The organism is Escherichia sp. TW09308 (genome assembly GCF_000208565.1).
In the GTDB taxonomy this organism is placed as follows: Bacteria; Pseudomonadota; Gammaproteobacteria; order Enterobacterales; family Enterobacteriaceae; genus Escherichia; species Escherichia marmotae.
The window spans coordinates 974,116-1,031,786 of sequence record NZ_AEME01000001.1; the positions used below are offsets into that span (position 1 = coordinate 974,116).

General features: G+C 49.6%; 46 protein-coding genes, 1 tRNA gene, 1 other RNA gene and 3 pseudogenes (1 of these 51 running past the window's edge). 21 read left to right on the top strand and 30 right to left on the bottom strand.

Annotated features, from left to right (window positions below):
• A pseudogene (locus tag ESM_RS01000000124110) lies at positions 1 to 386 on the top strand (tyrosine-type recombinase/integrase) (it extends 873 nt beyond the left edge of the window).
• Positions 387 to 461: 75 nt separating this feature from the next.
• Here the strand turns inward: ESM_RS01000000124110 and ESM_RS0104880 are convergent.
• The gene (locus ESM_RS0104880) at positions 462 to 1,436 is read right to left on the bottom strand and encodes a DNA-methyltransferase (RefSeq protein ID WP_000141850.1); all 975 of its coding nucleotides are present in this window, start codon (positions 1,434 to 1,436) and stop codon (positions 462 to 464) included.
• A gap of 55 nt (positions 1,437 to 1,491) precedes the next feature.
• On the opposite strand from ESM_RS0104880, the gene ESM_RS1000000126305 reads away from it, so the two are divergent.
• The 4 genes and pseudogenes from ESM_RS1000000126305 to ESM_RS0104900 all read left to right on the top strand — a co-directional run bounded on the left by ESM_RS1000000126305 (position 1,492) and on the right by ESM_RS0104900 (position 9,388).
• Positions 1,492 to 1,728, top strand: a complete 237-nt coding sequence (locus ESM_RS1000000126305; RefSeq protein ID WP_010376679.1) for a helix-turn-helix domain-containing protein — start codon at positions 1,492 to 1,494, stop codon at positions 1,726 to 1,728.
• Positions 1,725 to 2,288 carry a type II restriction endonuclease PvuII gene (locus ESM_RS0104885; protein ID WP_000667329.1) on the top strand — a complete coding sequence of 188 codons (564 nt, stop codon included), beginning with the start codon at positions 1,725 to 1,727 and terminating at the stop codon, positions 2,286 to 2,288. Before ESM_RS1000000126305 ends, ESM_RS0104885 begins: the two co-directional genes overlap by 4 nt.
• A gap of 20 nt (positions 2,289 to 2,308) precedes the next feature.
• Positions 2,309 to 7,684, top strand: a pseudogene (locus tag ESM_RS0104890) (Ig-like domain-containing protein); the annotation flags it as partial.
• A gap of 432 nt (positions 7,685 to 8,116) precedes the next feature.
• Positions 8,117 to 9,388, top strand: a complete 1,272-nt coding sequence (locus ESM_RS0104900; RefSeq protein WP_001153786.1) for an amino acid permease — start codon at positions 8,117 to 8,119, stop codon at positions 9,386 to 9,388.
• Between the two features lie 173 nt (positions 9,389 to 9,561).
• Here the strand turns inward: ESM_RS0104900 and dppF are convergent, their stop codons facing one another.
• The 15 genes from dppF to ESM_RS0104970 all read right to left on the bottom strand — a co-directional run bounded on the left by dppF (position 9,562) and on the right by ESM_RS0104970 (position 26,463).
• Complete coding sequence (gene dppF / locus ESM_RS0104905) at positions 9,562 to 10,575, bottom strand: dipeptide ABC transporter ATP-binding subunit DppF (RefSeq protein ID WP_000107039.1); 1,014 nt, start codon at positions 10,573 to 10,575, stop codon at positions 9,562 to 9,564.
• Positions 10,572 to 11,555, bottom strand: coding sequence for a dipeptide ABC transporter ATP-binding protein (gene dppD / locus ESM_RS0104910; protein ID WP_001196443.1), 984 nt, complete (start codon positions 11,553 to 11,555; stop codon positions 10,572 to 10,574). The genes dppF and dppD overlap by 4 nt, the downstream gene beginning before the upstream one ends.
• Before the next feature lie 10 nt (positions 11,556 to 11,565).
• Positions 11,566 to 12,468, bottom strand: coding sequence for a dipeptide ABC transporter permease DppC (gene dppC / locus ESM_RS0104915; RefSeq protein ID WP_000084684.1), 903 nt, complete (start codon positions 12,466 to 12,468; stop codon positions 11,566 to 11,568).
• Positions 12,469 to 12,477: 9 nt separating this feature from the next.
• On the bottom strand, positions 12,478 to 13,497 hold the full coding sequence (dppB, locus tag ESM_RS0104920) for a dipeptide ABC transporter permease DppB (RefSeq protein ID WP_000938852.1): 1,020 nt from the start codon (positions 13,495 to 13,497) through the stop codon (positions 12,478 to 12,480).
• A gap of 306 nt (positions 13,498 to 13,803) precedes the next feature.
• Positions 13,804 to 15,411 carry a dipeptide ABC transporter substrate-binding protein DppA gene (dppA, locus tag ESM_RS0104925; protein WP_001222864.1) on the bottom strand — a complete coding sequence of 536 codons (1,608 nt, stop codon included), beginning with the start codon at positions 15,409 to 15,411 and terminating at the stop codon, positions 13,804 to 13,806.
• A 708-nt stretch (positions 15,412 to 16,119) separates the two neighbouring features.
• Positions 16,120 to 16,254: non-coding RNA, RtT sRNA (locus ESM_RS1000000126310), on the bottom strand.
• 33 nt (positions 16,255 to 16,287) lie between these two features.
• A tRNA-Pro gene (locus tag ESM_RS0104930) sits at positions 16,288 to 16,364 on the bottom strand.
• Positions 16,365 to 16,455: 91 nt separating this feature from the next.
• Positions 16,456 to 18,147, bottom strand: a complete 1,692-nt coding sequence (gene eptB, locus ESM_RS0104935; RefSeq protein ID WP_001269273.1) for a kdo(2)-lipid A phosphoethanolamine 7''-transferase — start codon at positions 18,145 to 18,147, stop codon at positions 16,456 to 16,458.
• A 352-nt stretch (positions 18,148 to 18,499) separates the two neighbouring features.
• Positions 18,500 to 19,030, bottom strand: coding sequence for a long polar fimbrial protein LpfE (gene lpfE / locus ESM_RS0104940; RefSeq protein ID WP_001253844.1), 531 nt, complete (start codon positions 19,028 to 19,030; stop codon positions 18,500 to 18,502).
• Positions 19,031 to 19,035: 5 nt separating this feature from the next.
• Positions 19,036 to 20,091, bottom strand: coding sequence for a fimbrial protein (locus ESM_RS0104945; protein WP_000976988.1), 1,056 nt, complete (start codon positions 20,089 to 20,091; stop codon positions 19,036 to 19,038).
• A gap of 15 nt (positions 20,092 to 20,106) precedes the next feature.
• The gene (lpfC, locus tag ESM_RS0104950) at positions 20,107 to 22,683 is read right to left on the bottom strand and encodes an outer membrane usher protein LpfC (protein ID WP_000089760.1); all 2,577 of its coding nucleotides are present in this window, start codon (positions 22,681 to 22,683) and stop codon (positions 20,107 to 20,109) included.
• 22 nt (positions 22,684 to 22,705) lie between these two features.
• Positions 22,706 to 23,392 carry a long polar fimbrial biogenesis chaperone LpfB gene (lpfB, locus tag ESM_RS0104955; protein ID WP_000836955.1) on the bottom strand — a complete coding sequence of 229 codons (687 nt, stop codon included), beginning with the start codon at positions 23,390 to 23,392 and terminating at the stop codon, positions 22,706 to 22,708.
• A 68-nt stretch (positions 23,393 to 23,460) separates the two neighbouring features.
• Positions 23,461 to 23,985 carry a long polar fimbrial major subunit LpfA gene (lpfA, locus tag ESM_RS0104960; protein WP_000755596.1) on the bottom strand — a complete coding sequence of 175 codons (525 nt, stop codon included), beginning with the start codon at positions 23,983 to 23,985 and terminating at the stop codon, positions 23,461 to 23,463.
• A gap of 348 nt (positions 23,986 to 24,333) precedes the next feature.
• Positions 24,334 to 25,536, bottom strand: coding sequence for an L-lactate MFS transporter (locus tag ESM_RS0104965; protein WP_000189007.1), 1,203 nt, complete (start codon positions 25,534 to 25,536; stop codon positions 24,334 to 24,336).
• A 228-nt stretch (positions 25,537 to 25,764) separates the two neighbouring features.
• Entirely contained in the window at positions 25,765 to 26,463 is a 699-nt protein-coding gene (locus tag ESM_RS0104970; protein ID WP_000584410.1) for an autotransporter outer membrane beta-barrel domain-containing protein, read from the bottom strand.
• Positions 26,464 to 26,620: 157 nt separating this feature from the next.
• On the opposite strand from ESM_RS0104970, the gene tag reads away from it, so the two are divergent.
• Both tag and ESM_RS0104980 read left to right on the top strand, forming a co-directional pair.
• Complete coding sequence (gene tag, locus ESM_RS0104975; protein WP_000438929.1) at positions 26,621 to 27,184, top strand: DNA-3-methyladenine glycosylase I; 564 nt, start codon at positions 26,621 to 26,623, stop codon at positions 27,182 to 27,184.
• Positions 27,181 to 27,621 (top strand): N-acetyltransferase, encoded by a 441-nt coding sequence (locus tag ESM_RS0104980; protein WP_000595186.1) that lies wholly within the window; start codon positions 27,181 to 27,183, stop codon positions 27,619 to 27,621. The genes tag and ESM_RS0104980 overlap by 4 nt, the downstream gene beginning before the upstream one ends.
• Here the strand turns inward: ESM_RS0104980 and bisC are convergent.
• Positions 27,590 to 29,923 carry a biotin sulfoxide reductase gene (gene bisC, locus ESM_RS0104985; protein ID WP_010376713.1) on the bottom strand — a complete coding sequence of 778 codons (2,334 nt, stop codon included), beginning with the start codon at positions 29,921 to 29,923 and terminating at the stop codon, positions 27,590 to 27,592. The two genes, ESM_RS0104980 and bisC, sit on opposite strands and share 32 nt — an antisense overlap.
• A 152-nt stretch (positions 29,924 to 30,075) precedes the next feature.
• Here bisC and ESM_RS0104990 point away from each other — a divergent pair, with 152 nt between their 5' ends.
• The gene (locus ESM_RS0104990) at positions 30,076 to 30,735 is read left to right on the top strand and encodes an OmpA family lipoprotein (protein WP_000747625.1); all 660 of its coding nucleotides are present in this window, start codon (positions 30,076 to 30,078) and stop codon (positions 30,733 to 30,735) included.
• A gap of 103 nt (positions 30,736 to 30,838) precedes the next feature.
• Positions 30,839 to 31,813 (top strand): glyoxylate/hydroxypyruvate reductase GhrB, encoded by a 975-nt coding sequence (gene ghrB / locus ESM_RS0104995; protein ID WP_000804998.1) that lies wholly within the window; start codon positions 30,839 to 30,841, stop codon positions 31,811 to 31,813.
• A gap of 49 nt (positions 31,814 to 31,862) precedes the next feature.
• On the opposite strand, the gene ESM_RS0105000 is transcribed toward ghrB, so the two are convergent.
• Complete coding sequence (locus ESM_RS0105000) at positions 31,863 to 32,573, bottom strand: DUF3053 domain-containing protein (protein WP_000190515.1); 711 nt, start codon at positions 32,571 to 32,573, stop codon at positions 31,863 to 31,865.
• 431 nt (positions 32,574 to 33,004) lie between these two features.
• On the opposite strand from ESM_RS0105000, the gene ESM_RS0105005 reads away from it, so the two are divergent.
• Both ESM_RS0105005 and cspE read left to right on the top strand, forming a co-directional pair.
• Positions 33,005 to 33,295 carry an HTH-type transcriptional regulator gene (locus tag ESM_RS0105005; RefSeq protein WP_001517320.1) on the top strand — a complete coding sequence of 97 codons (291 nt, stop codon included), beginning with the start codon at positions 33,005 to 33,007 and terminating at the stop codon, positions 33,293 to 33,295.
• A gap of 281 nt (positions 33,296 to 33,576) precedes the next feature.
• The gene (gene cspE, locus ESM_RS0105010; protein WP_000014594.1) at positions 33,577 to 33,789 is read left to right on the top strand and encodes a transcription antiterminator/RNA stability regulator CspE; all 213 of its coding nucleotides are present in this window, start codon (positions 33,577 to 33,579) and stop codon (positions 33,787 to 33,789) included.
• A 95-nt stretch (positions 33,790 to 33,884) separates the two neighbouring features.
• Here the strand turns inward: cspE and ESM_RS0105015 are convergent.
• The 5 genes and pseudogenes from ESM_RS0105015 to ESM_RS0105035 all read right to left on the bottom strand — a co-directional run.
• Positions 33,885 to 33,986 (bottom strand): annotated as a pseudogene (locus tag ESM_RS0105015) (IS3 family transposase); the annotation flags it as partial.
• Positions 33,987 to 34,123: 137 nt separating this feature from the next.
• Complete coding sequence (locus tag ESM_RS0105020; RefSeq protein WP_001118292.1) at positions 34,124 to 34,648, bottom strand: IS3 family transposase; 525 nt, start codon at positions 34,646 to 34,648, stop codon at positions 34,124 to 34,126.
• 80 nt (positions 34,649 to 34,728) lie between these two features.
• A complete protein-coding gene (glyS, locus tag ESM_RS0105025; RefSeq protein ID WP_001291753.1) occupies positions 34,729 to 36,798 on the bottom strand; it encodes a glycine--tRNA ligase subunit beta in 2,070 nt (689 codons plus the stop codon).
• 9 nt (positions 36,799 to 36,807) lie between these two features.
• The gene (gene glyQ, locus ESM_RS0105030) at positions 36,808 to 37,719 is read right to left on the bottom strand and encodes a glycine--tRNA ligase subunit alpha (RefSeq protein WP_001168542.1); all 912 of its coding nucleotides are present in this window, start codon (positions 37,717 to 37,719) and stop codon (positions 36,808 to 36,810) included.
• 95 nt (positions 37,720 to 37,814) lie between these two features.
• Positions 37,815 to 38,111, bottom strand: a complete 297-nt coding sequence (locus ESM_RS0105035) for a YsaB family lipoprotein (protein WP_000982350.1) — start codon at positions 38,109 to 38,111, stop codon at positions 37,815 to 37,817.
• A gap of 176 nt (positions 38,112 to 38,287) precedes the next feature.
• Here ESM_RS0105035 and ESM_RS0105040 point away from each other — a divergent pair, with 176 nt between their 5' ends.
• Positions 38,288 to 39,283, top strand: a complete 996-nt coding sequence (locus ESM_RS0105040; protein ID WP_001182628.1) for an acyltransferase — start codon at positions 38,288 to 38,290, stop codon at positions 39,281 to 39,283.
• A 36-nt stretch (positions 39,284 to 39,319) separates the two neighbouring features.
• Here ESM_RS0105040 and yiaA read toward each other — a convergent pair whose 3' ends face one another.
• The 4 genes from yiaA to xylA form a co-directional block, all read right to left on the bottom strand.
• A complete protein-coding gene (gene yiaA, locus ESM_RS0105045) occupies positions 39,320 to 39,757 on the bottom strand; it encodes an inner membrane protein YiaA (protein ID WP_010376735.1) in 438 nt (145 codons plus the stop codon).
• Positions 39,758 to 39,802: 45 nt separating this feature from the next.
• Complete coding sequence (gene yiaB / locus ESM_RS0105050) at positions 39,803 to 40,144, bottom strand: inner membrane protein YiaB (protein ID WP_000858188.1); 342 nt, start codon at positions 40,142 to 40,144, stop codon at positions 39,803 to 39,805.
• A 167-nt stretch (positions 40,145 to 40,311) separates the two neighbouring features.
• Positions 40,312 to 41,766 (bottom strand): xylulokinase, encoded by a 1,455-nt coding sequence (xylB, locus tag ESM_RS0105055; protein WP_000275404.1) that lies wholly within the window; start codon positions 41,764 to 41,766, stop codon positions 40,312 to 40,314.
• 70 nt (positions 41,767 to 41,836) lie between these two features.
• Positions 41,837 to 43,159: a xylose isomerase gene (gene xylA, locus ESM_RS0105060; protein WP_001149553.1), complete on the bottom strand. Its 1,323-nt coding sequence runs from the start codon at positions 43,157 to 43,159 to the stop codon at positions 41,837 to 41,839.
• Positions 43,160 to 43,525: 366 nt separating this feature from the next.
• Between xylA and xylF the strand changes: the two genes are divergently transcribed.
• The 4 genes from xylF (at position 43,526) to xylR (ending at position 48,554) form a co-directional block, all read left to right on the top strand.
• Positions 43,526 to 44,518 carry a D-xylose ABC transporter substrate-binding protein gene (gene xylF / locus ESM_RS0105065; protein ID WP_000694882.1) on the top strand — a complete coding sequence of 331 codons (993 nt, stop codon included), beginning with the start codon at positions 43,526 to 43,528 and terminating at the stop codon, positions 44,516 to 44,518.
• Between the two features lie 78 nt (positions 44,519 to 44,596).
• A complete protein-coding gene (gene xylG / locus ESM_RS0105070; protein WP_000120891.1) occupies positions 44,597 to 46,138 on the top strand; it encodes a D-xylose ABC transporter ATP-binding protein in 1,542 nt (513 codons plus the stop codon).
• Positions 46,116 to 47,297 (top strand): xylose ABC transporter permease XylH, encoded by a 1,182-nt coding sequence (gene xylH / locus ESM_RS0105075; protein WP_000045999.1) that lies wholly within the window; start codon positions 46,116 to 46,118, stop codon positions 47,295 to 47,297. Before xylG ends, xylH begins: the two co-directional genes overlap by 23 nt.
• 78 nt (positions 47,298 to 47,375) lie before the next feature.
• A complete protein-coding gene (xylR, locus tag ESM_RS0105080; protein WP_000494497.1) occupies positions 47,376 to 48,554 on the top strand; it encodes a D-xylose utilization transcriptional activator XylR in 1,179 nt (392 codons plus the stop codon).
• 129 nt (positions 48,555 to 48,683) lie between these two features.
• On the opposite strand, the gene ESM_RS01000000124125 is transcribed toward xylR, so the two are convergent.
• On the bottom strand, positions 48,684 to 49,508 hold the full coding sequence (locus ESM_RS01000000124125; protein WP_001517329.1) for a protein bax: 825 nt from the start codon (positions 49,506 to 49,508) through the stop codon (positions 48,684 to 48,686).
• A gap of 411 nt (positions 49,509 to 49,919) precedes the next feature.
• On the opposite strand from ESM_RS01000000124125, the gene malS reads away from it, so the two are divergent.
• Both malS and avtA read left to right on the top strand, forming a co-directional pair.
• On the top strand, positions 49,920 to 51,950 hold the full coding sequence (gene malS, locus ESM_RS0105090; RefSeq protein WP_000762036.1) for an alpha-amylase: 2,031 nt from the start codon (positions 49,920 to 49,922) through the stop codon (positions 51,948 to 51,950).
• Between the two features lie 175 nt (positions 51,951 to 52,125).
• On the top strand, positions 52,126 to 53,379 hold the full coding sequence (gene avtA, locus ESM_RS0105095; protein ID WP_000144329.1) for a valine--pyruvate transaminase: 1,254 nt from the start codon (positions 52,126 to 52,128) through the stop codon (positions 53,377 to 53,379).
• 196 nt (positions 53,380 to 53,575) lie between these two features.
• Here the strand turns inward: avtA and ESM_RS0105100 are convergent, their stop codons facing one another.
• The gene (locus tag ESM_RS0105100) at positions 53,576 to 54,049 is read right to left on the bottom strand and encodes a 4Fe-4S dicluster domain-containing protein (RefSeq protein ID WP_001517331.1); all 474 of its coding nucleotides are present in this window, start codon (positions 54,047 to 54,049) and stop codon (positions 53,576 to 53,578) included.
• Between the two features lie 101 nt (positions 54,050 to 54,150).
• Complete coding sequence (gene yiaJ, locus ESM_RS0105105) at positions 54,151 to 54,981, bottom strand: IclR family transcriptional regulator YiaJ (protein ID WP_000516596.1); 831 nt, start codon at positions 54,979 to 54,981, stop codon at positions 54,151 to 54,153.
• Between the two features lie 215 nt (positions 54,982 to 55,196).
• On the opposite strand from yiaJ, the gene yiaK reads away from it, so the two are divergent.
• Genes yiaK through ESM_RS0105120 form a run of 3 tightly spaced genes read left to right on the top strand, consistent with a single transcriptional unit; the run spans position 55,197 to position 57,615 of the window.
• Positions 55,197 to 56,195 (top strand): 3-dehydro-L-gulonate 2-dehydrogenase, encoded by a 999-nt coding sequence (gene yiaK, locus ESM_RS0105110; protein ID WP_000869057.1) that lies wholly within the window; start codon positions 55,197 to 55,199, stop codon positions 56,193 to 56,195.
• 11 nt (positions 56,196 to 56,206) lie between these two features.
• On the top strand, positions 56,207 to 56,671 hold the full coding sequence (locus tag ESM_RS0105115) for a YhcH/YjgK/YiaL family protein (RefSeq protein WP_000576113.1): 465 nt from the start codon (positions 56,207 to 56,209) through the stop codon (positions 56,669 to 56,671).
• Positions 56,672 to 56,694: 23 nt separating this feature from the next.
• Positions 56,695 to 57,615, top strand: a complete 921-nt coding sequence (locus ESM_RS0105120; protein WP_000646634.1) for a DUF4862 family protein — start codon at positions 56,695 to 56,697, stop codon at positions 57,613 to 57,615.
• The last annotated feature ends 56 nt before the right edge of the window (positions 57,616 to 57,671 follow it).

Consider the following 57,671-nt stretch of genomic DNA (forward strand, 5'->3'; position numbering starts at 1 on the left):
CGATGATGTTGTTAGTACAGCTTGAGCAGATTAGTGGTGATAAAGAGCTTCTTTTCCCGGGAGATCATGACGCAGCTAAGGTTATGAGTGAAAATACGGTAAACAATGCATTGCGTGCGATGGGATATGACACAAAAACGGAAGTCTGTGGTCATGGTTTTAGGAATATGGCACGTGGTGCGTTGGGGGAGTCGGGGCTATGGAGTGATGACGCGATAGAACGTCAGTTGAGTCATTCTGAGCGTAATAGTGTTAGGGCAGCTTATATTCATACCCCTGAACATTTGGATGAAAGGCGATTAATGGTTCAATGGTGGGCTGATTATCTTGATGCAAACAAGATTAAACCTATTAGTCCATTTGACTACGCAAAACTTCATGCTTAATTATTTATGCTGATAGAAAGCCAATCTGACTCTATGACTGGCTTTCTTTACGAATTAGCTAACTACGATTTGACCTTATTTCTCTTTGGCGCATAAATCGAGTGTATTTCCATTTAATATAGTGTCATACATCTCTTGAAGTATATCTTGACTTGTATTTTTATCTGTAAATCTAAATACAGATGCGGCTACATATTCAGGTAATATTTCAAATGAAAGCCATTTGCGTTTTAATCGTTCAGCAACACTTCCAGTTGTATTTGAACCGCCAAAAATATCTACAACAAGATCACCCGGTTCTGTTAACATTGTAATGAAAAACTCCGGCAATTTAGATGGGAATCGTGCTGGATGCCCCTTAACGCCAATTTTTTTACAACTCGATAAATATCCACCGTTAGATTCGGAGTTGGGAATTTGCAATAAATTTGGAGGTATAGCACCGCCATTATCTTTGCCAAAGCTGCTGCTTATATCATGTCCTGATGGACGCATTTTGGGGGAATAATATTTATTAGGGTCTTCAATAAGTTTTTTCATCCTATCACTATAGGGAACAAGAACTTTAGTTATATCTGACTTTGGCCATTCGGTTTTGCTAAACCACCAAATTGTGTTAACAGAATCTTTAACACGCAGCTTTCTTTTGTTAACCCACTCAATAGGACTTGGTAGTTTTGAAGGGTTAAACCAATAGAAGTCCTCAGCCAGATGGAACCCAACCTCATCAATCATCCTGATCAAAACCCGGAAGTTGTAGACACTTCTAACAGGCACTCCTTTCATGTAAGCACCACCAAAATCGACGACAAAGCTACCATCATCTTTTAGCTTTTTAAAAATCAGCTCGCCGAATTTTAAAAACCAATCGATGTACTGTTCTTGATCGTGATTACCATATTCTTTCTTACGCTGTAATGCGAAAGGTGGGCTTGTCATCACTAAATTTAAGCTGTTGTCTGGCATCGATTTAAGCATTTCAAGCGAGTCAGCAATGTACATTGCACCCAAATCTGTTTTGTACGCAGGTTTTTTATTGTCAAATGTCATAACTGCTACTCATAGTCTGTAGATCTATTGTCATCAAGGCTGCATTGTCTCGCGAATGGAACGAAAGATAAACCCCTCAAGAGCAAGAGTGATTTTTGCCCATAACATCAGAAAGTTAAGGGAGAGACAAGGGTTGTCTCAAGAAGCCTTGGCTGACTTAGCAGGCTTGCATAGAACTTACATCGGATCAGTAGAGCGATGTGAAAGAAATATTTCCATTGATAATATCGACCGAATTGCTTCAGCCCTTGGCGTCTCTCCCAGTTCCCTGTTGGAGAATAATCAGGTATGAAATTTGAGTTGCATCAAGATTGGTCAAATTTAATTGCGCTTTGGCCTCAGGTTGAAGAATATCAACGGTTAGCTAATAAGCACGGAATCAATGATATATTCCAAGATAACGGAGGGAAACTCCTGCAAGTTCTTTTACTTCTCAGTCTTAAAGTTCTTCCTGGGCGAGAAGGTAATGATGCAGTAGATGTTACTGGTACTGAGTTTGAATTAAAATCAGTTAATGTTGAGTTAACTAAAAGTTTTTCAACTCACCATCATATGAATCCAACAATAATTGCGAAATATAGGCAGGTTCCATGGGTGTTCGCAATTTATAGTAATATCACTATCCGTTCAGTTTATTTACTCATGCCCGGTGATTTGGAAGTCTTCTATGATAAATGGGAGAGACAATGGCATGAAAGAGATGGTAGAGACATAAACAATCCTAAAATACCGGTTAAGTATGTTATCGAGAATGGTAAATTGCTTTGGTCAAACGCTACGCCAGAAGAATTACTTTGGACTCCTGAAATCGAAGAGCAAATCGATCTTGGCGGATTTGAAGCGGATGCTTAATAAGCTAGTATTAATTTGCCATTCCGGCGGCAGATGTCACGGCGCTGGCCACCGGCAGCCAGACTATCACCGCCAGCCTGAGCGATCGCGCGGGCAACAGCGACAGCACGACTCACGATGTGACCGTTGATCTCAGTGGCCCGACGCTGACCATCAACACCGTCTCCGGCGATGACATCATTAACAATACGGAGAAAACCCAGGATCTGACCATCAGCGGCGGCTCCAGCGGTCTGGCTACCGGCACCACGGTCACTGTGATGTTGAACGGCCTGGCGTACAGCGCCACCACCGATGGTTCCGGTAACTGGAGCGTTACCGTGCCAGCTTCGGCGGTCGGTGCGCTGGGCGAGGCGGTTTATTCGATTAGCGCCACCGCCACCGACAGCGCGGGCAACAGCGGCAGCACAACGCATACGGTGAATGTCGAATCGCTGCTGCTTGGGGTGATCATTAATACCGTAGCAGGCGATGACATTATCAACGCCGCTGAAATCGCCGTTAACCAGACCATCAGCGGGCAGGTAACGGGAACGGCAGAAGCGGGGAATACGGTGACGGTCACGCTTGGTGGCAACCAATACACTGCCACCGTGCAGCCAGATTTAAGCTGGAGCGTCAGCGTACCGGCGGCAGATTTGCAGGCGCTGGGCAACGGTGAACTGACCATCAGCGCCTCGGTGACCAACACCACAGGCAATACCGGCACCGCAACGCACGACATTGTGATAGACGCTAACCTGCCTGGTCTGCGCGTCGATACCGTGGCAGGCGATGATGTGGTTAATATTATCGAACACGGTCAGGCACTGGTGGTCACCGGCAGCAGCACCGGACTGGCGGCGGGAACGCCACTGACAGTGGAAATCAACGGCGTCACCTACGGCGCAACGGTATTAGCCGACGGCACCTGGAGCGTGGGCGTTCCGGTTGGGGATGTCGCTAACTGGCCTGCGGGGACGGTCGATATTACGGTTACAGGCACCAACACCGCCGGAACGACAACCAGCATTAGCCATCCGGTCACCGTCGATCTCGCCGCCGTCGCTATCACCATCAATATACTTTCCGGCGACGATGTGATTAACGCCGCCGAAAAAGGCAGTGATTTGCAGCTCTCCGGCACCACCTCCGGCGTGGAAGCGGGGCAGACCATTACCGTTATTTTCGGCGGCAAAAGCTACACCACCACCGTGGCAACGGGCGGTAGCTGGGGCTTGACAGTTCCGGCGGCGGATCTCGCAACCTTGCCAGATGGCGCAGCAAACGTACAAGCCAGCGTCAGCAACGTAGCTGGTAACATCGCCCAGACAACACATGCTTACAGCGTTGATGCCACCGCGCCCTCTGTCACCATCAACACCATCGCCACGGACGATATTCTTAACGCCGCTGAAGCGGGATCGGCGCTGACTATCAGCGGCACCAGTACGGCAGAAGCCGGGCAGACGGTGACCGTGACGCTAAACGGCGTCGATTACAGCGGCAATGTACAGGCAGACGGTAGCTGGAGCGTCAGCGTACCGACTGGCGATTTAGTTAACCTCACCGCCAATTCGTATACGGTCAGTGCATCGGTCAGCGACAAAGCAGGCAACCCGGCCTCGGCAACGCATAACCTGACGGTGGATCTTGCCGCTCCGGTTGTCACCATCAACACGGTGGCGGGCGATGACGTGATTAATGCCACAGAACACGCCCAGGCACAGGTTATCAGCGGCTCGGCAACGGGCGCGACCACCGGTAACACGGTTTCCGTTACCATTGGCACGACCACCTATACCACCGTGCTGGACGCCAACGGCAACTGGAGCATCGGCGTGCCTGCCAGCGTGATTTCCGCACTGGCGCAGGGCGATGTAACCATTACCGCCACGGTCACCGACTCCGCAGGCAACAGCGGCACGGCTTCGCACATCGTCAACGTGGCGCTTGGCACGCCGGTGCTCGGCATTAACACGATTGCCGTCGACGACATTATCAACGCCACGGAGAAAGGCGCGGATCTGGCGATTTCCGGCACCAGCAACCAGCCTGCGGGCACGCAGGTAACCGTCACGTTCAATGGGCAAAATTACACCACCACAGCCGATTCTTCCGGGAACTGGAGCGTGACCGTTCCGGCGTCTGCGGTGGGTTCGCTTGGTGAAGCGACTTATACGGTGACCGCCACCGCAACCGATGTTGATGGCAACAGCGGTTCCGCCAGCCATAACGTACAGGTCAATACCGCGCTGCCAGGCGTCACCATTAACGTTGTGGCAACGGACGATATTATTAACGCCGCCGAAGCCGGGGCAGATCAAACCATCAGCGGTCAGGTGACGGGCGCGGCGGCGGGCGACACCGTGACCGTCACGCTCGGCGGAGCGACTTACACCGCCACGGTGCAGGCGAATTTAAGCTGGAGTATTAATATTCCGGCAGCCGCTTTACAGGCATTGGGCAACGGCGAGCTGACCATTTCAGCCACGGTGACGAACAGCGTAGGCAATACCGGTAACGGCACGCGTGAAATCACCATAGATGCGAATCTCCCCGGTCTGCGGGTCGATACTGTCGCGGGCGATGATGTGGTTAATATCATCGAGCACGGGCAGGCGCTGGTGATTACCGGCAGCAGTTCCGGTCTGGCTGCGGGTGCGGTACTCACGGTTTCGATTAATAACCAGACCTATAGCGCAACGGTTTTAGCCGATGGTTCATGGAGCGTCGGTGTTCCGGCGGCGGATGTCAGCGCCTGGCCTGCGGGGACGGTCACGATTACGGCGAGCGGTAGCACCACTGCCGGAAATCCGGTCAGCGTCACGCATCCGGTCACCGTCGATCTCACGGCGATTGCCGTCAGCATCAACGCCATTACCGCCGATGATGTGATTAACGCCGCCGAAAAAGGCGCGGCGTTAACGCTCTCCGGCAGCACGTCCGGCGTGGAAGCCGGGCAAACGGTCACCGTCACCTTTGGCGGCAAAACCTACAGCGCCACGGTGGCTGCGAATGGTTCGTGGAGTACCACGGTTCCGGCGGCGGATATGGCCGCCCTGCGTGATGGCGATGCCAGCGCGCAGGCCAGCGTCAGCAACGTTAACGGCAACAGCGCCACCACTACCCACGCTTACAGCGTCGATGCCAGCGCGCCAACGGTGACCATCAACACTATTGCGGGCGACGATATTCTTAATGCCGCCGAAGCCGGTACGGCGCTGACCATCACCGGCAGCAGTACGGCGGAAGTGGGGCAAACGGTGACCGTCACGCTCAATGGCGCAAATTATACCGGCACGGTACAAACGGACGGTAGCTGGAGCGTCAGCGTGCCGCCAGCAGCGTTAAGCGCCCTGACCGCCAGTAACTACACCGTCAGCGCGGCGGTGAGCGACAAAGCCGGAAACCCGGCCTCCGTTAACCACAATCTGACCGTTGATACTTCCGTTCCGCTCGTCACCATCAACACGGTGGCGGGCGATGACGTGATTAATGCCACAGAACACGCCCAGGCGCAGATTATCAGCGGCTCCGCCACTGGCGCGGCAACCGGTAGCACCGTCACGGTGACTATCGGCACAAATACCTTTACCACCGTGCTGGATGCCAGCGGTAACTGGAGTGTCGGCGTACCGGCAAGCGTCGTCTCGGCACTGGTGAACGGTACGGTCACCATTAACGCCAGTGTCACCGATGCCGCCGGAAACAGCGGCAGCGCCACCCATCAGGTGACGGTCAATACCGGTCTGCCATCAATTACCTTTAACGCCATCAGCGGCGATAACGTTTTGAACGCCGATGAAAAAGGCCAGCCGTTGACCATCAGCGGCAGCAGCTCCGGGCTGGCGACCGGCGCACAGGTGACCGTCACGCTTAACGGTCATAACTACAGTGCCACCACCGACGCAGCAGGCAACTGGACGTTAACCGTACCGGCGAGCGATCTGGCAGCTTTAGGTCAGGCCAACTATACCGTCAGCGCCAGCGCCACCAGTGCAGTGGGCAACACGGTCAGCAGCCAGGCAAATTTACTGGTCGACAGCGGCCTGCCGGGCGTCACCATCAACACCGTGGCGGGCGACGATATTATCAACGCCGCTGAAGCGGGCGCCGATCAAACCATCAGTGGGGCGGTGACCCGCGCCGCCGCAGGCGATACGGTTACTGTCACGCTGGGTGGCAATACTTATACTGCACAAGTTCAGGCCGATTTAAGCTGGAGCGTCAGCGTTCCGGCAGCCGATCTCCAGGCGCTGGGCAATGGCGATTTAACCATTAACGCCTCGGTCACCAACGCCAGTGGCAACACCGGCAGCGGCACGCGGGATATCACCATTGATGCCAATCTGCCGGGGCTGCGCGTCGATACCGTGGCGGGCGATGATATCGTCAACAGCATCGAACACGGGCAGGCGCTGGTGATCACCGGCGGCAGTAGCGGCCTGAATACCGGCGCAGCGCTGACGGTCACCATCAACGGCGTGGCCTATGCCGCCACGGTACAGGCGGACGGTAGCTGGAGCGTAGGCATTCCGGCGGCGAACGTCAGCACCTGGCCTGCGGGGCCGTTAACCGTTGAAGTCGTCGGCCAGAGTAGCGCCGGAAATCCGGTCAACGTCAGCCATCCGTTCACCGTCGATTTAACGGCGGTAGCTATCAGCATCAACACCGTTGCCAGCGATGATGTGATTAACGCCGCCGAAAAAGGCACCGACCTGACCCTTTCCGGCAGCACCAGCGGGATTGCAAGCGGGCAAACCGTTACCGTCACCTTTGGCGGCAAAACTTACACCGCAAGCGTCGCCGCTAACGGGAGCTGGAGCGTAACTGTTCCGGCGGCGGATCTGGCAACTCTGCCAGACGGCGCGGCGAACGTGCAGGCCAGCGTGAGCAGCGCGAGCGGCAATAACGCCTCGGCAACCCATGCGTACAGTGTTGATGCCAGCGCGCCGACGCTCACCATTAACACCATCGCCAGCGACGATATCCTTAACGCCGCGGAGGCGGGAAGCCCGCTCACCCTCAGCGGCACCAGCACCGCCGAAACCGGGCAGACGGTCACCGTCACCCTCAACGGCGCAACCTACACCGGGAATGTACAGGCGGACGGTAGCTGGAGCGTCAGCGTCCCTACTTCAGCCTTAGGCGCGCTGACCGCAAGCAATTACACCGTCAGCGCCACGGTCGACGACAAAGCGGGCAACCCCGGTAACGCCAGCCATAATCTGGCGGTAGACACCACCGCGCCGGTTCTCACCATTAACACCGTGGCGGGCGATGACATCATCAACGATGCTGAACACGCGCAGGCGCTGGTGATCTCCGGCACCAGCAGTGGCGGAGAAGCGGGCGATGTGGTGAGCGTTGTGCTCAACGGCAAAACCTACACCACCACGCTGGACGCCTCCGGTAAGTAGGTTCAAGAATGGCCCCCGTGATGTTGTCAGGTATATATCTGCAACGTGCGGGGGTTTTCTCTTTCCAGCAACCAATGCCACCAGGGATAAAGCCCCGCAACATTGCGCCTCACCGGAACCCTCCGGCTTGCCGCTGATTCTACTGACGCTTTCTGCCCCTGGTATCTGCCTGTTTTTCACTTTGCGCGATGCATTCCAGCTTATTTTCATGTTTGCAGAATTTTCACTGTCCGCATTACCCGCGATCTGACACCAGGCTGGTAGTGAAATGCGCAATTTTGTAGAATTGCGCCTCCTCGCGATTCTCCCCGGTGAATCTGTTGCCTCATTCTTAGCACACTGCGTATTCGACTTCTCCGCCTGTTGCGCAAGAGAAACGGGGGATAACCATCTTTGCGGGGCTGACTTCTTTCTGGACAGGACTTTATGCAGGACAACACATTACAACTACGCGATCAGAAATTGCCATTTACGCGATACGACTTCGGCTGGGTTTTATTATGCATAGGAATGGCAATTGGTGCCGGAACGGTGCTGATGCCAGTACAAATTGGGCTGAAGGGAATTTGGGTATTTATCACCGCAGCCATTATTGCTTATCCGGCAACCTGGGTAGTACAGGATATTTATTTAAAAACACTTTCTGAAAGTGACTCCTGTAATGACTACACCGATATTATCAGTCATTACCTGGGGAAGAACTGGGGAATATTCCTCGGCGTCATTTACTTTTTGATGATTATCCACGGAATTTTTATCTATTCCTTATCTGTGGTTTTCGACAGTGCTTCATATCTGAAAACCTTCGGGTTGACTGATACCGATCTTTCACAATCTTTAGTCTATAAAGTGGCTATTTTCGCCATACTGGTCGCTATCGCTTCCGGTGGAGAACGGTTGTTGTTTAAGATTTCCGGGCCAATGGTAGTGGTCAAAGTGGGCATTATTGTGGTGTTCGGTTTTGCAATGATCCCCCACTGGAATTTCGCCAATATAACCGCTTTTCCGGAGGCTTCTGTCTTCTTCCGCGATGTCCTGCTCACGATTCCTTTTTGCTTCTTTTCTGCGGTATTTATTCAGGTGCTTAACCCGATGAATATTGCCTACCGTAAACGGGAAGCAAATAAAATACTGGCAACACGACTCGCACTGCGTACTCACCGGATTAGCTATATCACGCTCATCGCAGTAATTCTGTTTTTTGCCTTTTCGTTTACCTTTTCGATTAGCCATGAAGAGGCGGTTTCCGCGTTTGAGCAAAATATCTCAGCACTGGCGTTGGCCGCTCAGGTGATCCCCGGGCATATCATCCATATCACCTCTACGGTGTTGAATATCTTTGCTGTACTTACCGCTTTCTTTGGCATTTACCTTGGATTCCACGAGGCCATTAAAGGCATTATTATCAATCTGTTAAGCCGAATTATTGATACCCAGAAAATTAACTCACGCATGCTGACACTGGCAATTTGCGCTTTTATCGTCATTACGTTGACCATTTGGGTTTCATTTCGGGTATCGGTGCTGGTGTTCTTTCAGTTAGGAAGTCCGTTATATGGCATTGTGTCGTGCCTCATTCCGTTTTTCCTGATCTATAAAGTCGCACAACTGGAAAAACTTCGCGGGTTTAAAACCTGGCTGATTCTGCTGTACGGTATTTTGCTGTGCTTGTCGCCACTGTTGAAGTTGATTGAGTAAAAGCAACGGGGCTGCTCACAGCAGCCCCAGACGATGTCGATAGCATTGCAGTACAGCCTGGATATGCTCCTGAGTCACAAAAAGGGTCAAAAAAGACATGTATTCGATATGTAAAACACTAAAAGATTATTTTTGATATGAGACCGGCATGAAAACCGGTCTCATCGGGTGGGTTATACAACTGGCTTCTGCGGATTTTCATCCTGATCAACAGCAAAGCAGGCCACCAGTTGACCGCCATAGTCTTTTAGCTGCGGCTGCAACTGTGTGCAGAGGCCGAAACGTCTACGACAGCGAGCGTTGAAGGCGCAACCCGGCGGTGGATTCAGTGGGCTTGGCAGTTCACCGGTGAGCTTGATGCGTTCGCGACGATCGTCCGGGTTCAGGCGCGGCGTCGCAGAGAGCAGCGCCTGAGTGTACGGATGACGCGGGTTATTGAAGATTTGCTCCTTCGTTCCCTTCTCCACGCAGCGCCCCAGGTACATCACCATCACTTCATCGGCAATGTGCTCCACCACCGACAGGTCGTGCGAGATAAAGACATAAGAAAGCCCCAGCTCTTGCTGTAGGTCCATCATCAGGTTGAGCACCTGCGCACGCACCGAGACGTCCAGCGCGGAAACCGGTTCGTCGGCAATCACCACGTCCGGGTCAAGCATCAACCCACGGGCGATGGCGATGCGCTGACGCTGTCCGCCGGAGAACATATGCGGATAGCGGTCGTAATGCTCGGTTTTCAGGCCGACTTTCGCCATCATCGACAGGGCTTTTTCCCGACGCTGTTCTTTGCTTAAGTTGGTGTTAATCAGCAGCGGCTCTTCGAGAATTTGCCCGACTTTTTTACGCGGATTCAGCGAACCGTAGGGGTTCTGGAAGACGATCTGGATTTTCTGCCGACGCAGTTTCTGCGCCTGCGGATCGTGCTTGAGCAGATCCTGCCCCTGGTAATACAGTTCGCCGCCGGTCGGCGTTTCGATCATCGTCAGCAACCGACCGAGGGTCGATTTACCGCAGCCAGATTCTCCCACCACCGCCAGCGTTTTGCCGCGTTCAAGGGTAAACGAAACGCCGTCCAGCGCCTTCACCAGACGTTCCGGCGCGAACATACCTTTCTTCACCGGATAATGCTTTTTCAGGTCGATAGCCTGCAACAATGGCTGTTGCGAGGTGGCCTCTTGCGTACTCATAGTGTGGGCCTCCCGGCATCATCAAGTGGGTAATGGCATTTGGACTGACGCCCGTCAGCGAGCATATTCAGCGCCGGTTCTTCAGCGCGGCATTTGTCAGTGGCATAGGGGCAGCGCGGATTAAGCAGGCAGCCGTTCGGGCGGTCGTATTTTCCGGGAACCACACCAGGTAACGACGCCAGACGTTCTTTGTCCTGGGCAAATTCCGGCAACGCACGCAACAATGCCTGGGTATATGGATGACGTGGTGCACGGAAGATAGCGTGGGCATCACCCGTTTCCACCACCTGACCGGCATACATCACGATGATTTTATGCGCCGCTTCCGCCACCAGCGCCAGGTCATGCGTAATCAATACCAGCGCCATGTTCTCTTTCTGCTGTAACTCCAGCAGCAGTTCGATGATTTGCGCCTGAATGGTCACGTCCAGCGCGGTGGTCGGTTCATCGGCAATCAGCAGTTTTGGCCGACAGGCAATTGCCATCGCGATCATTACACGCTGGCTCATCCCGCCGGAAAGTTGATGCGGGTACACGTCCAGACGCGATGCCGGATCGGGGATGCCGACCAGATTCAACAGGTCAATCGCTCGCTGACGGCGGGTGCTTTTGTTACCCCCCTGATGCACCTTAATCGCTTCCATAATCTGGAAACCAACGGTGTAACACGGGTTGAGACTGGTCATCGGGTCCTGGAAGATCATCGCGACTTCGGCACCGACCAGGTTGCGGCGCTCTTTTTCCGAAATACGCTGCAAATCCTGACCGTTAAATTCCAGCTTTTCTGCCATCACGCGACCGGGATAATCAATCAGCCCCATAATCGCCAGCGAACTAACCGATTTGCCAGAACCAGACTCGCCAACAATGCCAACCACTTCGCCCTGTTTCACGCTGTAGCTGATGCGGTCTACGGCGCGGAATGGTGCGCTTTCATCACCGAAATGCACCGATAATTTATCTATATTTAATAACGCCATCTCGAACCTCTTACTGCTTCAGTTTGGGATCGAGCGCGTCACGCAGACCGTCACCCATCAGGTTAAATGCCAGCACCGTCAGCAGGATCGCCAGACCCGGGAAGGTCACGACCCACCAGGCACTTTGCGCGAACTGCAATACATCGGAGAGCATGGTGCCCCATTCCGGCGTTGGCGGTTGCGCGCCCATGCCAAGGAAGCCGAGGGCAGCCATATCGAGAATGGCGTTAGAGAAGCCGAGCGACGCCTGAACAATCAGTGGTGCAAGGCAGTTAGGGAGAATATTGACGAACATCTGGCGCAGCGCCCCAGCCCCCGCCACGCGGGAAGCCGTCACATAGTCGCGGTTCACTTCCACCAGCACGGCAGCGCGCGTCAAACGGACGTAATGCGGCAGGGCGACAAAGGTTAATGCCAGCGCGGCGTTGCCGATAGATGGGCCGAAGATAGCCACCAGCACCAGCGCCAGCAGCAGGCTTGGCAGCGCCAGCATGATATCGACCACGCGCATGATGATGTTATCGACCAGACCGCCAAAGTAACCAGCGATCAAGCCGAGAATAACGCCCATAATCAGCGACAATACCACCACCAGACAACCGACCAGCAGTGACAGCCGGGCACCATACATCAGGCGCGACATCACATCGCGACCGACGTCATCGGTGCCGAGCAAATGCGCCATGCTGCCGCCTTCCTGCCAGGCTGGCGGGGCGAGCAGCGCATCGCGGAACTGCTCCGCCGGGTTATACGGCGCAATCCAGTTGGCAAAAATCGCGATAAACAGCACGATGACCACGTAAACAAGCCCGACGACTGCGCCTTTGTTGCGTTTAAAATAGTGCCAGAACTCCTGTAACGGGGTCATCGGCACCGGTGCAGTAATCACTTTATTTTCAGTAACCTGTGACATGATGTTCCCTTACTTCTTATGACGAATACGCGGGTTCACCACGCCGTACAGCAGATCGACCAGCAGATTGACGAGGATAATCATCGTCGCCACCAGCAATACGCCCCCCTGCACTACCGGATAATCGCGGCGTTGCAGCGCGTCAATCAACCAGCGCCCCAGACCCGGCCAGGAGAAAATGGTTTCGGTCAGAATCGCCCCCGCCAGCAGCGTGCCCACCTGCAGGCCGATCACGGTCACCACCGGCAGCATGGCGTTGCGCAGCGCATGGACGATAATCACCCTAAGGCGGGTCAGGCCTTTGGCGCGAGCGGTGCGGATATAGTCTTCGCCCAGCACTTCCAGCATCGAGGAGCGCGTCATACGAACGATAACCGCCAGCGGAATCGTACCCAGCACCATCGCAGGTAAGATCATATGTGCGACGGCGTCGATAAAGTTACCGTCTTCACCCCAGATGGCGGTGTCGATCAACATAAAACCGGTTAATGGATTAGCGTCATCGAGGAACACCATGTCGCTCACGCGACCGGAGACCGGCGTCAGGTTCCAGTGCACTGAAACCAGCATGATCAGCATCATGCCCCACCAGAAGATCGGCATTGAATAGCCGGTCAGCGCCAGACCAACCGCCGTGTGATCGAAAATGGAACCCCGTTTAACTGCCGCCAGCACACCAACCGGAATGCCGACCGCGGTCGCAAAAATCATCGCGCAGACGCCAAGTTCCAGCGTGGCCTGGAAGCGCGGCACGAACTCTTCCCAAACCGGGATGCGGCTTTTCATCGAAATGCCTAAATCGCCATGCATAACGCCCCAAATGTAGTGGAGGTACTGCTGCCACATCGGTTTATCTAAGCCGAGTTCAGCCAGCAGTTGCGCATGACGTTCTGGGGAGATCCCACGTTCGCCCGCCATGATCATCACCGGATCGCCGGGGATCATGTGGACAAAGGCAAAAGTGAGAAGGGTAATACCGATAAACGTGGGGATGACGAGTCCCAAACGTCGGAGAATAAACTGCAACATAACCCGAATTCTCTGTAGTGACGCACAGCCTGGAACTGCGTGTCTGCATTGCTCACCAATCAATTCCTGTCCTTATCGGGCAGGAAATGAAGTATTGCTACCGGATGGCGCTGCGCGCAGAGGCCAGCGCCACCGGGTATACAGATTGTTGACAAAGTGCGCTTTGTTCATGCCGGATGCGCCGTTAACGCCTTATCCGGCCTACAAAATCTTGCAAACTCAATGCATTGCAAAATTCTCGTAGGCCTGATGAGCGGAGCGCATCAGGCAGTTTTGCGTTTGTCATCAGTCTCGTATGGCTTTTAATTATTCAATAGAGACGTTTTCGAAGTGATGTTTGCCTAATGGATCAACCACATAGCCTTTAACTTCTTTACGTACCGGTTCAAACACGGTGGAGTGAGCGATGATCAGTGCCGGAGCCTGATCGTGCATGACCACCTGCGCTTGTTTATACAGTTCAACACGTTTGTTGTGGTCGTCGGTAGCACGCGCCGGTTGAATCAGATCTTCAAACGGTTTGTAGCACCATTTTGAGTAGTTAGAGCCTTGTTCAGAAGCAGCGCAGCTAAACAGGGTGGCGAAGAAGTTATCCGGGTCCCCATTGTCGCCAGTCCAGCCCATCATTACTGTCTGGTGCTCGCCATCTTTTGCACGCTTGAGGTACTCACCCCATTCGTAAGTGACGATTTTGGCCTGTACGCCCACTTTCGCCCAGTCAGCCTGAATCATCTCTGCCATGCGACGAGCATTCGGGTTATACGGACGTTGTACTGGCATTGCCCACAGATCGATGGAGAAGCCTTTTTCCAGACCCGCTTCTTTCAGCAAAGCTTTCGCCTTTTCTGGATCGTAGGTGTAGTCCTGAACGTCGTCGTTATAGCCCCACATAGTTGGTGGGATCAGGTTTTTTGCTGCCACGCCAGCGCCCTGATAAACCGCTTTGATGATCGCGTCTTTGTTCACCGCGTAGGTCAATGCCTGGCGAACTTTCACGTCATCCAGTGGTTTTTTCTGCACGTTATACGAGAGGTAGCCAACGTTCAGCCCCGGCATCTCCATCAGGTTGATGGATTTATCCTGCTTCATGCGGGCGATATCTGCCGGGTTCGGGTACGGCATCACCTGGCATTCGTTCTTCTGCAACTTAGCGTAACGCACAGAAGCGTCAGGGGTAATAGAGAAGACCAGCGTGTCGATCTGCGGTTTGGTGCCCCAGTAGCCATCAAACGCTTTGTAACGAATACGGGAGTCTTTTTGATACTGCTGTAACTGGAACGGGCCGGTGCCGATTGGGTTGAGGTCCAGTTTTTCCGGCGTACCGGCTTTCATCATCGCGTCAGCATATTCTTTTGACAGAATAGAGGCGAAGTCCATTGCCAGGTCAGCCAGGAACGGCGCTTCCGGGCGAGTCAGCACGAACTGAACGGTGTTGTCATCCACCTTTTTCACTTCGCTGATCAGCTCCGGCAAGCCCATGCCTTCGAAGTATTCGTAGCTGCCGCCAGAAACTTTATGGTACGGGTTTTGCGCATTTTTCTGACGATCGAACGAGAACACCACGTCATCGGCGTTCAGTTCACGCGTCGGTTTAAATTCTTTGTTGTCGTGCCACTTCACACCTTTACGCAGATGGAAAGTATAGGTTTTACCGTCGTCGCTGACTTCCCACTTTTCAGCGAGGGCGGGGATCACTTCGGTGGTGCCGATTTTAAATTCAACCAGGCGGTTATAAAGCGGTACAGAAGAGGCGTCATAGGTGGTGCCAGAGGTAAACAGTTGCGGGTTAAACCCTTCCGGAGAACCTTCTGAACAATAAACCAGAGTTTTAGCCTGAACACTTGCTGCAACGGTCATAGCCACCAGGCTGAGACCAAGCTTCAGCATCCCTGACTTTTTCAAGGAAATACGCATTATTCTGCTCCAATTGTGATGTTTGTTGTTTTAACCCTTTGCAGTGGGTTGTCGCTGCCTGACCTTTTTTGTTTTTTGCCCGGTCGGGTCAACGTAAAGAGGTGGGGATGCCGTACTTATTTACATCAGTGTAACAGTGCGGATCCTCCATAAAATGCCCCTCATGACCTACAATCTGTCAACAGAATGTGAAAACGTCAATACAGCCAACCGGGATTTACAACAACGGTGAGATTCCACAAACAAAGATTAAAAAAACTTCGCAAGGCTATTTGCAGCAGAGAAATTTGTGCTATGCCAACATAACCAGAACAATCACCTTAATATTTCGCAACAACTGGTGATTAAGTTTTAGGCAGATAATGAAAAAAATCTGATGGAATGGTGGTTATCTGAGCGATTAATACCGCGAACGTTAAAGCGCACAGCGGAAAATGCCAGCGCCAGCCATAAGTAACGCAAGAAAAGATTTAAGCAAATATAAAAAAAGACAATGGAATATGTCACAAATCCGTTAATGGATAGTGAGATATGGGGCGCAAATTTGGCAGTGAAATGCGTGGTGTGTAGATTGGATAAAGCGTTTACGCCGCATCCGACAATGGGCTGACACATTTGCCTGATGCGACGCTGGCGCGGCTTATCTGGCCTGAGTTCGAGCGGGCACAAATGCAAAAAAGCCTGCTCGTTGAGCAGGCTTTTCGAATTTGGTCGGTGATAGAGGATTACTCGCCACTTCGTGGCTTGCCCTGCGGGCCGTTGCTGGCGCAACGTTCTCTCGCTTCGCTTGAGTCGAACCTTTCTGCCCCCGGAGGTTCTCATCCTCTTCAAACCGCAGAAAGCAAAAAACCAGCCCGTAGGCTGGTTTTTCTAAATTGGTCGGTGATAGAGGATTCGAACCTCCGACCCCTTCGTCCCGAACGAAGTGCGCTACCAGGCTGCGCCAATCACCGAATGCGGGGCGCATCTTACTGCGCAGATACGCCCTCGTCAATCCCTTAATAGCAAAATGCCTTTTGATCGGTGAGAAAGTCGGCAGACCATTTAGTTGGCCGCAACGTCCTTCGCCTGCGGGATATGACACCAGTTGTTGTTTTCGTTAATGCCACCGTCCGGTGAAGTATAACCAAGGCAGCCCATGATGGTATCGTACAGCTCTACATGGCGGCGCGGTACTTTCATTTCCGCTTCTTTTTTCAACTGTGCAAACGCCTGCGCGTTGGCCGGATTTTCCAGATATTTATCCGACATCCAGACCATCATCGGTACACGGAACTGTTCCGGCGGTGCATATTCGCGTGGTGTACCATGCAAGTGTTCGCGCTCGTTAATCGACTCACCGTGATCCGCCGCGTAGAAAATAATAGCTTTCTTATCGCGGAATTTGTCAATCACTGTGTCGATAAAATGATCAACGTAGGTTATAGAGTTATCGTATGAGTTAATCATCGGTGCTCGTGGACATTTACGATCAACTGCATAGCACTCTGGTTTCCACTGGGCAAACTGACGGGGATAACGCTGAGTATAGTTGTAGTGCGACCCTTTGGTATGCAGCACAATCAGATGCTTGCCTTCTGGCTTTTTCTCCAGAGAACGCTCGATTTCATTGACCAGCAACATATCGTCCACCGCTTTCCCGCGGTTACGTGGCTCAGCCGCAATTTGCTCACGATAGGCAATGTTGTCAGCCATGGTATTGCTGTAGAACCACATCTCGCTCTGCATGGCGTACAAATCCGAGCTAAAGCCTAACTGCTTGAGAACTGCGAATACGTTCTGCTCTTTGAGCGTACGTTGTGGGTTATCTTCCGTTCCGCCTTCGCGGACAAACATACAGCGTAGTGATAATTTAGTCGCGGTATCACAAGAATAACCACGGTACATCACCAGATTTTTCTCTTTTGCCAGCTTCGGCGTGGTATCACGCTCGTAGCCCAGCATCCCCATATGATCCCAACGCGTGGTTTCACCAATAATAAAAATTACATAGGTGTCGTCGAGATTTTGCGTCGGGGTATAAGTGAATTTTTTCGCCGGATTCATCAACGAACGATTATCTGAAGATTCATCCACCTGTGCCCAGGCGTACAGCCCCAACGCAGAAAGCCAGTTCGAAGGTAAATACGAGTTCGCCAGCACCCCACCATAACTTGGCATATCCACCCCAGCCATGCGGTCTGCACGCTTTTGAGCGACGTCCATCAGACGGATAGGTCCCCATACCAGTAGACCCGCCAGCAGCACGGTAAGCGCACTACGCCAACGTGTTTTCGGTGTACAAAGCTGACGCCAGAAGGTGTCTTGTGAGCGGTTCATCCAGATAAGTATCAACGGGATAATACTCACCAGTACAATCCATGCGATAAGCGACCAGCCAACTACTTCTTTCGACAAATCGATATCGGTAGTCATCACCGAAGCGACAATCCCATAGCCAATCATGACGTTCATAAATGTCATGTAGTAGCTGGCTCCGGCAGAGACCAGCACCAGCAACGAGGCCAACACTTTCCAGACTGTTCTGCCGAAGAGTGAAATTAAGCGTAAAAAGAAGAAGGTAGCCAGGACAGTACCGGCCAGTTCGATAACCGCCGATACACCATTAAGAAAAGTAAAATTGTGCGCATAACCATCGAACCGACGGAAATAGACTGCGCAATTCATAAACAGACCGATATAGACAGCGAGCAAAAAGCTTAGCTTTTGCTGCGTTATCGTTTTGATATATCTCATGCAAACAAACCCTGGAAAAACAGGTGATAACACCCTGCATAATAGCTTTTCAGGCCAGGCAGGGGAAAAGTGCGGAGGTTGTCAGATAAAGAAAATCTGCACACGCAGACAAGTAAACCACAGCAAAAGGAAAAAGTGTGGGGAAAGAGTGTACATGAAGCACAAATTTACAAAAATACAAGTATGAAAGGATACTTTTTGTAAATTGAACGCTTAAAAGGACCATTTAAATGGCACCCTTCAGAGCAAAAAAACTCAGGTTGTCTGCATCAGGTTGGCCATCTATAGCAATAAGCATTGAGCATTTTTACAGAAGGCCCGCCTCTTTAGTGAACATAGAAAGCGCAAGGGATCATTCGTACTCTACAGAAAAGTTGACCAATGCATTTGCAATGCCGGATGTTGCGTTAGCATTCACCACCACATAACTCGCGGCGTAATCAAGCTGTGATGTAGCACCAGTCACGGGCCACTCAATCTCTGCCCCACCAGCCACCTTCGGAATTTGTTGTGTACCCTTACCATCAACAATTTTGAGGGCAACGCCCGCCGCGCCTCCAGGATCAAGGGCAAAAAGGGAAGAGTCACTCGCATCGGGAAGCCCATCCATTGTGACTTTAGCCTTCGCGGTGCCATCGCAATCTTTTAAACTGATCGCGAAATTGCGTTCTTTTAAAACCTGTCCAACCGAGATTGGCTTTGTCAGTGTCATTTTCCCCATATCAACTTCCAGATCAGATGACTCAAACTCACATCCTTTTGCCACAACAGCAAGAGAAAATGTCAGCTTTCCTACTTCACCCAAGCTGGTTTTAGCTTCTACATTGATACAGCTTGTCAGGGCTAAAAGCGGTAATAAAACGAGTAATATATTCCTTCGCATTGCTATTACTCCATATCCAGAAAAATCGTCGCAACACCACTGTATTGTCCAGTCGCAGGAGCATTTCCTGTCGTGCTAATGGGTTCCGCTTTTAACTTAATTGTCGCTGCGCGATGCTGTTGGGAATCATTCTGACCCAGAGTTAAGTTTGTACTGCTATTTGCATCATTAGGTTTCAGGATATTACCGTTTGGATCTTTCACCAATACACCAATATCTGGGTTCCCCATATCGATGGCCCGAGAATCTGCCAGGTTTGATGAGCCTTCAATCCTTAGAGAAACCTGGATTCCATTAGCAATATTCTCACAATCAAACTGGAGATCAATTTCTTTCTCCGTTCCACCGTCCGGCATAGCACCTCGTTTATTTCTAAATGCGGAGGGTGAAAATTCACCAAAGGGGACATCCAGCACAGTTCCCGCATTAATTTTACAACCTTGTGAGAAACGTAATTTCCCTGCAATACTGACGGTAGAAAGTGGGTCCCTATAGGTGTTTTTCTTCTTTGATGCATATAATGTTGCAATTTGTGTATAGGGTATTTCAACTTCACCCTGAACAGGTTTTGCAATATAAAAAGACAAATAACCACTACTACCAAACTGACCTAAATTTTTTCCCACACAATCTTGAGATGAGTTATTTAAATTAGGAACCTGCGTATTATTCCCTGGCACACGAAATAACATATTTGGCCCTTGAATCATTGTCATCACTTCCAGCTCTTCGGTTAACAGGTAGTATTGCTCACTGTTTATTTTTCGCGTTGCCTTAGATAAATTACTCTCGGCTTTAATTAGTGTATCTTTTTCCGTCTTATAAGTATCAGGGCACTCACAAATAAAACTAAAAGGCTGCCCAACACCAGCCCATGAGTAAAGTAATTTTAATTCAGTGCCCGCTTTATTTTTACTGGCATCCATAATATCAATATCAAAATTGACCGGGTAATCATGAACACCTGAAGTCGATGTACATGGTCCCCAATCAGCAGCCATCGCATTAAAAGCTGAAAACATCATAATTGCTGAAAATAATAGCTTTAATAGCTTCATCATCTTATCCCTCCCTGGTTACTGGCAGTTTGCTGTAACAGAAATAATCCTGGAAATTTTTTGCTCAATTGGTAGGGTATATTTTGCAACACATTGCTGAGAAGCTGCTTTACCCCACACAACCTTCACTTGCCCCTCTTCAGGCATCCCGCTGATGTATAACTGTCCCTCTTCACCGACAATACTACCAGGTTGCTCACTCTTGTCTGACACCAGTGTTGCCGTTGCACCAAAAGGTACATTCATGCCATTTTTCCGTGTTAGAGCCATCAGAACGCGATATCCCACACGGGTATCGAAACGCGCCCGCACTACAGCACCGCGCGTTGGCACTACCGTCTGGAATGCGTTACTGATATCCACACTGTCACTCAGCGTTTCACTGCGTATAGATACATCATTCTCACGATAGATACTCAGATAAGGCACTATCGCATTTCCTTGCCAGTCGATACTCACGCCGCTGCTATTTAATACTTTAGCCCCCCTACCACCAGGTGCTGAAACGATGCCAATTGTTTCACCTAGTGGTTGAGAAAGCGTGACCCCTTCACTGTGTGCCACCAGACCACCACGAAGGCTGTAGTTAACCTGCTGATAATCTTTGCCATAGCTATAACCCAGGCTGATATTCCCGGCGCCGCCCTGGTAGCCCAGGCTGGCATTACCGCTATTACCAACACCATTACTTGAATACCCTTCCTGAATATTGTAATTAAGGTTGTGATCTTCCAGAAGTGTGCCGCTTACGCCTAATTGCTGCGTGGTTCGACCATCCTGATCAGTGGTAACGCGGTAGTTACTCCATGCGCGACCCAACGGAATCGAAATATTAAACGACCACAGCTGATCGTTCTCATCCCATTCAGGACTCTTATTCCAACTGTAAGCAATACTGTAATTTACGCGACCAATACGACCATTGTACCCTGTCGATAGGGAAAGGCGCTTACCATTATCGTTCCAGTAATCCTGTTGAGTCATGTTGAAATACACCGACCCATAGGTCCCCAATTGCTGTGTCAGGTTACCCTGAATTTCACTACGTTTATGGTAACGGCTGTAATCACTATCGGCACCGCTACGCACATCCGTTGCCTCCTGGAAAGTATAAAATCCACTTGTTGAATATTTATAACCTAACAGACGGAAATCAGTACCACTGGCAAAACTTTTTGAGTAAAGGAAACGATAAGATTGTCCTTGATCGGTCGAGTCATCTTGTAATGTGCTTTTTGCCTGCGTGATATCTACTGATATAGCCCCAATAGAACCAAAGTTTTTCCCCAGCCCCAACGCAAAAGCATTATATTCTTCAGAGATCAATGCTCCGCCATAAGCCGTCATGCCAAACGGTAAACCATACATGGTATTAAACTGCCCAAAATGTGGGCGGTCACTGTTATAATTACCTGCGCGATATTCCCCGGCAGCGAGACTATATTTTAGATGTCCTTCACGCTGGAAAATAGCGACAGAAGAGAATGGTTGAATAAATCGTTGTTCGCTACCATCGGCTTCTTTAATAATAACCGTTAAATCACCGCTGTTGGCTGTAGGATAGAGATCATTTATTTCGAATGCACCGGGCTGAACAAATGTTCGGTAAATGACATAACCATTTTGTTCAATACTAACTTCCGCGTTACTTTTCGCAATACCACGCACTACAGGGGCAAATCCCCGTTGACTGTCTGGCAGCATTTCATCATCGGATGCCAGTAACGCCCCCCTCATCTGCACACTATCAAAAATATCCGAGGGTGTGGCTGTATCGCCTAATGTAATTTGTGCTTTCAGTGGAACAATCGACCGCGTTAAATAAGTGCCAATATTATCCCAGTTCTTTTCACCGCCACTGTAGCTCCAGTTACTGTAATTACGCAGACGCCACGCGCCAAGGTTCAAACCACTTCGCAGGCTCAGATAGTAGCTCTCGCTCGTTTGACTACTCTCATTATCATCCTGTCGATGATTTCCATTTTCATCAACGTAGCTGCGATAGTCTTTTACATCATACGAATTGTTGCTACCGCTGAAGCTGTAATCAAGTAATAGGGCTGGAACGCCATCATCCCAACGGGATTCTGGTACAGTACCACGCGCAACCTGGTGCATTGCCGCTTGCGGAAAACTCATTACCAGCTTTTGCTCATTAAAATCAAAATGACTGGTTGCATGAGGAATAATTTCATCAAATGCCATACAGGCTTCTGCTGGCATAAGATTCAGTGCAGGAAAACTATCTACACGCACACCCATATCCGCTAACTGCGTCCGGCTCAAGCAAGGTATAAGGGATTCACCCATAATTTTACGTTGAGATTCAGTTGCCGCCTTAAATTCAAGGGTACGTGTTTCCATTTTTTGTTCATTCACAAAAACAGTAACACGGTATGTACCAGGCAATTGTGCACCACGGTCAGACTCGTACATAGAGAGATCAACATGCTGGCTAACTCCAGCAGTGTCTTCCAAAAAACGCGGGTTAAACTTACCAGCCATCGCAGAAAACGTACTGGCAACCGTAAGCGCCAGCACAGAAACAGAGAAGGGCAGAGAGTAATATGTACGCGAGACAGCCTGCCGTGACATTAAAAAGATTCCCCTGAAAATATTAACGAATATCTCGGATCAACAGTTCACCTGATGATCCAAAATCATTAATGGTGTTATATTTTATTTGAGACACCACATTTACTCCGGCGGGTAAATTAATATTCAATGAACCTTTTGCAGGCACCATGCCGGATTTTTCAATTTCGTGGCCATTAACAAAAAACTGGTTAAATGTAAGATTATAAACGGATGGATTATCTACTTTTATTTGATTACCGTTTCGTGTAAAACGCATCTCACCGGGTGCAGATTTAATATCTCCCTTTAGTCCTTCCGGGCGATAAAAAAGTTTTATACGTGTACGCACTGCAATTTGCAGCACATTTTTACCTTCACTATCATCACTTTTTGAGGGAATCGCTTTAACATTGACCCAGTAAACTGATTCACGGTCCTGAGGTAATGATGGATTAACATTTACAATACGAAGGATATTGTTTTTTTCAGGATCGAGTTTAAATAATGGTGGAGTAATGATAAAAGGTGTTTTTTTGTTGCCAGCAACATCATCAACCCATGACTGGATAAGGAATTCTTCATTTTTGCTTTTATTTTGTACTGTCAGAGAGGCTTCTTTCTTGCTGCCGTCATAAATCACGCGGGTAGAACTTAATGCAACCCCACTCGCCAGAGAAGTCTGGGAGATTAACGTAGAAACAGCCAACGCAATAATTTTGCTTTTCATCATTCTATCCATGAATTATTGACCATGTATGGCGGGGATAATCCACCACCATACATGAAAGCTGACGATTACTCGTAGGACAGGTCGAAATCAACCTGAGCGTTGCCGTAACCAGTACTAACTGTTGCCAGAGTAGAAACGTAGTTTGCAGTGAAGTAGAGAACTGTCTGGCCTTTTTTCAGATTAGCAGTAGTATTTCCGGTATTCATTGGAACCAGAGTATTACTGTTGTCATAAATACCAATACCGACGCCTTTTGCTGCACCAGATTCAGTACTTACAGAAATTAACTCAGGTTTGTCCGCATCGCCCACACCGCTGAAACCAACTTTCACCTTTTTCAGCGTAGTGATATCGCAATCTTCCAGTTTAATTTCAAAAGATTTAGATGGAGATTTATCGCCTATTGCTTTAAACACAGATTTTTGAACCTGTCCCAGAACAACTTCCTGGTTCTGAGAATCAACAGACAGTACACAAGCTGCGTCTACAATTTCACCAGTAAATTTAACGGTACCATCACCAGAATCAGCAGCGAAGACTGAACCAGAAGTTAATGCCAGTGCGGACAAGGCAAAAATAACCTTTTTCATGAAAAACTCCATTTATAAAAATCACAGTAAATGCAAACATTGATGATTCAAAAAACATCAATTTTGAAGGCGGGATTATACGAATAAATGTGGAAAAGAAAATTAAATATATAAAAATATTAATAGTAAGGCATTTTATGAATTGTGATTATAATCATATAGTTATGCTTTAGCATAAAAAGTCATTTTGTTTTTTTAGGAATATATTAATGCAAAATACCAATATAATTTCATGGGAATATTCATACAAACAATATTATAGAGACTATTAATTTATTTCGATACGTTCATATGCAAAAAAAAAGAGGGGATAGTCACCCCTCTTCATTCATCAATAGTGTCATTTATTTATATGTGAGCCTCATACAACACCTTCTGCCCTGGCTGGCGAATGGTCGTTGAAAGCGCCAGCGAAAGAATCAGCAAGGCGAAAATGACGTAGAAGGTTACATAGAAGCCGCCAAACAGTGAGGCGATAATCGAGCCGCAAATACTACCGATACCAAACCCGAGGTAAATCACACCGTAGTTTTTCGCCAGGTTATTAAGCCCGAAGAACTCACTAACCAGTGACGGGAAGACGGTAATGGTGCCACCGAAGTTAAAGGCCACACAGGCAATCGCCGCAAAGAATGTCAGCGCATTGAGTGGAGCAAACAACAGCGCTGCCATACCCACCAGCGAAATCACCTGACCAATGGTGATGACACGAATACGGGCAATTTTGTCAGACAGAATGCCCAGCACCAGACGACCAGAAAGGTTAGCAATAGAAATAACCGTCACTGCGTTAGCTGCTGATACTGCATCAAGATGCGCCAGGCTCTGGGCGATATCTTTCGCCACACCAATGACATACAAACCGCTCATACAGGCAGTCAGGAACATCACCGCCAGCATCCAGTATTGCGGTTTACGCATCGACTCTGCCAGAGTGAAATCATTTTCCACCACGCCATTATGGGTTTTGACTTCCTGCTTCGGCGCGTCTTTCATTAAGGTTGCGCCAAAGACAATCATCACCAGCACAATCGCGCCCCAAATCAGAAAGGTTTTTTCCAGACCGACCGTCTCCAGCAGATGCGAGTCGATAAATTTGAATCCCAGGCTACCCAAACCATAGGAACCAATGGCGAACGCGGAGATCAAACCTTTACGCTCCGGGAACCACTTCACGCAGTTAGAGAGCGTCAGCAGGTAACCCGCGCCATCTGCCAGACCGACCAGCACACCAGCGCTCAACCACAGCATCATCAGACTGTTGGAATGCGCGGTAAGGAAGAAACCCAGCCCCAGTAAAATGCCGGACGCCATAGTGACGCGTTTTACGCCAAAACGTTCCTGCAACTTACCAGCCACAGAAGATGAGATAGCCAGTCCCAGACTCAACAGGCCAAAGGAGAAAGCGACCTGGCTTATCGGAGCATCCAGCTTGGCGGAAAGCGCGCCGTTAAACAGGCTCCAGGTATAAACCGAACCCAATGCAAACTGGGTAATGATAGTACCAATGAGTGTCAGCCAGCGGGTACGCTGATAGTTTGAAGGTGTCATGGCAGTATTCCTGCATTAATAAAAAGGAAAATTCTCTGCTGACAACCATAACGAAGTGCATTTTATGCCAGGGGGAAAACGGCATGAAATGCCATCAGAACGGAATGAAATGCCTCAGTTCAGGAATGAATGACGTGACAAACATTCACAACAATAATTATTAAGTCAGTTAGCACCCACTATCAATACAATGATTGTTATAACCGATCCCGCATTGTAAAAAACAAGTTAAAACCTGGCACTAACCCCCATGGTATACAAATAATCACTATCATTGGCGCTATTCTCTGCCTGGGATAACGCAGCATAAGCGGCAATATTTTGGTTAAGCAACATATCGGCGCCTACGGTCACATCAAGCCAGTTGCCGTTCTGATTTGTCGCCGTCATGCGACTCAGGCCTGATTGAGCCTTCCAGATATTTTCACCAAATTGCTGGTTGTAGCTGATTTGCGCCCAGGGGCGGAAATCGCCAAGTCGGGAATCAACACGCCAGCCCAACGTACTGACGCTGGCATGCCATAACGGATCGGTCAGTGTTGCAGTGCTGTCGCCAAACTCGTTATACATCGAAGTGGTCGTTCCGTCGTAATGCAATGCGGCGACCGGGCCTGTTGTAACGTGTTCATATAAAGGGAAGTTCCAGCCCATACTCATGCTGCTGGTTACATCCGCGGGAGTTTCTTCCGCCAGATTAACTTCCAGTCCCAGCGCCCTTTGGCTACTTTGAATACGTTGCGACAAAATATCGTTGTAATCAGGTTGGTGATCACTATCCCAGGTATAACGCTCTGTGGTATGTCCTGGCTGCGTATCAACGATATATTCTTGTTGCCAGGCGTAAGCTGTGTTGAGAAAAAAAGAACTGATTACCACGCTCGCCAGCAGACTTAGGGGCCAGCGACCACCGCATTTTTTTATGATCATTAACACGACTCCAGGGAAGAGCCGAATTCGGCATTATTATTGTCATTGTATGAAGGATATCAGGCATATTAGTCCTGTATTAAATATTGACTTTTTCGCCGGTGCGTCAAGAAAAGCAGGTGAAATTTTTACGAACAGGTGCATAGAGAGGGAAAGTATGGAACGTTGCGGCTGGGTGAGTCAGGACCCGCTTTATATTGCCTACCACGATGAAGAGTGGGGCGTGCCTGAAACTGACAGTAAAAAACTGTTCGAAATGATCTGCCTTGAAGGGCAACAAGCTGGGCTGTCCTGGATTACCGTCCTCAAAAAACGTGAAAATTATCGCGCCTGTTTTCATCAATTCGATCCCGTGAAGGTCGCTGCAATGCAGGAAGAGGATGTTGAAAGGCTGGTGCAGGACGCCGGAATTATCCGCCATCGCGGGAAAATCCAGGCCATTATTGGCAATGCGCGCGCATACCTGCAAATGGAACAGAACGGCGAACCATTTGCCGACTTTGTCTGGTCGTTCGTAAATCATCAGCCGCAGGTGACACAAGCCACAACGTTGAGTGAAATCCCCACATCAACGCCCGCCTCCGACGCGCTTTCTAAAGCATTGAAAAAACGCGGTTTTAAATTCGTTGGATCAACGATTTGTTACTCCTTTATGCAGGCATGTGGGCTGGTGAATGATCATGTGGTTGGCTGCTGTTGCCATCCGGGGAATAAAGCATGATTAAACAAGCACAACGTTCGGAACTGCCCGCAATCCTTGAACTGTGGCTGGAAAGTACAACCTGGGGACATCCCTTTATAGAAGAAAGTTACTGGCGTGACTGCATTCCGCTGGTGCGTGATGCATATCTTGCCAACGCGCAAAACTGGGTATGGGAAGAAAACGGTGAATTTCTCGGTTTTGCCAGCATTATGGAAGGGCGGTTTCTGGCAGCAATGTTTGTCGCACCGAAGGCTGTCAGACGCGGTATCGGTAAGGCTTTGATGCAACATATGCAACAGCGCCATCCTCATTTATTGCTGGAGGTTTACCAGAAAAACCAGCCAGCAATAAGTTTTTACCATGCGCAGGGTTTTCAAATTGTCGACTGCGCATGGCAGGAGGAAACCCAACTCCCTACCTGGATTATGGATTGGCAGGCGGATCAAACGCTGTAAGTTTAAGTTCAGGCCCCGTGTATTTTTCCAGCCACGCCAGCGCCGTGTTACCCGCACAACCATTACCCAGCCGCGAGCTTGGGAAGTCTTTGGTCAGCACATTCACCGCGCCATTTTTACAAATGCCGCCAGCAGTAAAATCCAGATCTGGCCATGCCCCTTCGTGAATGCAAATCACACCAGGCCTGATGCCTTCACTAATCACCGCTCCGGCAAGAATTTGCCCGCGCGAGTTCCACAACCGAACAGTATCGCCATCTTGTATGCCGCGTGCCTTTGCATCGTCAGGATGAATGGTGACAGGCTCACGGTTTGCCACCGCATACAATTCGCGAAGTGAACTGTAATTCAACTGACTGTGCAGGCGATGCGCCGGATGGGCTGAAAGTACCTGCAACTGCTCTGCTTCGGCGTTGCCCCACCACTCATCGGGTTCCAGCCACATCGGATGGCCTGGACAATCCCGATAACCGTAATCCGCAATGCGCTGCGAGAAGATCTCAATCTTACCACTGGTCGTCTTTAATGGGTGTGCCTGCGGGTCGCGGCGAAAATCCGCGAAACGGATAAACCGCTCGCTGTCTGGATTTTCTGGCATCTCAATTAACTGATTGGCTTCCCAGAACTCGTCAAACGGCGGTATTTCAACCTGCTGATTTTCTCCACGCTGCCGCGCAACGTTATAGAACGTTTCCAGCCATTGCAGCTCACTCTTCCCTTCCGTAAACCGGGCATAGCCGCCCTTCTCCCAGCGCTCACTTAACTCAGCAAAAACATCAAAATCATTACGCGCTTCACCACGCGGTGGCACCACTTGCTTCATCGGCACCAGATGTTGATTGCTGTAATCGCCGGTCATAGTGAGATCGTTACGCTCAAACGACGTGGTCGCGGGGAGAACGATATCGGCATGTTTCGCCGCCGCCGTCCAGAAACATTCCGATATCACCACCAGCTCCGGTTTTTGCCAGGCGCGAATCAGACGATGAGTATCCTGATGATGGGTGAAGTTAGCGCCGCCCGCCCACCAGATAAAACGAATATCCGGGAAATGTCGGTTCATGCCGTTGTGTTGATACGCGCCGCCAGGGTTTTCTAATGCTTCGACAATGCGGGCTACGGGGATTTTATCTACCGCATCGGTGCCACCCGGCAAACTGCCCTGCATGGAAGGCAGCACCGCAGCGCGGCGGGTCGGGTTGCCGCCATTAGCAAAATGGTAAGAAAGACCAAAACCGCCACCGGGCGTGCCGATTTGCCCTAACATTGCCGCCAGCGTGACTATCATCCAGTGTTTTTGCTCACCAAACTGCTGGCGCTGCATTCCCCACCCAGCCATCAGCATAGTGGTATTTTGGTGGAAAATAGCTGCCAGCTCGCGGATTTTCTCTGCGCCAACACCGCAAATCTCCGCGGCCCATTCGGCATTTTTTGCAATGCCATCACCCTCGCCCAACAAATAAGAGGCGAAGACGTCATAACCTGTGGTGCAACGCGCCAGAAATGCCTCGTCGTGCCAGCCATTTTCCACCAGCGTGTGAGCTATCCCCAGCATCAGCGCCACATCAGTCCCCATATGCGGAGAGACCCATTCCATTTTATCGCCAAAGAAATCGACGGTTTCCGATCGCATTGGATCAATGCAGATCAGCTTTTTCCCGCTGTCACGCAGTACGGCAAAGTAAGAAAGTCCCTGCTCATCGGACGCATTCCACGCAATTTTCAGCGTGTTTAATGGGTTAGCACTCCACAGCACCACCACGTCGCTATTTTCCAGCACCAGAGGCCAGCTAGTCTGCTGCTGATAGACTTCGCTGCCCCCCACGACATACGGCATGATCGCCTGTGCCGCGCCGGTTGAATAATCGCCCAGATGGCCGGTATAACCGCCTGCCAGCGCCATATAGCGTTGTAACAAGGTTGACGCTTTATGCAGCACACCGTTTGAACGCCAACCGTAGGAACCGGCAAAAATCGATGCCGGACCATAAGCCTCACGAATGCGTTTATGCTGATGGTGAATGAGATCCAGCGCCTCATCCCAACTCACACGAACAAATTCATCCTGCCCGCGAACGCCTTGTGGTTTTTCTGGCGATGCGAGGAAACCTTTGCGCACCATCGGAAATTGCACTCGCGTGTTGCTATGAACCTGGTCACGAACCGCGCTCTGCAAGGAATTTTCCATTTCTGTGGCTAACGCACCACGCGAGCTGAAGACTGTTTCACCGTCGGTTTCAACCAACATGGGCCCCCAGTGGGCGGCAGTAAGAACGGAATAACGTGAGGATGAGATGGCCAAACCGAAGGCTCCTGAAAGGTTAGATGTATTGAGCAGTTAAATATTACTTACAAATTTCCGAGTATTCCCAGGAATAATCTTCATGTTCACACGGCATAATCTCCCGCCACGAAACCCGTGACCAAGAATAAAAAGGTTATTAAGGATTAACAATGAAGAAACGTGTTTATCTTATTGCTGCCGTAGTCAGCGGCGCTCTGGCGGTATCTGGTTGTACAACTAACCCTTACACCGGCGAACGCGAAGCAGGTAAATCGGCTATCGGTGCAGGTCTGGGCTCTCTCGTTGGCGCGGGTATTGGCGCTCTCTCTTCTTCGAAGAAAGATCGCGGTAAAGGTGCGCTGATTGGCGCAGCGGCAGGTGCGGCACTGGGTGGCGGTGTGGGCTATTACATGGATGTGCAGGAAGCGAAACTGCGTGACAAAATGCGCGGCACAGGCGTTAGCGTAACCCGCAGCGGAGATAACATTATCCTCAACATGCCGAACAACGTGACCTTTGACAGCAGCAGCGCCACCCTGAAACCAGCAGGTGCTAACACCCTGACCGGCGTTGCAATGGTGCTGAAAGAGTATCCAAAAACGGCGGTTAACGTGATTGGCTACACCGACAGCACTGGTGGTCACGACCTGAATATGCGTCTGTCCCAGCAGCGTGCTGATTCCGTTGCCAGCGCATTGATCACCCAGGGCGTGGACGCCAGCCGTATTCGTACCCAAGGTCTTGGCCCGGCTAACCCAATCGCCAGCAACAGCACCGCAGAAGGCAAAGCCCAAAACCGTCGCGTAGAAATTACGTTAAGCCCGCTGTAATCACTGTCATGCCAGGTGACGAAGAAATCACCTGGCATTCTTCGGTTTTCCTGCTTCATTTTTCAGGCTAAGGTGATCGCCTTATCAGTGAATGGAGAGAAGAATGAAGCCGTCCGTTATCCTCTACAAAGCCTTACCTGATGATTTACTGCAACGCCTGCAAGAGCATTTCATCGTTCACCAGGTGGCAAATCTCAATCCACAGACCATCGAACAAAACGCGGCGATTTTTGCCGAAGCTGAAGGTCTACTGGGTTCAAATGAGAATGTTGATGCCACGTTGCTGGAAAAGATGCCGAAACTGCGTGCCACTTCAACTATCTCTGTCGGCTATGACAATTTCGATGTCGATGCGCTTAATGCCCGGAAAATCCTGCTGATGCATACGCCAACCGTATTAACGGAAACAGTAGCCGATACGCTGATGGCGCTGGTGCTGTGTACCGCGCGTCGGGTTGTGGAAGTCGTGGAGCGCGTAAAAGCGGGCGAATGGACCGCCAATATCGGCCCGGACTGGTACGGCACTGATGTTCACCATAAAACACTGGGGATTGTCGGGATGGGACGGATCGGAATGGCGCTGGCGCAACGTGCGCACTTTGGCTTCAACATGCCAATTCTTTATAACGCTCGTCGCCATCATAAAGAAGCTGAAGAACGCTTTAACGCCCGCTACTGTGATCTGGATACATTGTTACAAGAATCAGATTTCGTTTGCCTGATCCTGCCGCTAACTGAAGAAACTCATCACCTGTTTGGCGCTGAACAATTCGCCAAAATGAAATCTTCCGCCATCTTCATTAATGCAGGGCGTGGGCCGGTAGTTGACGAAAATGCACTGATTGCCGCATTACAGAAAGGGGAAATTCACGCCGCCGGGCTGGATGTCTTCGAACAAGAGCCATTGCCCGTAGATTCACCGTTGCTATCAATGACCAATGTCGTTGCAGTACCGCATATTGGTTCGGCCACTCATGAGACGCGTTATGGCATGGCTGCCTGTGCCGTGGATAATTTGATTAATGCGTTGCTGGGGAAGGTTGAGAAGAACTGTGTGAATCCGCACGTCGCGGGCTAAGCCGCGACTGCGTAGATAAAAGCCCGATAACTTCTCGGGCTTTTACCGTTTATTGGGTTGCAGTTACTGCTGCGGTCCAGGCCTGATTAAACGCCTGATGCTGTGCCGGTAATGGCGCGATCAGTTTGTTATATTCACTTGCCTGCTGGGAAGTCGGGAACTGAATGCCGTTCGATACAAAGCTCACCTGAGTACCTTGCTGAGCAATGTAGTCTCCAACCATCACCAGTTGTTGCGTGAAGGTTTGTGCCGCTGGAATCAGCGGTTGCAAGGCATCGGCCGGAGTAGTCACCACTTTAGTGAATGCCTGATCAAAGACCGGTTTCAGATCGTCAGCTTGTTTTAGCGCAGAGTGCGCGGCATCTGCCTGCAACTTCGCATTTTGCAATTGTTGCGCCAGTACGCCCAGAGAACCGTTCATTTCACGCAGTGGACCACTTTGCGTGACGTAATCCTGCGGTACACGAATCGCGTTAACGCTGTCTACAACCGGACGCAGACCGGAATCCATCGCCTGATTAACCTGTTGGGAATAGCCATACAGGATCGCGTAATCAGAGACAAAAGGACCAAATTGTTTTTTCTGATCGGCAGTCAGGGTTGGTAGACGTTCACCGCTACGCATCACAGTATTCTGCAGGAAGTCGATAAACGCTTTACGCTGATCGCCTTCTTTATCAAAACACCCACTCAGGCTAACTACCATTAATAACGCCGCAAGAGGCGCAAACCAGCGAGAGCAGGACTTTCCTGTCGCCATTTTCTTACTCCTTTCACCCAAAAAAAGCGCACAACGACACACGCGTGTCTGACGCAGACAAGGATAGTCCAGGACAGGCCTACAGGATACCCTTTATGTATAATCTTCCTGGGAAAATGATGGAGAAAATGAAGTAAGGTTAATTTGTTGTTTCATTGTTAAAAATTGATATTGCCATTGTGTTTTTGTTGCCAGGACTTTCCTTCTCGTTGGGAGGCCAGATTTTCGAAATCTTTACAAATCACGGCCAGTACGAGATATATCTGCATATATCAGATCGTTAGGTGACTATAAGTCACGGTGACTGACGGGCTGAATCGAATCACACTCAAAGCATGTCTAACTTCTCCCCGCTATGCCTGTTTTCCCGACTATTCTTAATAAACTTCGATGAAATTCACGATCCCGCAGTGTGATTTGAGGAGTTTTCAATGGAATATAAAGATCCAATGCATGAGTTGTTGAGTAGCCTGGAACAGATTGTTTTTAAAGATGAAACACAGAAAATTACCCTGACACACAGACCAACACCTTGTACCGAAATTGAGCAATTACGCAAAGGGACAGGGTTAAAAATTGATGATTTCGCCCGGGTTTTGGGCGTATCTGTTGCCATGGTAAAGGAATGGGAATCCAGACGCGTGAAGCCTTCCAGTGCCGAACTAAAACTTATGCGCCTGATTCAAGCCAACCCGGCATTAAGTAAGCAGTTGATGGAATAGGTTTTTATTCCCTTTTTTGATGATGACGGTCCTGCTGACAGGGCCGCTTTCTGAACGATTAATCATAAATTTGAAAAATAAATGTTGCATCACCACCCAATGCGTGGCTTAATGCACTCAACGGTTTGACGTACAGACCATTAAAGCAGTGTAGTAAGGCAAGTCCCTTCAAGAGTTATCGTTGATACCCCTCGTAGTGCACATTTCCTTTAACGCTTCAAAAATCTGTAAAGCACGCCATAACGCCGAAAGGCACAATTAATTATTAAAGGTAATACACTATGTCCGGTAAAATGACTGGTATCGTAAAATGGTTCAACGCTGACAAAGGCTTCGGCTTCATCACTCCTGACGATGGCTCTAAAGATGTGTTCGTACACTTCTCTGCTATCCAGAACGATGGTTACAAATCTCTGGACGAAGGTCAGAAAGTGTCCTTCACCATCGAAAGCGGCGCTAAAGGCCCGGCAGCTGGTAACGTAACCAGCCTGTAATCTCTGCTTAAAAGCACAGAATCTAAGATCCCTGCCAATTGGCGGGGATTTTTTTATTTGTCCTGGACTGACCCCATAAAGTTGGACAGTTCATGTTAAGCGGCTTTCAGGGGCTGGGTTCGGTATTCTACCGGACTCAGGCCTTTTAATTTCAGGCTGATCCGCTCGTTGTTATAATAATGGATATAGTCCTCTATCGCCTTCCTCAGTTCATTCAGCCCGGCATGCCTGTCCACTCGCTTCAGGGCATTCATATTGTGATACCACGTACTGCGGGACATACCCGCGGCACGCAGAAGATCACCGAGCGCATGCTTAAGCCTTAGCTCACTGATTATCCGGGCTTTCTGCCGTTTTTCTCGCTTTGAACTAAGGCCTTCAGCTTTTTTAGATAGGCATTCTCTGCGCGAAGGTAACGGAGTTCCGCCCGCAGTTCTTCGGGAGATAACTTTTCCAGTTCTGCATCGGTAAGTGGAGGTGTTTTTTGAGGTTTTGTCATGTCCTTGCTCCGACCTGGTTTTATGTTCAGAAGTCCTCCTTCACCAGTGTCTTTGTAAACCTTCACCCAGTGCCGGACCACGGATTCATTTGAGATATTAAACCGTGCGGCGGCCTCGCGCATGGTAAGTTCTTCACTCAGAGCCTTCAGAACAACCGTCTGTCGAAACTCAGGAGAGTGGCGGTCATTTTTCCATGTAATACCATCAATACCGTGGAGTTGCCAGGCTCTTACCCAGCGTCGCACAGATGTTTCTTCAACACCAAAACGTTCAGCGGTACGACGTGCGCCATCGTGTCCGGCAAGATAATGATTAACGACAGCTAATCTGGTTTCGAGAGAATATTTTGGCTTTGCCATAAAAAACTGCACCTTAATCAGTTGGGTGTCCAACTTTTGGGGTGCAGTCCAATCTGGCAGGCTTTTTACTAAAGGAGTTATTACTGCAACAACGAAATATCCGCAACGCGCAGGAACAATTCGCGCAGTTTTTCCAGCATGGTCAGACGGTTGATACGCAGATCTTTATCATCAACCATAACCATCACTTTATCGAAGAAGGCGTCAACCGGTTCACGCAGTTCAGCCAGTTCGACCAGCGCATCCTGGTAACGACCTTCAGCGAAGTATGGCTCCAGCTTGTCGCGCAGTACAACCACCTGCATCGCCAGCTTAATTTCTTCCGGCTCTTTCAGGGTAGATGCGTTCACACGATCGCTCAGGACTTCGTCAGATTTCGCCAGAATGTTGGATACGCGCTTATTCGCTGCCGCCAGTGCAGCCGCTGCTTCCAGAGTACGGAAGTGCGATACGGCCTTCATACGGGCATCGAAATCTGCCGGACGAGTTGGGCGGCGCGCCAGAACGGCCTGGATGGTGTCGACGGTATAACCTTCGTCCTGATACCAGGCACGGAAACGGCCAAGCATAAAGTCGATAACGTCATCGACCACATTAGCGTTGGTCAGCTTATCGCCGTACAGACGCACCGCTTCTTCGGTTAGCGTTTGCAGATCGAGGTTCAGGTTCTTCTCGACGATAATACGCAACACGCCGAGTGCCGCACGACGCAGCGCAAACGGGTCTTTATCGCCTTTCGGATGCTGACCAATACCGAAGATACCAGCCAGAGTATCCATCTTGTCAGCGATCGCCAGCGCACAGGCCACCGGGTTAGACGGCAGAGAATCACCAGCAAAGCGCGGCTGATACTGCTCGTTCAGCGCGACAGCCACATCTTCCGCTTCGCCATCGTGGCGCGCGTAGTGCATACCCATCACGCCCTGAGTGTCAGTGAACTCGAAGACCATATTGGTCATCAGGTCACACTTGGACAGCAGCCCCGCACGGGTCGCGTGGTTGACGTCAGCACCAATCTGTTCAGCAATCCAGCCAGCCAGCGCCTGAATGCGGTCAGTCTTGTCGCGCAGCGTACCTAATTGTTGCTGGAACAGCACGGTTTGCAGACGCGGCAGGTTATCTTCCAGACGTTTTTTACGGTCGGTATTAAAGAAGAACTCCGCATCCGCCAGACGCGGGCGAACGACTTTTTCATTACCGGAGATAATTTGCTGCGGATCTTTTGATTCGATGTTGGCAACGAAGATAAAGTTCGGCAGCAATTTGCCGTCGTTCGCATACACCGGGAAGTATTTCTGGTCACCTTTCATGGTGTAAACCAGTGCTTCAGACGGCACCGCGAGGAATTTCTCTTCAAATTTCGCAGTCAGAACGACAGGCCATTCCACCAGCGAAGCCACTTCTTCCAGCAGGCTTTCGCTTAAGTCAGCGTTACCGCCAATCTTACGCGCGGCTTCTTCGGCATCGGCTTTAATCTTCGCCTTACGTTCTTCGTAATCAGCGATGACTTTACCGCGCTCACGCAGAATTTCCGGATATTGATCGGCATTATCGATAGTAATTTCCGGCTCGCCCATAAAGCGGTGGCCGCGAATCACGCGATCGGACTGAATACCCAGAATGGTTGCCGGAATGACTTTATCGCCCAGCAGCAAAGTCACAGTATGAACTGGACGCACGAAGTGTACGTCGCTTGCGCCCCAGCGCATCAGTTTCGGAATCGGCAATTTCGCAAGCGAAGTAGCTACCATGTTCGGTATCAGCGCTTCGGTGCTTTCGCCCTTCACGTGAGCGCGATACAGCAACCATTCACCTTTGTCAGTAGTCAGACGCTCAGCCTGGTCAACGGAGATCCCGCAACCACGCGCCCAACCTTCTGCAGCTTTGCTCGGTTTGCCTTCGGCGTCAAATGCCTGGGCAATTGCCGGGCCACGTTTTTCGATTTCACGATCAGGCTGTGCTTCCGCAAGGTTAGCCACTTTCAGCGCCAGACGACGCGGAGCAGCAAACCATTCAACAGTACCGTGTGCGAGACCGGCGTTATCCAGCTCCGCAGTAAAGTTCGCAGCAAAGGACTCTGCCAGGCTGCGCAGTGCTTTTGGTGGCAGCTCTTCAGTGCCAATTTCCACCAGAAAAGTTTTCTCAGACATGGCCGCCTCTTACTTGTCTTTGTTGCACATCGGGAAGCCGAGGGCTTCACGGGAAGCATAGTATGCTTCTGCCACTGCTTTGGTCAGGGTGCGAATGCGCAGAATGTAACGCTGACGCTCGGTGACAGAGATGGCTTTACGCGCATCCAGCAGGTTGAAGCTGTGGGCGGCTTTCAGAATACGTTCGTAGGCTGGCAACGGCAGCGGATTTTCCAGCGCCAGCAATTGCTGTGCTTCTTTCTCGTACTGCTCGAAGCAGGTGAACAGGAAGTCCACATCCGCGTATTCGAAGTTGTAGGTGGATTGCTCCACTTCGTTCTGATGGAAGACGTCACCGTAGGTGGTTTTACCCAGCGGGCCGTCGCACCAGACCAGGTCATAAACGCTATCTACGCCCTGAATATACATCGCCAGACGTTCCAGACCGTAGGTGATCTCACCGGTAACCGGTTTACACTCCAGACCACCAACCTGCTGGAAGTAAGTGAACTGCGTTACTTCCATGCCGTTCAGCCACACTTCCCAGCCCAGTCCCCAGGCACCCAGCGTCGGGTTTTCCCAGTTGTCTTCCACGAAACGGATATCGTGGATAGTCGGATCCATGCCCAGCTCTTTCAGAGAACCGAGGTACAGCTCCTGGATATTGTCCGGTGATGGCTTAATCACCACCTGGAACTGATAGTAGTGCTGTAAACGGTTGGGGTTTTCGCCGTAACGACCATCGGTCGGGCGACGAGAAGGCTGAACATAAGCAGCCGCCATCGGTTCTGGCCCCAGCGCGCGCAGACAGGTCATTGGGTGAGAGGTTCCCGCGCCGACTTCCATGTCCAATGGTTGAACAATGGTGCAGCCCTGGCGAGCCCAGTAATCCTGTAAGGTCAGGATCAAGCCCTGGAAGGTCCTGGTATCAAACTTTTGCATATTATTTCGTGCTGGATACGTGTGGATTTAAAGGAAGGGATCAGTATACCCGCTGGATGGAAGATATACAGTACGAAACGGGAAAAAGGCTGCGCTTAACGCATGGAAAGATGCAAAAAATGGCCATCCGCGTCAAAAGAACAGACAAACTGTTCTTTCCTGAAGGTATAACCGCGCATTTCATAGCTCCCCTGGAACTGTTCAAACGCGATGACGTCGTTTTTTTGCTCGCCAGTGTTATAACGTTTTGCCACCTGATCCTTGCACAAGATTTCCATATTCAACGAACGCAGCGGTTCAACCTTTACCCGTTGCGCTTTCTGTTCGGGTGGTGGTGCCGAACATCCCACTAACACAATGAGCGTCATTGCCGGAAAGAAATAGTTCATCATCGTTAAATTACCGTCTGGTTTGCAGGTGAGTCTTATTATTAATATCGGTATAGTGGCTGGATCTTATAAATTTTCTCAAGCATCTCTAAGATGTAGTGATCAAACTCAGATTATTCCAGTGCATCAGCCGAATGATTTATCGGTCAGACTTTTTTTAACCAGATACAGAGACACAGATGCAGCCCAAAATTTATTGGATTGATAACCTGCGAGGGATAGCTTGTTTAATGGTGGTGATGATTCATACCACTACCTGGTATGTGACCAATGCCCATAATGTTAGCCCTGTAACCTGGGATATCGCGAATGTTCTAAATTCGGCCTCTCGTGTCAGCGTGCCGCTATTTTTCATGATTTCCGGCTATCTCTTTTTTGGCGAACGTAGCGCCCAACCGCGTCATTTCTTGCGTATCGGCTTGTGTCTGCTGTTTTATAGCGTCGTCGCACTGCTCTACATTGCGCTGTTTACCTCCATCAATGTGGAGTTATCGCTGAAAAAACTGCTGCAAAAACCGGTGTTTTATCACTTATGGTTTTTCTTCGCGATTGCGGTGATTTATCTGGTTTCGCCACTGGTTCAGGTAAAAAACATCAGCGGTAAAATGTTGCTGGTGCTAATGGTGGTGATTGGCATCATCGCCAACCCAAACACAGTGCCCCAGAAGATCGACGGTTTTGAATGGTTACCAATTAACTTATATATCAATGGCGATACTTTTTACTACATCCTGTATGGCATGCTGGGCCGCGCCATTGGGATGATGAACACACAACATAAATCTCTATCGTGGATGAGTGCCGCACTGTTTATAGCGGGAGTATTTATTATCTCTCGTGGGACATTATATGAATTACAGTGGCGCGGAAACTTTGCCGATACCTGGTATCTTTACTGTGGACCGATGGTTTTTATCTGCGCAATCGCGTTACTGACTCTGGTAAAAAATACTCTGGATACGCACACTATTCGCGGGCTTGGGCTGATATCCCGTCATTCTTTAGGTATATACGGATTCCACGCGTTGATTATCCATGCGCTGCGTACCGGTGGTATTGAGCTTAAAAACTGGCCAATACTGGATATTATTTGGATCTTTTGCGCGACGCTGGCAGCAAGTTTGTTACTTTCTGTGCTGGTGCAACGAATCGACAAAAACAGATTAGTGAGTTAAGTAAAAACCCGGTCAGTGTGACCGGGCTTACGTGGGTTATTCGCTATATTCTTCCTGCACAGTCATCGTTTCTTTTGATGCGTTGATTCCGGCATCACGGATATTCTTCTGCACCGCTACCGCACCAAACAAGCTTAAAAAGAAGGCCAATCCATAAAAACCTTTTTCACTAAGTAATAACGTTGCATTCCACAGACCTACCATCAGTAAAGCGACAGAGATGATAAAGACCACCAGGCAGGTCATATAATAAATAGACGTAGTAGGAATGCCTTCATATTTATCCCGAACGGTCTTTTGATAGGAAGCTGCCGAAAACAGCCCTAACACCAACACGGCAAAATAATACCCTTTTTCATTTAACTGCATCTCTGCATTCCATAGCCCTAACAGATAGGTAACGATACCGCCTGCGAGAGCTATCCATGACACAATACCGAATGCTGGAGAATAGGTTGATATTTTGTTTTCCATCACAGATTTCCTTTCATTCCTGAATCATTAAGAGCTTTATGTCGATCATACCGTGCGGAACAAGCGCATTTGACCAAACAAGCAGACGAAAAAGGCGAGCGGATAGATCACCATCTCATACGCGTTAATGGGCGCATTTAAAACACCGATAAACAAAAGACCGATAGTGATTAACGCAACTAACTGGCAGACACGAATAAAGAATTCATCCAGTTGCCCAAGTTTTTCTGCGCGCAGATAGGCATAGTTGCCAAAAGCCCCCGTCATTAACACGCCAAGAAAATAGCCTTTGCCGCTTAACAATGGGCATGAGATCCATAGTCCTATCAGATAAACCAGCGCCCCGATAACAAATAATAGTTTTGCCACAGTCTTTGAGGTTTTCATAACGATCTCCATATCTACCTGCGATACATTACGAGTAACCAACAAAAGACAAAACTGAAAAACACCATTAACAAATGATTTTCAGAATAAATTCATATAAAAAATTAATAAATTATAAATATACATAGTTGTGAATTATCCCCCGTCACATAAGACAGGGGAAAATATTATGTCATCATCGGCAGAAGTTGCTGATAGAGACGACGGAAAGTTTCTCGTCGTGGCTGATAAGCAGCATAATGTTGTGCATCCGGCTGATGCGACTGTTCCAACGGCAGTTGTGGTAACAGTTCAGCGAGTGATTTATCTGGATTCATCGCAATCTGAGCCAGCCTCGCTGCGCCCAATGCAGGCCCCACATCGCCGCCTGTGCGGTAATCTAGTTGCTGACCACTGATATCCGCCAGCATCTGGCGCCAGTACTCGCTACGTGCGCCACCACCAATCAATGTAATACTTTGCGGTTGAATGCCGCAGGCATGTACGACATCCATACCATCGGCTAACGCATACCCCACGCCTTCCAGTACGGCACGCGCCAGTTCCGCGGGGCCGTGCTGATGGGTCAGACCGAAGAAAACGCCCTTTGCCTGTGGGTTATTGTGCGGCGTACGCTCGCCGGAAAGATAAGGTAAAAACCAGACAGGATCGACACTCTCATTAGCCTGCTGCGCTGCAGTAATTAAAGCGGGAACATCACCCATGCCGGTTAATTTCACCGCCCAGTCCAGACACGATGCCGCACTCAACATTACAGACATTAAATGCCAACGCTCCGGTAAAGCATGACAAAAGCTGTGTACAGCACTTTCCGGCTTGCTTAAGAACCCTTCGCTTACTGCAAAATAAACCCCCGAAGTTCCCAACGACAGCATTGCCTGGTTGGCATCCACCATACCCACACCAATCGCACCTGCCGCATTATCACCGCCGCCCGCGACAACTGGCACCGCCGCCATTCCCCACGCTTTTGCAACCTCGGGTAGCAAAGTGCCAGTAATATCGCTGCCTTCGTATAATGCTGGCATCTGATCACGAGATAGCTGGCAAGCCTCCAGCATGACATCACTCCAATCTCGCTTTGCGACATCCAACCACATGCTGCCAGCCGCATCAGACATATCACTAACAAACTCCCCCGTCATACGCAGACGCAAATAATCTTTCGGTAATAATACTTTGTCGATTTGATGGAATATCTCCGGCTCATGCCGCTGAACCCACAGCAATTTAGGCGCAGTAAATCCGGGCATCATAAGGTTGCCGGTAATCGTCCGCGATTGCGGAACTCGCGATTCCAGCAAAACGCACTCCTCTGCACAGCGCCCGTCGTTCCACAAAATGGCAGGACGTAGCACCCGCTGTTGAGCATCAAGTAAAGTTGCACCGTGCATTTGCCCGGCAATACCCAATGCTTTAACGTCTCGCAGAGAATGCTGCTCACCCAGGGTTCTCATCGCGCGATCAGTCACCTGCCACCACTGTTCCGGATCTTGCTCCGACCAGAGTGGATGCGGACGCGAAACGGTCAGTTTTTCCGTTTGCGAAGCGACCACCTCACCTTGCTCGTTGAGCAAAATAACTTTTACGCCCGATGTGCCAAGATCTATCCCGATATACATAGCGATCGTTCCTTAAAAAAATGCCCGGTATCGCTACCGATAACCGGGCTTGAGACTGCGCAATTAGCCGTTATCTGTCGAACAGATAATGATTTACCAGGTTTTCCAACTGCTCCTGGCGTCCACTCTGATGCACCGGAGCCAGATTATGTTCCTGAGCATATTTTGCTAAATCCACCAGTGACATTTGGCCTTGCAGGATTTGCTGACCCAGTTCGCTATTCCAACCGGAATAACGTTGCGCTACGCGTTTATCCAATTCGCCGTCTTCAATCATGCGTGCTGCAATTTTCAATGCCAACGCCATCGTATCCATCGCCCCAATATGACCGTAGAACAGATCATACTTATCAGTACTCTGACGACGTACTTTGGCATCAAAGTTCAGACCGCCGGTCGTGAAACCGCCTGCTTTAAGGATTTCATACATTACCAGCGCGTTCTCTTCCACACTGTTCGGGAACTGGTCAGTATCCCAGCCAAGCTGCGCGTCGCCGCGGTTAGCATCGACTGAGCCGAACAGACCAAGCGCAATGGCGGTGGCAATTTCATGGTGGAAAGAGTGACCCGCCAGCGTCGCGTGGTTAGCTTCAATATTCAGTTTAATTTCTTTTTCGAGACCAAACTGTTTCAGGAAGCCATAGACCGTCGCGGCATCGTAGTCATATTGATGTTTAGTCGGCTCTTGCGGTTTCGGTTCGATAAGTAATGTGCCCTGGAAGCCTATTTTATGTTTATGTTCAACAACCATCTGCATAAAGCGACCAAGCTGTTCACGTTCCTGACGCAGGTCAGTATTCAGTAAAGTTTCATAACCTTCACGACCGCCCCACAATACATAGTTTTCACCGCCCAACTTATGCGTCACTTCCATCGCGGTAACAACCTGAGTTGCCGCCCAGCTAAAGACTTCGGGATCTGGATTCGTCGCCGCGCCCGCGCCATAGCGAGGATGAGTAAAGCAGTTAGCGGTTCCCCACAACAATTTCACACCGCTCTCTTCTTGTTTGCCAGCCAGCACATCAACCATTTGCGCAAAGTTATTGATGTACTCTTTTAACGACGCGCCTTCCGGAGAAACATCCACGTCATGGAAGCAATAAAATGGCACATGTAATTTGTGGAAGAACTCGAATGCGACATCAGCTTTATGCTTCGCCAGTACCAATGCCTCGCCAGGTTGCTGCCACGGACGGTTAAACGCGCCTACACCAAACATATCCGCTCCGTTCCAGCAGAAGGTATGCCAGTAGCAGGCGGCAAAACGCAAGTGGTCTTCCATACGCTTGCCCAGCACCAGTTCGTCGGGGTTGTAATGACGGAATGCTAACGGGTTAGAGGATTTTGGACCTTCGTAACGAACGCGATCGAGCTGGTCAAAATAGGCTTGCATAATGAACTCCATAATCAGGTAATGCCGCGTGTGATGGTTGATGTCGTAATATTGGGCACTCCCTTTCAGTTGCTCAATTATGTTATTTCACACTGCTATTGAGATAATTCACAAGTGTGCGCTAGCTCGCAAAATAATATGGAATTATGAAACTGGGTAATTCCTCGAAGAGAAAAATGCAACAAGTACAATTAAGCAACAAAAGTAAGATCTCTGTCATAAATCAAGAAATAAACCAAAAATCGTAATCGAAAGATAAAAATCTGTAATTGTTTTCCCCTGTTTAGTTGCTAAAAATTGATTACGTTTATCGCGGTGATTGTTACTTATTAAAGCTGTCCTCTAACAAAAGAAGGCCCCTACACCATGAAAATAAAGAATATTTTACTCACCCTTTGCACCTCACTCCTGCTTACAAACGTCGCGGCGCACGCCAAAGAAGTCAAAATAGGAATGGCAATTGATGATCTCCGTCTTGAGCGCTGGCAAAAAGATCGTGATATCTTTGTGAAAAAAGCGGAATCTCTCGGTGCGAAAGTATTCGTGCAATCTGCAAATGGCAATGAAGAAACCCAAATGTCGCAGATTGAAAACATGATTAACCGGGGCGTCGATGTTCTCGTCATTATTCCATATAACGGTCAGGTATTAAGTAACGTTGTAAAAGAAGCCAAACAAGAAGGTATTAAAGTATTAGCTTACGATCGCATGATTAACGACGCGGATATCGATTTTTATATTTCTTTCGATAACGAAAAAGTCGGTGAACTGCAAGCAAAAGCCCTGGTCGATATCGTCCCGCAAGGAAATTATTTCCTGATGGGCGGCTCCCCGGTCGATAACAACGCCAAACTGTTCCGCGCCGGGCAAATGAAAGTATTAAAACCTTATGTTGATTCAGGAAAAATTAAAGTCGTTGGCGACCAATGGGTTGATGGCTGGTTACCAGAAAATGCGCTAAAAATTATGGAAAACGCGCTGACAGCTAACAATAACAAAATTGATGCAGTTGTCGCTTCAAACGATGCTACCGCCGGTGGGGCAATTCAGGCATTAAGCGCGCAAGGTTTATCAGGGAAAGTGGCTATTTCCGGCCAGGATGCGGATCTCGCGGGAGTTAAACGTATTGCCGCGGGAACGCAAACCATGACGGTGTATAAACCTATTACTTTGTTGGCAAATACCGCGGCAGAAATTGCCGTTGAGTTGGGCAATGGTCAGGAACCGAAAGCAGATACTACGTTAAATAATGGCTTGAAAGATGTTCCATCCCGCCTGCTGACACCTATCGATGTGAATAAAAACAACATCAAGGATACGGTAATTAAAGACGGATTCCACAAAGAGAGCGAGCTTTAAGCGTTACCTCCCCGGCGCTGGCCGGGGGTGTGATTTCTCTCCATGCCGCGTGAATTGATTGGCTTAGGTGGAGTCGTTATGTCTTATCTACTTGAAATGAAGAACATTACCAAAACCTTTGGCACGGTGAAGGCAATTGATAACGTCAGTTTGCGGTTGAGCGTTGGCGAAATCGTCTCACTCTGTGGTGAGAACGGTTCGGGTAAATCAACATTAATGAAAGTGCTGTGCGGAATTTATCCTTTTGGTAGTTATGAAGGTGAAATTATTTTTGCAGGTGAAGTAATCCAGGCGAGCCATATTCGCGATACCGAACAAAAAGGTATCGCCATCATTCACCAGGAATTAGCGCTGGTGAAAGAATTGACCGTGCTGGAAAATATCTTTCTGGGCAATGAAATAACCCATAATGGTATTATGGATTATGACCTGATGACGCTACGCTGCCAGAAGCTATTAGCACAAGTCAGTTTATCCATTTCACCAGATACCCGCGTTGGCGACTTAGGGCTTGGGCAACAACAACTGGTTGAAATTGCCAAGGCGCTAAATAAACAGGTACGTTTGTTAATTCTCGATGAACCGACAGCCTCATTAACCGAGCTGGAAACTACGGTTTTACTGGATATTATTCGCGATCTGCAACAACACGGCATAGCCTGCATCTATATCTCGCACAAACTCAACGAAGTCAAAGCAATTTCCGACACGATTTGCGTTATTCGCGATGGTCAGCATATAGGAACCCGCGATGCAACCGGAATGAGCGAAGACGATATTATCACTATGATGGTAGGGCGAGAATTAACAGCACTTTACCCTAACGAACCACATACCACTGGTGATGAAATATTACGCATTGAGCACTTGACGGCATGGCATCCGGTTAATCGTCATATTAAACGGGTTAACGATGTTTCTTTTTCTCTGAAACGCGGTGAAATACTGGGTATTGCAGGGTTAGTCGGCGCCGGGCGCACCGAGACCATCCAATGTCTGTTTGGCGTCTGGCCCGGACAGTGGGAAGGGAAAATATTTATCGATGGTGAACAGGTAGATATTCGTAATTGCCAACAAGCCATCGCTCAGGGTATTGCGATGGTGCCGGAAGACAGAAAGCGCGATGGTATCGTTCCGGTAATGGCAGTTGGCAAAAATATTACCCTCGCCGCGCTCAACAAATTTACCAGTGGTATTAGCCAACTTGATGATGCTGCAGAACAAAAATGCATTCTGGAATCAATCCAGCAACTCAAAGTGAAAACGTCGTCACCGGAACTTGCTATTGGACGTTTGAGCGGCGGCAATCAACAAAAAGCGATCCTCGCACGCTGTCTGTTACTCAACCCGCGTATTCTCATTCTTGATGAACCCACCAGGGGTATCGATATTGGCGCGAAATACGAGATCTACAAATTAATTAACCAACTCGTCCAGCAAGGCATCGCCGTTATTGTCATCTCTTCTGAATTACCTGAAGTGCTTGGTCTTAGCGATCGTGTACTGGTGATGCATGAAGGAAAACTAAAAGCCAACCTGATAAATCATAACCTGACTCAGGAGCAGGTGATGGAAGCCGCATTGAGGAGCGAACATCATGTCGAAAAGCAATCCGTCTGAAGTGAAATTAGCCGTACCGACATCCGGTGGCTTCTCTGTGCTGAAATCACTGAATTTACAAGTCTTCGTGATGATTGCTGCAATCATCGCCATCATGCTGTTCTTTACCTGGACTACTGACGGTGCCTATTTAAGCGCCCGTAACGTATCCAACTTGCTCCGTCAGACCGCGATTACTGGCATCCTCGCAGTAGGGATGGTGTTCGTCATTATTTCCGCTGAAATCGACCTCTCGGTCGGTTCCATGATGGGGTTGCTAGGTGGCGTCGCCGCTATCTGTGACGTCTGGTTAGGCTGGCCGCTGCCACTCACCATCATTGTTACGTTAGTACTGGGGCTGCTTCTCGGTGCCTGGAATGGTTGGTGGGTAGCTTATCGCAAAGTACCTTCTTTTATTGTCACCCTGGCGGGCATGTTGGCATTTCGCGGCATCCTTATTGGCATCACCAATGGTACGACCGTTTCACCCACCAGCGCCGCGATGTCACAAATTGGGCAAAGCTATCTACCAGCCAGCACCGGTTTCATCATCGGCGCGCTTGGCTTAATGGCTTTTGTCGGCTGGCAGTGGCGCGGAAGAATGCGCCGTCAGGCTTTGGGTTTGCAGTCCCCGGCATCTACAGCAGTAGTCGGTCGCCAGGCATTAACCGCCATTATCGTTTTAGGTGCAATCTGGCTGCTGAATGATTACCGTGGCGTTCCTACACCTGTTCTGCTGCTGACGTTGCTGTTGCTCGGAGGAATGTTTATGGCAACACGAACAGCTTTTGGGAGACGCATTTACGCTATCGGTGGCAATCTGGAAGCCGCGCGACTCTCTGGAATTAACGTTGAACGCACCAAACTTGCCGTATTTGCTATCAACGGTTTGATGGTGGCCATCGCCGGGTTAATTCTTAGTTCGCGGCTTGGCGCTGGTTCACCTTCTGCGGGTAATATCGCTGAGCTGGACGCGATTGCAGCCTGCGTGATTGGCGGTACTAGTCTGGCAGGTGGTGTGGGGAGTGTTGCCGGAGCAGTAATGGGGGCATTCATCATGGCTTCACTGGATAACGGTATGAGTATGATGGATGTACCAACCTTCTGGCAGTATATCGTCAAAGGTGCGATTCTGTTGCTGGCAGTATGGATGGACTCCGCAACCAAACGCCGTTCCTGATTTTGATAAAAATTTTCTCAAAGCCGGTAACTTATTGCCGGTTTTGAGTTTTTTGCATGATTCAGCAGGAAAAGAACCATGTTTACTAAACGTCACCGCATCACATTACTGTTCAATGCTAATAAAGCCTATGATCGTCAGGTAGTAGAAGGCGTAGGGGAATATTTACAGGCGTCACAATCGGAATGGGATATTTTCATTGAAGAAGATTTCCGCGCCCGCATTGACAAAATCAAGGACTGGTTAGGAGATGGCGTCATAGCCGACTTCGATGATACACAAATCGAGCAGGCGCTGGCTGATGTCGACGTCCCTATTGTCGGAGTTGGTGGTTCGTATCACCTGGCAGAAAGTTACCCGCCCGTACATTACATTGCCACCGATAACTATGCGCTGGTTGAAAGCGCATTTTTGCATTTAAAAGAGAAAGGCGTTAACCGCTTTGCTTTTTACGGTTTGCCGGAATCTAGCGGCAAACGTTGGGCAGCCGAACGCGAATATGCGTTTCGCCAGCTTGTTGCTGGGGAAAAGTACCGCGGAGTCGTTTATCAGGGGCTGGAAACCGCACCAGAGAACTGGCAGCACGCGCAAAACCGACTGGCCGACTGGCTACAAACGCTACCACCGCAAACAGGGATTATTGCCGTCACTGACGCCAGAGCGCGGCATATTCTGCAAGTATGCGAGCATTTGCATATTCCCGTACCGGAAAAATTATGCGTGATTGGCATCGATAACGAAGAACTGACCCGTTATCTTTCGCGTGTCGCCCTCTCTTCTGTCGCCCAGGGCGCGCGGCAAATGGGCTATCAGGCGGCAAAACTTCTGCATCGGTTATTAGATAAAGAAAAGATGCCGTTGCAGCGGATTCTGGTTCCGCCTGTACGCGTTATTGAACGGCGCTCTACGGATTACCGTTCGCTGACCGACCCCGCTGTTATTCAGGCCATGCATTACATCCGCAATCACGCCTGCAAAGGCATAAAAGTGGATCAGGTACTCGATGCAGTTGGCATATCGCGCTCCAATCTTGAGAAGCGTTTTAAAGAAGAGGTGGGTGAAACCATTCACGCCATGATTCATGCCGAGAAGCTGGAGAAAGCGCGCAGCCTGCTGATTTCTACTACCTTGTCGATCAACGAGATATCGCAAATGTGCGGTTATCCATCGCTGCAATATTTCTACTCTGTATTTAAAAAAGCGTATGACACGACGCCTAAAGAGTATCGCGATGTAAATAGCGAGGTAATGCTGTAGCGAGAGTGAAAAAGCGGTCAGGCATCATGAGAAGCGTTAACGTCGCATCAGGCAATGTTGCACAGCCACCTGACGCAGAGCAAAAGCCTTATCCGACCAACAAGTCGGATAAGGCTGAAAGGAATGCAATTACATATGTGCGGCGATTAACCGCTGGTTATCCTGGTACATCGCGAACAGGTAGTTGTTATAACTCTGCCCTTTCGTTGAATAACCTTTCAGCTTATGAATCATCGCTGTAGCGGTAACTTCCTGATCCGCTTTACGCAATTGCGCGCGCGATTTACGGAACGAAGCGTAAGCCGGGTGCGTATTCAGGTTAGTGACATAGGCGCTCACCGATTCTTTGACAGAACTAAATTGTGAGTATCCCTTCACTTTACCCGGTGCATTGGTGCAACGCCCTTTCATGCATTTCATGCCGAACAGGTTGTTGTTGCTACGCGCCAGTTTTGACGTACCCCAACCGCTTTCTGCCGCAGCCATCGTCGCCACCATGCTGGTAGGAATAATATCTACACGTTCAAGCAGCGTATTCCACGGGATTTTTCGCGTATTACCAGACCACTTCACCTTGTAGCGTTTGGCGATATCTTGCAAACGCGCACGCTCTGCAGGTGACCATTGTCCCTGGTATTGTTTTGAAATCAGCCAGTTACGTTCCGCCGTAATGGCAGCATTTTGGCTGGTAATATAGGGCATCACGGTCCGGAGAAACGCTTTTTTTCTTGGTGTTCCGGAAGGGTATTTTCGCAAATCAGGAAGTGAACTGCTCTTTGCACTATTGCGAGAATACTCTTGTTTACTGCTTACCTGTTTATTACTAGCTTTAGTTAAATGGGACTTCTGACTCGCTGTTGTTGTATGCGTCTTCGCTAACACCTCACTCGAAAACACCAGAGTGAGTAACATAAGAATCATCGCCCCATATCGTCGTATGGGAGTCAAAATCATCAGGTCTCCTGATCGGATTTAATCATTCAAACACCTTATACTCGTCATAGTTCAAGTTGCATGTACTGCGCAAACGCTGTTCAAAACACCCTCGGTGTTTTGTCCTGCAACTCGAATTATTTAGAGCAATATTTTTCCCAAATTTGAGAGTTGAATCTCAAATCATATCAAAAATAGCGGCCAAGAGCACCCCAAGGAATAGTCCAAATCTGAAACTATGTCACGCGGTAATGGTTCAGATTGGTGCTAAATCGCAGAAAATGTGGGGGTTATCGCAAAAAATAAGCTTAAATCTCAGGTGAAATACTCCCCCTTTCGTCTCATCCTGGCGCAATCCTCATCAGGGAGGAGTTTTACCAGTATTATCACTGGCAAACTGGTGAAATTCGCAGCAACAAGGACTCATCCGTTATGAAACTTGCCGTCTGTTTTCTGACACTCATTCCCGGCTTTGCCGTTGCCGCTGGCTGGACTTCTCAGGGATTTCCCACCTTTACTGAAGAGAGCACAGGAACATTTGTCAGCCACGCACCGCTGACCAAAGGTACGCGTTCGTTGACGCTGAATTTTAATCAACAATGCTGGCAGCCTGCGAATGCAATAAAACTCAATCAGATGCTTTCTCTGCAACCTTGTAACAACACACCGCCACAATGGCGATTGTTCAGAGATGGTGAATATAAGCTGCAAATAGACACCCGCTCCGGCACGCCAACATTGATGATTTCGATCCAAAACACTGCCGAACCAATAGCAAACCAGATCCGTGAATGCCCAAAATGGGATGGACAGCCATTGACGCTTAATGTCAGCGCCACCTTCCCGGAAGGTACGGTAATCCGTGATTATTACAGCCAACAAATCGCGACGGTGAAGAACGGTCAAATAACGTTACAACCTGCCGCCACCAGTAATGGCTTGCTGCTGCTGGAACGGGCAGAAACCGACACGTCCGCCCCCTTCAACTGGCATAACGCCACGGTTTACTTTGTGCTGACAGACCGTTTCGAAAACGGTGATCCCAGCAACGACCAGAGCTATGGTCGTCATAAAGATGGCATGGAGGAAATTGGTACTTTTCACGGCGGAGATTTACGTGGCCTGACCAACAGACTGGATTATCTCCAGCAACTGGGCGTCAATGCCCTGTGGATCAGCGCCCCCTTTGAGCAAATTCATGGCTGGGTTGGCGGCGGTACAAAAGGCGATTTCCCACATTATGCCTACCACGGTTACTACACCCAGGACTGGACGAATCTTGATGCCAATATGGGCAACGAAGCCGATCTGCAAGCATTGGTTGATGGCGCGCACCAGCGAGGTATCCGTATTCTCTTTGATGTGGTGATGAACCATACCGGCTATGCCACGCTGGCGGATATGCAGGAGTATCAGTTTGGCGCATTGTATCTTTCCGGCGACGAGTTACAAAAAACGCTGGGCAACCGCTGGAGCGACTGGAAACCCGCAGCCGGGCAAACCTGGCATAGCTTCAACGATTACATTAATTTCAGCGACAAAGCCGGCTGGGATAAATGGTGGGGAAAAAACTGGATCAGAACGGATATCGGTGATTACGACAATCCAGGATTCGACGATCTCACCATGTCGTTGGCCTTTTTGCCGGATATCAAAACAGAATCTACCACTGCTTCTGGTCTGCCGGTGTTCTATAAAAACAAACCGGATACTCACGCAAAATCTGTCGACGGCTTTACCCCTCGCGATTATTTAACCCACTGGTTAAGCCAATGGGTTCACGACTACGGTATTGATGGTTTTCGGGTCGATACCGCCAAACATGTTGAGTTGCCAGCCTGGCAGCAACTGAAAACCCAGGCCAGCGCCGCCCTGAAAGAGTGGAAGAGCGCTAACCCTGGAAAAGCGTTAGATGACAATCCTTTCTGGATGACTGGCGAAGCCTGGGGTCACGGCGTGATGAAAAGTGACTACTATCACCACGGCTTCGACGCGATGATCAATTTCGATTATCAGGAGCAGGCAGCGAAAGCGGTCGGTTGCCTGGCGCAGATGGATACGACCTGGCAGCAAATGGCAGAGAAACTACAGGATTTCAACGTGCTGAGCTACCTCTCCTCACACGATACCCGCTTGTTCCGCGAAGGGGGCGATAAAGCCGCAGAGTTATTGTTACTGGCGCCAGGTGCGGTACAAATCTTTTATGGCGATGAGTCCTCGCGTCCATTCGGTGCCACTGGTTCTGATCCGCTGCAAGGCACACGTTCGGATATGAACTGGCAGGATGTTAGCGGTAAATCTGCCGCCAGCGTTGCGCACTGGCAACGCATCGGCCAGTTCCGCGCACGGCATCCAGCCATTGGTGCGGGTAAACACACCGCATTGTCACTGAAACAAGGTTATGGATTCGTCCGTGAATACGGCGACGATAAAGTGATGGTCGTCTGGGCGGGGCAACCGTAACTTTTCCGGCTTCCCGCTTGCAGTATGCCGGGAAGCCACCTTTTAGTATAAAATGCCAGCATAAATAAAAAACTCAGCATAACACGCCAACCTCTTGCAGAAGCCCGATTTGCACCCTGGCAAATGTAGCGTTATTGTTACTTTCCTTGCTTCAGAGTTCGAATGATATCCCGCTATGACATTCTCCCTTTTTGGTGACAAATTTACCCGCCACTCCGGCATTACACTGCTGATGGAAGATCTAAACGACGGTTTACGCACACCCGGCGCAATTATGCTCGGCGGCGGAAACCCGGCGCAGATCCCGGAAATGCAGGACTACTTCCAGACACTGCTGTCCGACATGCTGGAAAGCGGTAAAGCAACGGATGCGCTGTGCAATTACGACGGCCCACAAGGAAAGACGGAGCTACTGTCGCTACTTGCCGGGATGCTACGTGAGAAACTAAGTTGGGATATCGAACCACAGAATATTGCACTAACAAATGGCAGCCAGAGCGCGTTTTTCTACTTATTTAATCTGTTTGCCGGACGCCGTGCCGATGGACGGATCAAAAAAGTGCTGTTCCCGCTGGCTCCGGAATACATTGGCTACGCGGACGCCGGACTGGAAGAAGATCTGTTCGTTTCTGCGCGCCCAAATATTGAACTGCTGCCAGAAGGTCAGTTTAAATATCACGTCGATTTTGAGCATCTGCACATTGGCGAAGAAACGGGGATGATTTGCGTCTCCCGACCGACGAACCCAACAGGTAATGTAATAACCGATGAAGAGTTGCTGAAACTAGATGCGCTGGCAAACCAGCACGGCATTCCGCTGGTGATTGATAACGCTTATGGCGTCCCGTTCCCTGGCATCATCTTCAGCGAAGCGCGCCCGCTGTGGAATCCGAATATCGTGCTGTGCATGAGCCTTTCCAAGCTGGGTCTGCCGGGTTCGCGCTGCGGCATTATCATCGCCAATGAAAAAATCATTACCGCCATCACCAATATGAACGGCATTATCAGCCTCGCACCTGGCGGTATTGGCCCGGCAATGATGTGTGAAATGATTAAGCGTAACGACCTGCTGCGCCTGTCAGAAACGGTGATTAAACCGTTTTACTACCAGCGTGTTCAGGAAACTATCGCCATCATTCGCCGCTATTTACCGGAAGATCGCTGCCTGATTCATAAACCTGAAGGGGCAATCTTCCTCTGGCTATGGTTTAAGGATTTGCCGATTACCACCGAGCAGCTTTATCAGCGCCTGAAAGCGCGCGGTGTACTGATGGTGCCGGGGCATAATTTCTTCCCCGGGCTGGATAAACCGTGGCCACACACGCATCAATGTATGCGCATGAATTACGTGCCGGAACCGGAAAAAATTGAGGCGGGTGTGAAGATTCTGGCGGAAGAGATTGAACGCGCCTGGGTTGAAAGCCATTAATGAGACTGATGGCAAACGCAAAATAGCCTGATTCGCTACGCTTATCAGGCCCACACGAATTATACAACATATTGAATTTGTGTGATTTTGTAGGCCAAATAAGGTGTTCAGGCTGTATCCGGCATAAACAAAGCGCGCTTTGCCAACCCTCTGATTAATACGTTATTCCGGCGTTGAGAAGCGCCGGAATAACGTCTCAAACAGGTTGCTGCTGTAGTCGTTGACGCTGGATTTTCTCGACATCCATACATTGCAACGCCTGTGTCGGGCAGGCTTCAACACAAGCCGGTCCCGTCGCCCGATGCCAGCAGAGATCGCACTTAATCGCCCTCGCCTTTGCGCGCGATGAAACGACTTCCATCGCACCAAACGGACATGCCAGCATACAGCTTTTACAGCCAATACAACGTGATTGTTCCACGAAGATATGTCCATGTTCGCGGCGAATCGCGTCCACAGGGCAGACATTCGCGCACGGTGCATCTTCACACTGATGACAGGCTACTGCCGTGGTACAGGTATGGTCTTTGATGACACGAATACGCGAAATAAACTCGCCTGGTGACAACGCAGCGCAATCCTGATTCTCCTGATGCGACACTGCGCAGGCCACTTCACAGGTACGGCAACCGATACATTTCGTCGCATCCGCAATAATAAACCGGTTCATGATCACTCCTTTGCACTAAAACCGCAGCGTGCCAGAAAGCGCGCCATTATTGCTTTGATCCAACAAAGGGATTGTTACAGTTTTGTCACTTATCCCGGATATTATGTGATCACGCCCTGCTCCCGGACGGTAAATCCCAGCTCATTGGAGATAGCCTGGGCAGTTTCACGCAGTGGTTTCAGGAGATTCTTCTCCCCCACCTGTTTCAGACGCGACGTAGAAAGAGAGATAGATACGGCATACGGCACCCGTCCGTGAATATCAAATACTGGTGCAGCAACACAGGAAACACCGAGTTCATTCTCTTCTCTGTCCATCGCCACTCCACTTTCACGAATCTGCGCCAGTTCGTCAAACATCGCGGGCAAATCGGTAATGGTATTGCGGGTTAGCGGCTGGATCTCATTCAGATGGCTTTCCCAATACGATTTCACGTAATCCTGGTGACCAAATGCCATATAGATCTTACCCATCGCAGAACAGTAGAGCGGCATATGCTGACCGATATAGGCGCGGGTTCGCAGCATACCGGTGGTAGGTTCGAGTTTATAAATCAAAATCGCGTGATCATCTTCGCGGCTGGAGAAGTTAATCGTTTCACCGGTGGCGATGTTCAGCGTCTCAAGATGCGGCGCAGCAATATGAATGATATTTAGCGATGACAGCGCCTTTTGCCCGACAGCAATAAATTTGGTCGTCAGGCGATAGCTGCCTGCTGCGGGCGCGGTGGTCACATAGCCACAGGACTGTAACCCCTGCAATAAGCGATGGACGGTGCTTTTATTCAGTCCAGCCAGTTCCGAGAGATGCGCCAGCGGACAACCGTTTGGGTAGTTGCTCAGGATCTCAATCAACATCAACCCCCGAAACAAGCTCTGACTTCCGGCAGGCCGCTCTTTATCCTGCGCTATCTCGTGCTCTTTTTTTCCCATCGCTTACCTCCCCTTTTTGGCGCGCCCTGATGGTAGCGCAAAGTGTGTCGCAGTTCACGATCTCAACAGATAAATTATAACTTTTTGATTTTTATGATTTTTGAAAATCATCAATCAGATTGCTTTGTTAAAAAGTGATCGATATATTTGAAATCAAATTTCGCATAGTGGAATTTTAAGCTAAAAAAGCGTTCAAAAAAACAAGGAAACCAGGGATGAAAGTGACATTTGAGCAGTTAAAAGCAGCCTTTAACCGGGTATTAGTTTCACGCGGCGTTGACAGCGAAACCGCCGATGCCTGTGCAGAAATGTTTGCCCGCACCACCGAATCCGGCGTTTATTCTCACGGCGTTAACCGTTTCCCGCGTTTTATCCAACAACTGGATAATGGCGATATCATCCCTGACGCCGGGGCCAAACGTATCACCAGCCTTGGGGCAATTGAGCAGTGGGATGCCCAGCGCTCAATCGGTAACCTGACGGCGAAAAAGATGATGGATCGCGCCATTGAACTGGCTGCACATCATGGGATTGGTCTGGTGGCGTTACGCAATGCCAACCACTGGATGCGCGGAGGCAGCTACGGCTGGCAGGCAGCGGAAAAAGGCTATATCGGCATCTGCTGGACCAACTCTATCGCGGTGATGCCACCGTGGGGGGCGAAAGAGTGTCGTATTGGCACCAACCCATTAATCGTCGCCATTCCTTCCACGCCGATCACCATGGTCGATATGTCGATGTCGATGTTCTCCTACGGCATGTTAGAGGTTAACCGCCTGGCGGGTCGTCAGTTACCGGTTGATGGTGGCTTTGACGATGAAGGCAATCTGACTAAAGAACCTGGCATAATCGAGAAAAATCGCCGCATTTTACCGATGGGTTACTGGAAAGGGTCCGGTATGTCGATTGTGCTGGATATGATCGCCACTCTGCTTTCCGACGGTGCCTCCGTTGCCGAAGTAACCGAAGATAACAGCGACGAATACGGTATCTCACAAATCTTCATCGCCATCGAAGTGGACAAACTGATCGACGGCACCACCCGCGACGCCAAATTGCAACGCATCATGGATTACGTTACCACCGCCGAGCGTGCTGACGAAAACCAGGCAATTCGTTTACCAGGCCACGAATTTACCACCCTGCTGGCAGAAAACCGTCGTAACGGCATCACGGTTGATGACAGCGTGTGGGCAAAAATCCAGGCGTTATAAGGAGACAGACCATGATATTTGGACATATCACGCAGCCTAATCCGTGCCTTTTACCCGCTGCCATCGAAAAGGCACTCGGTTTTCTGCGCACCACCAATTTCAATGCTCTGGAACCGGGCGTTGTTGAAATCGACGGTAAAAATATTTATGCGCAGATTATCGATTTAACCACTCGCGAAGCAGTAGAAAACCGTCCTGAAGTTCATCGTCGCTATTTGGACATTCAGTTCCTGGCGCGGGGCGAAGAGAAAATAGGTGTAGCCATTGATACCGGAAATAATAAAGTCAGCGAATATCTATTAGAACAGCGCGATATTATTTTTTATCACGACAGTGAGCATGAGTCATTTATCGAAATGATACCGGGTAGTTACGCTATTTTCTTCCCGCAGGATGTTCACCGCCCGGCATGTAATAAAAATGCCCCAGCGGCAATACGGAAAATCGTGGTTAAAGTAGCCCTCTCTGCTTTATAAAAAAGTTATTACTGGAGCACAAAATGAAAGCGAATAATGCCGGTTATATTATCGGCGCGTATCCCTGTGCACCTTCTTTTCACCAAAGAAGTGAAGAGGAAGAGAAGGAATTCTGGCGACAATTATCAGAGACCCCTGATATTCGCGGTCTGGAACAACCCTGCCTGGAAAATTTCCATCCTCTTGGCGATCAATGGTTACTCCGTCATACGCCAGAGAGTTGGCAATTTGTCGTTACCGCAGTAATGGAAACCATGCGTCGCCGCAGCGAAAACAACGGTTTTGGTCTCGCCTCCAGCGACGAAGAACAACGCAAGGCGTGCGTGGCGTACTACCGCCACCTGTTCAATAAAATCAACTCATTACCGGCTAATAAAGTGCTCGCACTTGAGATCCAGGCTGCACCATTAGCAACCAATCCCAATGTTATGCAAGCGACAGACGCTTTTGCCCGCTCGTTGAAAGAAATCGCCAACTGGGGCTGGCCGTGCAAACTGGTGCTGGAACACTGCGACGCCATGACCTCCCCCGCTCCGCGTAAAGGTTTTTTGCCGTTAGAAAATGTTCTGGATGTCATTGCTGATTATGACATCAGCGTCTGTATCAACTGGGCACGTTCGGCCATTGAAGGACGCAATACCACATTACCGCTTACCCATGCCCTGATGGCAAAACAGACCGGGAAACTCGGTGCGCTGATGTTCTCAGGAACCACACTCAACGGAGAATATGGTGAATGGCAAGACTTACACGCGCCATTCGCTCCTTTCTGCCCGCAAAGCCTGATGACCACAAAACATGTTAGCGAGTTATTTAATGTGGCAGAACCATCAACATTGCAATTTTCTGGCATCAAGTTATTAGAAATCCATGCTACTGCTGATGTTCATCACCGTATCGAAATATTACGTAACGGCATTCACTCTATGAATGAATGTCGTTAAATCGTTTCACTCATATATCGCATTAAATCTCTAATTAGTCGTTTCCAATAATTATT

Coding starts and splice junctions, on each gene's coding strand:
- malS (WP_000762036.1), top strand. CDS start 49,920: ATGAAACTTGCCGTCTGTTTTCTGACACTCATTCCCGGCTTTGCCGTT.
- ESM_RS0105035 (WP_000982350.1), bottom strand. CDS start 38,111: ATGATGAACTATTTCTTTCCGGCAATGACGCTCATTGTGTTAGTGGGA.
- lpfB (WP_000836955.1), bottom strand. CDS start 23,392: ATGAAAAGCAAAATTATTGCGTTGGCTGTTTCTACGTTAATCTCCCAG.
- ESM_RS1000000126305 (WP_010376679.1), top strand. CDS start 1,492: ATGGAACGAAAGATAAACCCCTCAAGAGCAAGAGTGATTTTTGCCCAT.
- glyS (WP_001291753.1), bottom strand. CDS start 36,798: ATGTCTGAGAAAACTTTTCTGGTGGAAATTGGCACTGAAGAGCTGCCA.
- ESM_RS0104945 (WP_000976988.1), bottom strand. CDS start 20,091: ATGATGAAGCTATTAAAGCTATTATTTTCAGCAATTATGATGTTTTCA.
- ESM_RS01000000124125 (WP_001517329.1), bottom strand. CDS start 49,508: ATGATTTTGACTCCCATACGACGATATGGGGCGATGATTCTTATGTTA.
- xylR (WP_000494497.1), top strand. CDS start 47,376: ATGTTTACTAAACGTCACCGCATCACATTACTGTTCAATGCTAATAAA.
- ghrB (WP_000804998.1), top strand. CDS start 30,839: ATGAAGCCGTCCGTTATCCTCTACAAAGCCTTACCTGATGATTTACTG.
- eptB (WP_001269273.1), bottom strand. CDS start 18,147: ATGAGATATATCAAAACGATAACGCAGCAAAAGCTAAGCTTTTTGCTC.
- ESM_RS0104970 (WP_000584410.1), bottom strand. CDS start 26,463: ATGATCATAAAAAAATGCGGTGGTCGCTGGCCCCTAAGTCTGCTGGCG.
- ESM_RS0105000 (WP_000190515.1), bottom strand. CDS start 32,573: ATGGCGACAGGAAAGTCCTGCTCTCGCTGGTTTGCGCCTCTTGCGGCG.
- ESM_RS0105115 (WP_000576113.1), top strand. CDS start 56,207: ATGATATTTGGACATATCACGCAGCCTAATCCGTGCCTTTTACCCGCT.
- ESM_RS0105020 (WP_001118292.1), bottom strand. CDS start 34,648: ATGGCAAAGCCAAAATATTCTCTCGAAACCAGATTAGCTGTCGTTAAT.
- ESM_RS0105120 (WP_000646634.1), top strand. CDS start 56,695: ATGAAAGCGAATAATGCCGGTTATATTATCGGCGCGTATCCCTGTGCA.
- xylH (WP_000045999.1), top strand. CDS start 46,116: ATGTCGAAAAGCAATCCGTCTGAAGTGAAATTAGCCGTACCGACATCC.
- ESM_RS0104885 (WP_000667329.1), top strand. CDS start 1,725: ATGAAATTTGAGTTGCATCAAGATTGGTCAAATTTAATTGCGCTTTGG.
- yiaA (WP_010376735.1), bottom strand. CDS start 39,757: ATGGAAAACAAAATATCAACCTATTCTCCAGCATTCGGTATTGTGTCA.
- ESM_RS0105040 (WP_001182628.1), top strand. CDS start 38,288: ATGCAGCCCAAAATTTATTGGATTGATAACCTGCGAGGGATAGCTTGT.
- xylF (WP_000694882.1), top strand. CDS start 43,526: ATGAAAATAAAGAATATTTTACTCACCCTTTGCACCTCACTCCTGCTT.
- xylG (WP_000120891.1), top strand. CDS start 44,597: ATGTCTTATCTACTTGAAATGAAGAACATTACCAAAACCTTTGGCACG.
- dppD (WP_001196443.1), bottom strand. CDS start 11,555: ATGGCGTTATTAAATATAGATAAATTATCGGTGCATTTCGGTGATGAA.
- glyQ (WP_001168542.1), bottom strand. CDS start 37,719: ATGCAAAAGTTTGATACCAGGACCTTCCAGGGCTTGATCCTGACCTTA.
- tag (WP_000438929.1), top strand. CDS start 26,621: ATGGAACGTTGCGGCTGGGTGAGTCAGGACCCGCTTTATATTGCCTAC.
- ESM_RS0104980 (WP_000595186.1), top strand. CDS start 27,181: ATGATTAAACAAGCACAACGTTCGGAACTGCCCGCAATCCTTGAACTG.
- avtA (WP_000144329.1), top strand. CDS start 52,126: ATGACATTCTCCCTTTTTGGTGACAAATTTACCCGCCACTCCGGCATT.
- ESM_RS0104990 (WP_000747625.1), top strand. CDS start 30,076: ATGAAGAAACGTGTTTATCTTATTGCTGCCGTAGTCAGCGGCGCTCTG.
- dppA (WP_001222864.1), bottom strand. CDS start 15,411: ATGCGTATTTCCTTGAAAAAGTCAGGGATGCTGAAGCTTGGTCTCAGC.
- yiaB (WP_000858188.1), bottom strand. CDS start 40,144: ATGAAAACCTCAAAGACTGTGGCAAAACTATTATTTGTTATCGGGGCG.
- lpfC (WP_000089760.1), bottom strand. CDS start 22,683: ATGTCACGGCAGGCTGTCTCGCGTACATATTACTCTCTGCCCTTCTCT.
- cspE (WP_000014594.1), top strand. CDS start 33,577: ATGTCCGGTAAAATGACTGGTATCGTAAAATGGTTCAACGCTGACAAA.
- yiaK (WP_000869057.1), top strand. CDS start 55,197: ATGAAAGTGACATTTGAGCAGTTAAAAGCAGCCTTTAACCGGGTATTA.
- lpfE (WP_001253844.1), bottom strand. CDS start 19,030: ATGCGAAGGAATATATTACTCGTTTTATTACCGCTTTTAGCCCTGACA.
- dppB (WP_000938852.1), bottom strand. CDS start 13,497: ATGTTGCAGTTTATTCTCCGACGTTTGGGACTCGTCATCCCCACGTTT.
- ESM_RS0104900 (WP_001153786.1), top strand. CDS start 8,117: ATGCAGGACAACACATTACAACTACGCGATCAGAAATTGCCATTTACG.
- ESM_RS0104880 (WP_000141850.1), bottom strand. CDS start 1,436: ATGACATTTGACAATAAAAAACCTGCGTACAAAACAGATTTGGGTGCA.
- ESM_RS0104965 (WP_000189007.1), bottom strand. CDS start 25,536: ATGACACCTTCAAACTATCAGCGTACCCGCTGGCTGACACTCATTGGT.
- ESM_RS0105005 (WP_001517320.1), top strand. CDS start 33,005: ATGGAATATAAAGATCCAATGCATGAGTTGTTGAGTAGCCTGGAACAG.
- lpfA (WP_000755596.1), bottom strand. CDS start 23,985: ATGAAAAAGGTTATTTTTGCCTTGTCCGCACTGGCATTAACTTCTGGT.
- xylB (WP_000275404.1), bottom strand. CDS start 41,766: ATGTATATCGGGATAGATCTTGGCACATCGGGCGTAAAAGTTATTTTG.
- xylA (WP_001149553.1), bottom strand. CDS start 43,159: ATGCAAGCCTATTTTGACCAGCTCGATCGCGTTCGTTACGAAGGTCCA.
- yiaJ (WP_000516596.1), bottom strand. CDS start 54,981: ATGGGAAAAAAAGAGCACGAGATAGCGCAGGATAAAGAGCGGCCTGCC.
- ESM_RS0105100 (WP_001517331.1), bottom strand. CDS start 54,049: ATGAACCGGTTTATTATTGCGGATGCGACGAAATGTATCGGTTGCCGT.
- dppF (WP_000107039.1), bottom strand. CDS start 10,575: ATGAGTACGCAAGAGGCCACCTCGCAACAGCCATTGTTGCAGGCTATC.
- dppC (WP_000084684.1), bottom strand. CDS start 12,468: ATGTCACAGGTTACTGAAAATAAAGTGATTACTGCACCGGTGCCGATG.